A 57,134-nucleotide genomic window follows, 5' to 3' on the forward strand; every position below is an offset into this window, starting at 1 on the left:
ACCCCACACGCTTATCCCCTCCTCCCCACACCCCCCCCCCCCCCCCCCCCCCCCCCCCCCCCCCCCCCCCCCCCCCCCCCCCCCCGCTCCCCCGGTGCCGGACATGTGGTCGGTGTCGTCCGTGTGCTGTCACCAGCACATGACCGCCGTCTCCCCCGAACCCCAGGTGGAGTAGAGGCGGACGCGGACGACATAGCGGCGGCCCTTGACGAGCCGGACCCCGACGGCGGCGTTGCCCGGCGTGCCGCCGTCGTCGTGGCCCGCGAGGAAGCGCGGCACCCCGTCGCGCTCCTCGAAGACCACGAGCATCGCGTCGGCGTCGCCGAAGGTGCCCACGGTGTAGTCGCGGGTCTCCGGCGGCTCGACGGTGAAGTCGGCCTGCTCGCCCGGCCCGAGGCCGAGCGGGGCCGACCGGAACGGCAGCAGCTCGGCCGGCCCGGCCGGGTCGGCGGGCGGGTACCAGCGCAGCACGAACTCCTTGTCGGCCGGGGACGGGTCACCGGACGGAGACAGCCCCCCGCGGTACTGCTCCGGCTCCAGCACCAGCCCCGGCCCGAACGGGAACGTCATCACCGACTGCGGATCCCACACCGAGCCGCTCGCCTCGCCCGCGTCCAGCTCGCGCAGGACGTTCGTGTACGCCGTCTCCCGGCTCCAGAAGTTCGGCGGGCCCGCCAGCTCGGCGTACACGGCCTCGTCGTCCCAGTGCAGCCCGGCGTACGGGCTCTGGTGCTCGTGCACCATGCCGAGCGCGTGCCCGATCTCGTGCAGTACCGTGCCGCGCTCCCCGGGCCCGGTCACGTCCCAGCCCAGGTTCATGGTGCGTTCGCTGCGGCCGACCGACAGCGCCTCCCGGCCCACCGCCGACCAGGAACCGCCGCCGGCCTGGAACCCGATCCGCAGCTCAGCCTCGCGCGGGTCGCCGACCTCGGCGAACGTCACGCCGATGCCGAGTCCCTGCCACTCGCGGAAGGCTTCGCGGACGATGTCCCGCTGCTCCTCGCCGCCGGCCCACGGCACCCGGCGCAGCTCACCGGTCCCGGGGACCGGGATCACCGAGGCGTCGGAGCCGCCGTAGAGGTAGTAGTGCAGGACGGTGCCGTTGACCCACATCCGCCGCCCGGCGAGCAGCGCGTCCCGCCGCTCGGCGGTCAGCCCCGGTGCGAAGCACGGGGCCGGCTGCCGTGGGAGCGAGCAGAGGCGTCGGGTCATGCGGCCAGCGTGCCCGCCCCCGCGGCCGGGCGCTTGAGTCGGGGGCTACTCAAGTCGCCCTGTATCAAACCTGAGTACCCGCGCTCTGCATGGTGTGAGGACTTACGAGCAGGACGCCAAGACGCTTCAGCTGCCCTGGCCGTTCACCGGGCGGGAGGACGAACTGGAACTGGTCCGCGCCTCGTCGGCCGGCGGCGGGCACGGCATCGTGGTGACCGGGCCGGCCGGCCACGGCAAGACCCGGCTGATCAGGGAAGCGGTCCGGGGCACGGAGCACGCCCTGGTCACCGGCACGCCCGAGACCCGGGGCCTGCCCTTCGCGGCGTTCGCCCACCTGCTGCCCGACACCGTCTCGCTGCACCGCGCGGTGCGGATCCTGGCCGGCGTACGGCTCCTCGTCGTGGACGACGCGCATCTGCTGGACGAGGCCTCCGCCGCCCTCGTCCACCAGCTCGCCGTGCACGGCCGCACCCGGCTCGTGGTGGCCGCGGTGGACGGCGCGCCCGCGCCCGGCGCGGTCTCCCGGCTGTGGACCGGTGAACTGCTGCCCCGGCTGGCCCTCGAACCGCTGCCCGGCGAGGACGTCGCCCAGCTGCTCGCCGCCGCCGGGCTGGAACCGCTCACCGTCCGCCGCCTGCACCGGATGTGCCGGGGCGATCTGCGGCTGCTGCGCGACCTGGTCGCCGCGCTGGGCAGGACGGGGCGGCTGATTCCCGTGCCTGGTACGCAGGAACGGGCCTGGCGGGGGCCGCTGCCGGTCACCGCGGCCGTACGGGAGCGGCTCGCCCCGGTGCTCGAACGGTCCCGCTCGGATGAACGGGACACGTTGGAGCGCCTGGCCTTCGCCGAGCCGCTGCCCCTGCCGCTGGACGACCTCGAACCGGAGGTCCTGGAGCCGCTGGAGGCCGACGGGCTGATCCATGTCGACGACCAGGACGGAGCCGTCACCCTCGCCCACCCCCTGCACGGGGCGGCCCTGCGCGCCACGGCCGGCCGGCTGCGGGCCCGTCGGCTGGCCGGCGCGCCGCGCGACCACGGTCCGGCCCTTGAGGCCGAACGGCGGCTCCTGGTGCGGGCGATCGAGCGGCTCGATGTGCGGTCGGTGCCCACCCCGGTGGGGGAGTGGCTGGTGGCGGAGGGTGCGGTGCTCCCGGCCGGGTACGCCGCCGTGCGCGCCCGGTTCGCATGGCTGCGGGGGGAGGTCCGGGACGCCGCCGCCTGGGCGCGGGAGGGGCTGCGGGGCGCGCCGGGAGATGACGGATGCCGTGCGGAACTTCGCCGGGCCGGTGGGGAGTCGGACCCGAGCGGGGAGGACGACGTGTACGCCCGGTACGACGCCGTACGCCTCGGTTACCCGGAACGGGCGGCCGGGCGGTTGCCTGCGGGGAGCGTGTTCGCGCGGCACGCCGACGCGCTGGCGCGAAGGGACGGGGACGGCCTGGACCGGGCCGCCGAGGCCCTGGGAGAGCACGGCTTCCTGCTGTTCGCGGCCGAGGCCCGGGCGCAGGCCGTGCGGGTGCACCGCGATCCGCGTGCCGCGCGGGCGTCCCGGACCCGCGCGGTGGCGCTCGCGCGGCGCTGCCAGGGCGCACGGACGCCCGCCTTGGCCGGGCTGGTCCTCGGCGAACTCACCGCCCGGCAGCGGCAGATCGTCGCGCTCGCGGCGGCGGGGCTCAGCAACCGGGAGATCGCCGAGCGGTTGACCCTGTCCGTGCGGACGGTGGGGAATCATCTGTACAGCGCCTACAGCCGTCTCGGCACCGCCGATCGGGGAGCGTTGCCGTTGCTCTGTGCATCGGCGTGAGGGCGTTCTCACGCCGCCCCGAAGGCCGCGAAGGCCCATCCCGTTGCCTGGTGCACCGCGTCTCCCGGCAGCGCGCTGCGGGCATCCCTGAGTGCCTCCGCCAACGAGAGCCCCGCGCCCAGGCCCTTGTGCAGCGCCAGCATCAGGGGGACCACGGCAGCGTCGTTGACCGGTGCGCTGCTCGCCACCACCCCGGCCGTGCCGAGCGGCAGCAACGCGGTGACGAGACCGAGGAGTTCGTCGGCGCCGACGGAGGCGAGGCGGGCGGTGTCGCAGCTGGAGAGAATGATCCGGTACGGGCTGCGGGTGAGCCGTTCGAAGTCGTGCACGATCAGCGGGCCGTCGGCCATGCGCAGGGCGGAGAACAGCGGGCTGTCGGCGCGGAACGTGCCGTGGGCCGCGAGGTGGGCGAGTGCCGCGCCGTCGAGGTGTTCCAGGACCCGCGGGACCTGGGCGGCGTCGCCCTCCAGGACGGTCGCTGTGCCGTAGCGGGCGGCCAGTTCCGGTACTTCCGCGCCGCCGGTCGCGAGGCCGGGCCCGCGCACCAGTACGGGCCGGCCGCCCGGCGGCGGCTCGGTTTCGCGGGCACGCAGCCAGCTGCCCGCCGACGGGGACACGCTGAGCACCCTCTCGCGCAGCGCGGGCAGCAGCGCCCACGGCACCCGGTGCAGCGCCCCCGGTGGCACGACCACCACCGGGCCCGGGCCAAGATGCGGTACGGCCCCGCCCAGCAGCAGTTCCTGCAGCCGCAGCCCCGCCGCCTCCACCAGCGGCAGCCGGGCCTCGGCGCCGGGGTGGGCGAGGCGCCGCAGCCCGGCCTGGACGTACTCGGCCTCGGCCACCGCCTCGGCCAGCGGGCCGCCGGTGAACCGCCGCACCCGGCCCTGTCCGCACAGCAGGACGTGCACCCGCCCGCCGACCACGGCGAGTTCGACCAGGCGTGCCTCGCCGAGCCGGTCCAGCAGCCGGGCCACCTCGAAGCGTTCGCCCTCGTGCGGCGCGGAGCCGCGTATGTGGTGGGTGCGGGAGCGGATCTCCCGTTCCAGGCGCCGATGTTCGCGCTCCAGCGCGGGCACCGGACGGCCCTCCATCCGGGCCTCCTCGGCGCGGGCCGCGATCTCCCGGTAGGCGGTCAGACCGCTCAGCAGTGCCGGGTCGGCGGGCGGCCGGGTGGGCGGGGCGGACAGCACGGTCGCCCGCCAGCGCTCGCTCCATTCCAGCAGCCGGCGGGGACCGCCGTGGGTGAGGCTCACCTCCTGGGCGAGCGCCGCCAGTTCGGCGCCCTGCGCGGTGGCGTGCGCCCGCAGCTCGGAGGCGCCGAGGGTCATCCGGTGGTCGTCCAGCACGTCCAGGCCGCGCCGGCAGGCCTCCAGCACGCCCCGCCGGGACCCGGCCGCGCGCGCCCGGAGCGCCTGCGCCGCCCAGCCCGTCACCCGGGCCGGCGGCGGGCCGCCGTACCGGCTGCGCGCGGCCACCGCCAAGTGGCGTTCGGCGTCGGCGGTCCAGCCCAGTGCGAGCGCGATCCGGCCCGCGAGGAGGGAGGCCTCCGGTGCCGCGGGGGAGCCGAAGGAGGCCAGCTTCTCGGCGACCGCCGCCGCGTCCGCCACCAGCCGCCCCGAGCGGCGACCGGCCGCCACCCGCGCCTCGATCAGCACCAGCCGGGCGTGCTGCTCCCACCACATCCGGCGCTGCGCCGCGAAAAGCCGTACGGCGACGGCGGCGCGGGCCACGGCGGTGTGCGCGTCCCCGGCCGAACGGGCGGCCCGCGCGGCGGCCAGCAGCAGCTCGGCCTTGCGGGTGGACTGCCCGCCGATCCGGTCCAGCAGCGCGATCGTCGCGTCCGCCTCGGCGAGCGCCTCCGGGGCGAGGCCGGCCGCCATCAGCACCTCGCAGCGGCGCAGCGCCAGCATGTAGGTGGGCGTGCCGAGTTTCGCGTACCGCTCCTCCGCCTCGTCCAGCAGCCGCAGCGCGGCCGGGATGTCCCCGGACCGGAAGGCGGCGAGCCCGCGGCTCTCCACCGCGTCGGCCTTGTCGTGCTCCTGGCCGGTGGTGTCCCACAGCCGCTCGGCCGCCGTGAAGTCGGCGACCGCCCGGTCCACCGCGCCGAGGGCCAGATGCACGGTGGCCCGCAGGGTCAACGCCCGCGCGGTCCAGATGTCGTCCCCGAGCTGCCGCAGCACGGGCAGCGCCCGCCGTACGTCCTCCAGCGCCTCCCGGTGATGCCCCAGCACCCACCACACATATGCCCGCCGGTACAGCACCCGGGCCCGGGTGTGCCCGCTGCCCCGGGCGACCCCGCGCTCGAAGGAGGTGAGCCCCTGCCGCGTGCGCCCCGCGTGCACCAGTGCGACCCCGAGCGTGGCGAGCACATCCGCCTCGCGGTCGGCCGACTCGGCGCGCGCGGCCAGGTCCCGGGCCCGGCGCAGATGACGGAGCGCGATCCGCAGATCCCCGAAGTCCCGCTGCCAGATGCCGAGCACCTGGTGGGCGACGCTGGCGTGCAGCGGCGGCGGACCGGCCCCCAGCACCTGTTCCGCGCGTGCCCGGGCCTCGCCCGGGTCGGCGAACACCAGGGGCAGCAGTTCGAGAACCGACTCGCTTCCCGCCGTCACGTCTCGCATGGTAGTGGCCACCTGTATCAGACGGTGGCCCCGCGACTCTCACTGTCGAACACCGTCTTCAGGGGGAGGACAGGCCATGGCTCCACAGCGGTTCCACGAGCAGTTCGAGCACATCCAGCGCTCCATGCCGGACACATCCCTTGCCATGGGGCCGGACGACGACGCCCACTTCCTCTACGAGAAGGGCGTCGTCCTGGCCCGAGACGGCGAGGAGGCCCGGGTCGTCGAGGACGCCGTGCGCGCCCACTTCACCGCGACCGAGGGGCTGCTCCCCGACCATGTCCGGCGGGACGGCCCGGAGAACAACCGCACCGGCGTCACCCGCATCCGGGTCGCCGATCCGAGTTCCGGCGACGACACCGTCCCGCACGCGCTGCGCGCCGTGCGGGAGGCCGAGGACCGCCAGGGGCGCCGGCTGGTGAGCCGCAACCATGTGGTGCACATCGCGGTCAACGCGTGCCCCGGCGACGAGCCGGTGCCGGTCGCGCGCACCCAGATGGCCAACCCGGCCGCCGCCGAAGGCGGTTACGACGCGGACAGCGCCGTCGGGGTCCTCGTGATCGACACCGGCCTGGTGCACGACCACGGCTCCTGTCCGCTGCTCGCCCACACCACGGGCGACGCCCAGACGGCCGAGACCGACGCCGACGGCGTGCTGCGCCAGTACGTCGGCCACGGCACCTTCATCGCCGGAATCCTCGCGGCCGTCGCGCCCAGCACCGACATCACCGTCCGCGGCACCCTGAACGACGCCGGGGCGATCCTGGAGTCCGAGTTCGGCGCCCGGCTCTTCGAAGCGGTCGACCAGGGCGGCTGGCCCGACATCATCAGCCTCTCCGCCGGCGCCACGACCGAGAGCGGCGACGGCCTGCTCGGCCTGGACGCGTTCATGCGCGAACTGCGCGAGCGGCGCACCCTGCTGGTGGCCGCCGCCGGCAACAACGCCAGCGACACACCGTTCTGGCCCGCCGCCTACGCCGCCCTGCCCGAGTACGCCGACAGCGTGCTCTCGGTCGGCGCCCTCCGCGCCGACGGCGACGGCGCGGCCTGCTTCAGCAACCACGGCCCCTGGGTGCGGGTCCACGCCCCCGGCGAGCGCCTCACCAGCGCCCTCACCGGCTTCGACACCCCCGTGCCGTACATCTACCAGCACTCCACCTACGACGCCTGCCGGTTCGGCTTCGACTATCCGTGCACCTGTCAGTTCCCGCGGCACACCGGCGTGCTGAGCGAGGGCCGGGAGAGCACCGGGGCCAAGCCGGACCAGGTGATGTTCGACGGCCTCGCGCAGTGGAGCGGCACCTCCTTCGCCACCCCGGTCGCCGCCGGTCTCGTCGCCGCGCTGATGGCGGCGCAGGGGGAGCGCGACCCGCGCACCGCGCTCGCCCGGCTGCTCGCGGCCACCACCGACACCGCCGTGGTGCGCGGGGCGCATGTCCCGGCGCTCCGGCCGGCCGGCTGGCGCCCGGTCCCGGTCGTGGCCCCGGCCGTGCCCGTATGAGGTCCGGAACGCTCCGCTCCACGGCGTACGATGACGTGCCGTACACGAGGGGTGGAGCCGTGGACCGAACAGAGGTCGGCGCGCTCGTCCAGTCCGCCGTCGACGGGGACGCCGCGGCCTGGAAAGCGCTGGTGGAAGGGATGAGTCCGCTGGTGTGGTCGGTCGTGCGCGCACACCGGCTCTCCGACGCCGACGGGCACGAGGTCTACCAGACCGTGTGGTTCCGCTTCGCCCAGCATCTGGGCCGGATCCGCGAACCCGACAAGGCGGGTTCCTGGCTGGTCAGTACGGCCCGCCACGAGTGCCTGAAAGTGCTCAAGAGCCTGACCCGGCTGACCCTGACGGACGATCCACGGGTGCTGGACCGGGCCAGCGACGAGCGGACCCCGGAGGAGTCGCTGATCGACTCGGAGGAGGCGGCGGACCGGGCCGAGCGGGTCCGCCGCCTGTGGCAGGAGCTGGACGGCATGGGGGAGCGCTGCCGGCAGCTGCTGCGCGTGCTGGTGGCCTCCCCGCCGCCCAGCTACGGTGAGATCTCGGCCGCGCTCGGTATCGCGGTCGGCAGCATCGGACCGCTGCGCCAGCGCTGTCTGCGCCGGCTGCGGGCCCGGATGGACGCACGGGGTGCGGCGTGAACGACGACCATCGGTTTCCGGAACCGGGCACGACGGACGAGGAGTTGGCGGACTCCCTGCTGGAGGAGGAGCTGCGCCAGGCGGCCGCGGTGCTCGACCCGGTCCCGGACACTCTGCTCCAAGTGGCCCTGGACGCCTATGCGTTGCACGATCTGGACGCGCGGATCGCCGAGCTGACCTTCGACTCGCTGGTGGACGCGCTGCCGGTCCGGGGTATACCGGACACCCCGCGGATGCTGACGTTCAGCGCGGGCGAGGTCACCGTCGACGTCGAGGTCACCGAGGACGGGCTGATCGGTCAGGTGCTGCCGCCGCAGTCCGCGCGCATCGAGGTGCTCGGCGGCCCGCGGACCGCTCTCCCGGTCGCGGTCGACACGCTCGGCCGCTTCACCAGCGACACACCACCGGCCGGCCCGTTCGCCCTCAGGCTGCGGACCGGCACGGAGGTGATCGTCACCGAGTGGCTGCGGGCCTGACCCCGCTCAGGACGTCACGACGTCACACGGACCAGGTCACGGGCAGCGTCCGCGGCCCGCGGATCATCGTCCTGTGCCGCCATCGCACGTCCTCGGCCGGCACCGCGAGCCGCAGCCCGGGCAGCCGGTCCAGCAGGGTGTCCACCAGCAGCTCGGTCTGCAGCCGGGCGAGCAGCGTGCCGGTGCAGAAGTGCGGGCCGTTGCCGAACGCCACGTGCGGGTTGGGATCGCGGTCGGGGTCGATGCGGTCCGGGTCCGGGAAGACGGCCGGGTCGCGGTTCGCGGCGAGGTAGGAGACGTAGACCGGCTCGCCCGCGGCGATCCTGTGACCGGCGATCTCCACGTCCTCCAGCGCGATCCGGGCGAGCCCGACCGAGCTGCGGTGCGGGATCCACCGGAACAGCTCGTCGAGCACGGGACCGCGGGCCTCGGGCCGCGCCCGCATCCGCTCCATCAGCTCCGGCCGGGTCAGCATCAGGTACAGCATCTGCCCGCAGTTGTGCGTGACCGCCTCGCCGCCGATCTGCAGCGGGCCGGCCAGCCCGACGGCCTCCTCCTCGCTGATCTCCCCGCGCGCCACGGCCCCGCCCAGCATCGAGTAGACGTCCTCGCCGGGGCTGTGGGCGCGGGCCCGGACGGTCGTGGTGATCCACCCGTACAGGCCCTCCTTGGCCCGGCCGGCCGCCTCGGCCCCGTTGGTGGAGATGATCTCGCGGGTCCAGGCGTGCACCTGCGCCCGGTCGGCGGCGGGCACCCCCATCACCTCGCTGACCACGGTGAGCGGGAACGGCTCCAGCACCCGCTCCATCAGATCGGCCGGCGGCCCGTCCCGTACGACGGACTCCACCAGCTCGTCCAGGACCGCCTGCGCGCGGGGCCGCAGCCGCTTCATGGCGCTCACCGTGAAGGCGCCGGCGACCGGCTTGCGCAGCCGGTTGTGGTCGGGCTGGTCGGCCCAGGCGAGCGAGCCCGGGCGGGGCGCGAAGTTCGGCGCCATGCGGGTCACCTGGCGGCCGGTCACCTCGGCGCGGCTGAAGCGCGGGTCGTTGGTGATCAGCTTCACGTCGTCATGGCGGGTCGCCAGCCACGCCCAGCCCTCGCCGAACGGCAGCCGGATCCGGGTCAGCGGACCCTCGCGCATCAGTCCGGCGAGGACCGGGTCGAAGTCCGTTCCGTCCAGGTCGGGTGTGGGCCAGTCCCGTACGGGCGGCGGGGCGTGGCCGGTGAGCGTGGTCTCCTCGGTCATGCGCACCACATTGGTATGGGGGCGGGGCGTTGTCCTGTCGGAGTGCGCCAGGTGGGGGGCCGGGCGCCTGACGGGGTGCCGCTGGGGCGCTTCAGACCGCGTCCACGAGCCCGGCCAGCGCGCCCGCCAGCCGTTGAAGTCCCGGGCCGGCCGGTCCGCCCGGCTCCGCCATGTAGGTGTCCCGGCGGATCTCCACCATCAGGGCGGTGACCCGTGCATCGGTGCCGTAGAACTCCAGGGGCACGTACGTCCCGGCGAAGGGGCTGTCCAGTCCGATCCCCCCGCAGTCCGCGAACGCCTTGCGTGCCGCGTCCGTCAGCTCCGGCGGGGTGTGGAAGGGATCGGTCCCCAGGCACACCGGTGGACGCGGCCCGGTGCCGTGCAGCTCGTAGGGCAGCGGCTGGGTCGGATAGGAGTGCACGTCGATGATGACGGCCCGCCCGGCCGCCGCCAGCCGTTGTGCGACCGCCTCGGTCATGGCCCGCGCGTAAGGCCGGAAGTACCGCTCCAGCAGCGGCCCCGGATCGGTGTCCGCGGGCCGTAGTTCGCTCCGGTGCGTGGTCCGCGTGTATACGGCGCCCATGCCGACGGCCGTCATCTCCTCGCGCTCGTCCGGGAACCGCTCCGGGTCCACGACCAGGCGGGACAGCCGGTTCACGAACCGCCATGGGGTGACGGCCGCGAGGCCCGCGGCCCGCTCGGCGAGCTCGGCGGTGTGCGCGTCCGTGATGTGGTCCAACTCCCGCTCCAGCGCGGCGTCGTCCGGCACGATCCCGCCGCGCACGCCCTTGGGGATCGCCCGCGCCGAGTGCGGCACGTGCAGCAGGACGGGCGACTCGGGGGCACCGGGCAGGAGTTCGAAGGAGGACACAGGTGGCTCCGGGGTCGTCGTCAGTGGCGTGGTGCGGCAACAAGGTGCCACAGCGGTAACGCGTCTGGGAGGGCGATCCGGCTCGCCTGTGGGAGCGCGGGGCACCTGCTTGGCCCGCCGCCCCGCACATGCCTCCGCCCCGGCCGGCGTTGCTGCCGGCCGGGGCGGAGGGCCACTCACGAGGGCGGTTCAGGTGCCGCAGGCACTGGCGCCGCAGGCACTAGCGCAGGGACGCCAGCGCTTCGTTCCAGGTGGCCGACGGGCGCATGACCGCGTCCGCCTTGGCCTTGTCGACCTGGTAGTAGCCGCCGATGTCGGCCGGCTTGCCCTGGACGGCGATCAGTTCGTCCACGATCTTCTGCTCGTTCGCGGCGAGGGTCTCGGCGAGCGGAGCGAAGGCCTTGGCCAGGTCGGCGTCGTCGGTCTGCCGCGCCAGCTCCTGCGCCCAGTACAGGGACAGGTAGAAGTGGCTGCCGCGGTTGTCGATGCCGCCGACGCGACGGGTCGGGGACTTGTCCTCGTTGAGGAAGGTCGCCGTGGCGCGGTCGAGGGTGTCGGCGAGGACCTTGGCACGGGCGTTGCCGGTGGCCGTCGCGTACTGCTCGAAGGAGGGGACGAGCGCGAAGAACTCACCGAGGGAGTCCCAGCGCAGGTAGTTCTCCTTGACCAGCTGCTGGACGTGCTTCGGCGCGGAGCCGCCGGCGCCGGTCTCGAACAGGCCGCCGCCCGCCATCAGCGGGACGACCGACAGCATCTTGGCGCTGGTGCCCAGCTCCAGGATGGGGAAGAGGTCGGTGAGATAGTCGCGCAGGACGTTGCCCGTCACGGAGATGGTGTTCTCGCCGCGGCGGATGCGCTCCACCGACAGCTTGGTGGCCTCGACCGGGGACAGGACGCGGATGTCCAGGCCCTCGGTGTCGTGCTCCGGCAGGTACTGCCGGACCTTGGCGATGAGCTGCGCGTCGTGGGCGCGGTTCTCGTCCAGCCAGAACACCGCCGGGTCGCCGGTGGCGCGGGCGCGGGTGACGGCCAGCTTGACCCAGTCGCGGATCGGGGCGTCCTTGGTCTGGCAGGCGCGGAAGATGTCGCCCTGCGCGACCGGCTGCTCGATGAGCACCGTGCCGGCCCGGTCGACGAGGCGGACCGTGCCCGCGGCCGGGATCTCGAAGGTCTTGTCGTGGGAGCCGTACTCCTCGGCCTTCTGCGCCATCAGGCCGACGTTCGGCACCGAGCCCATGGTGGACGGGTCGTAGGCGCCGTTGGCCCGGCAGTCCTCGATGACGGCCTGGTAGACACCGGCGTAGGAGGAGTCCGGGAGGACGGCGAGGGTGTCGGCCTCCTGGCCGTCCGGGCCCCACATGTGGCCGGAGGTGCGGATCATCGCCGGCATGGAGGCGTCGACGATGACGTCCGAGGGCACGTGCAGGTTGGTGATGCCCTTGTCGGAGTCGACCATGGCGAGGGCCGGGCCCTCGGCGATCTCGGCGTCGAAGGAGGCCTTGATCTCGGCGCCCTCGGGCAGGTTGTCCAGGCCCTTGAGGATGCCGCCGAGGCCGTCGTTCGGAGTGAGGCCGGCCGCCTTGAGGGTCTCGCCGTACTTCGCGAACGTCTTCGGGAAGAAGGCGCGCACCACGTGACCGAAGATGATCGGGTCGGAGACCTTCATCATCGTGGCCTTCAGGTGCACGGAGAACAGGACGCCCTCCTGCTTGGCGCGGGCGACCTGCGCGGCGAGGAACTGCTCCAGCTCGGCGACGTGCATGACGGAGGCATCGACGACCTCGTCCTTCAGCACCGGCACGGACTCGCGCAGCACGGTGGTGGTGCCGTCCTCGGCGACCAGCTCGATCCTCAGCGCGCCGTCCTCGGCGATGACGACGGACTTCTCGGTGGAGCGGAAGTCGTTCTCACCCATGGTCGCCACGTTGGTCTTGGACTCGGGGGTCCAGGCGCCCATGCGGTGCGGGTGGGTCTTGGCGTAGTTCTTCACCGAGGCCGGGGCCCGGCGGTCGGAGTTGCCCTCACGCAGCACCGGGTTGACGGCGGAGCCCTTGACCTTGTCGTAGCGGGCGCGGATCTCGCGCTCCTCGTCGGTCTTCGGGTCGTCCGGGTAGTCCGGCAGCGCGTAGCCCTTGCCCTGCAGCTCGGCCACGGCGGCGCGCAGCTGCGGGATGGACGCCGAGATGTTCGGCAGCTTGACGATGTTGGCCGAGGGGGTCTTGGCCAGGCCACCCAGCTCGGCCAGGGCGTCCGGGATGCGCTGGTCCTCGTTCAGGTACTCCGGGAAGTGGGCGATGATGCGTCCGGCCAGCGAGATGTCCCGGGTCGTCACGGGCACACCGGCCTGCGAGGCGTACGCCTGGACCACCGGCAGGAACGAATGCGTCGCCAGGGCCGGGGCCTCGTCTGTGTAGGTGTAGATGATGGTCGAGTCAGTCACCGGGTGCTCCGCTCCACGTCTGCAACATTGCTCGACATCAAGATATCTCGTGATCGGGTTCGGCTCGACAGGGGTCCCTGCCGGAAAACGTCGCGCGTCGGCGCAACCGGTAGCCGCCTTTGGTGGCCATGACAAATGATCGCCCGCGGACCACGGGTGATCGTCGCCCGCGGACCACGGGTGATCGTCGCCCGCGGACCACGGGTGATCGTCATCGACCGGCGGCCGGACCGACCACACGGCCGCCCGAGCAAAGGCGACCATGAGATATCGCAGCACAGTGACGGTCCCGGCGGCCGCGCTGATGGGACGGCGGCACTGACGGTGGGCGCACCGGCCCAGGCGCGCCCCTCCGCGCACGGCGGCCGCGCGCATGGCGGCGGCGGCCCCGGGCCCGGAGACCCTCGACGACCCGGTGTTCCCCTCCCTCGGCAACAAGGGCTACCGGGTCTCGTCCTACGCACTGGACTTCGCGTACGACGCCGCGACCAGGAAGGCCGACGCGACCGCCACCCTGAGATCCGTACCGACCGCCCGCTGACCCGCTTCTCGCTGGACGCCCTCGGCCTGGGCATACGCTCCGTTCAGGTGGCCGGTGCCGCCGTGTCCTTCGCGCAGGTGGGCGAGAAGCTGCGGATCACGCCCACCCCGCCGCTGGACGCCGGGCTCTCGGTCCCGGTCGTCGTCACCTACTCCGTCGACCCCCGCGCCACCCTGGCCCACACCGCCTGGGTGCCCACCCCCGACGGCTTCGCGATCTGCCCGCAGCCGAACTCCGCGCACACTGTCCTCCCGCCAGCTGGTCGGCGAGGACGTCTTCCACGCCGTCGAGCGCGCATTCCTGGACCGCTGGGCGACTGGCTGTACGGCACGAAGACCCCGCGCATGCCGGGCCACCCGGACTGGACGGTGACCCGGTCACCTCGTCGCTCATGGCCCCGCACAGCAGGCGCGGCGGCCACTGGCACGAGAACTCCGCGACGCTCTGACGCGACGTTCTCGGCAGCGGCGTTCGCGGCCGGCGCCGCGATCAGCGCCGGCGGGCGGGGCCGGGGCCGGTCCCGCCCGTCATCTCCCGCTCGATCCACCGGCAGATCACGTCCACCACGTACACATGCTCGGCACGGGTCAGCTCCCGTCCCCTGGGAATCCCGTGCCAGCGCTCCAGACAACCCCGGCAGCAGGTGGCCGTCTCAGGGCGTCGAACGCTGCGGTATGGTCTGCCGACCCTTGGTATGGCAGATCGAGGAGCGTGCGCGTGTTCAACCGGAACCGATTCCTGCGGAGAGTCGCGGCGATCGCGTCCATATCCCTGGTGGCCGGCTGCAGCCTGCTGTCCGACAACAACAACGGCAAGGGCCCCATCGTCGTCGGCACCACCAGCGCCCCCAGCACGCTGGACCCCGCCGGCGCCTGGGACGGCTCCTGGGAGCTGTACCGCAACATCTTCCAGACGCTGCTGGCCTTCCCCAGCGGTGCCGCCGCTCCCCAGCCCGACGCCGCCGAGAGCTGCTCCTTCACCGACGCATCGAGCCGCACCTACCGCTGCACGCTCCGCGCGGGCATGAAGTTCGCCGACGGCGACCCGCTGAACGCCCAGGCCGTCAAGCACTCCATCGACCGCATCCGCACGATCGACGCCCCCGGCGGCCCCGCAGGTCTGCTCGGCAGCCTGGACCGGGTGCAGGCGCTCGGCGACCGCGAGATCGTCTTCCACCTCAACCAGCCCGACGCCACCTTCCCGTTCGTGCTGGCCACGCCCGCCATGTCGATCGTCGACCCGGACGACTACCCCGCGCGCTCCCTGCGCAAGGACGACAACGTCTACGGCTCCGGGCCGTACAAGGTCCAGTCCTACGCGGAGGGCAAACAGGTCGTCCTCGTCGCCAACGGCAACTACCAGGGCTTCGCCAAGCGGCAGAACGACGCGGTGACCATCCGCTACTTCCAGGACTCCGCCCAGATGGTCAAGGCGCTGCGGGACAAGCAGATCGACGTCACCTACCGCGGCCTCGCCGCCGACGACATCCTCGCCCTGCAACAGCACAGCGACAGCAACCTCCAGCTGGTCGACGGCTCCGGCATCGACATCAGCTACCTGGTGTTCAACCCCAAGGACCCCTGGGCCAAGGAGCCCGCCGTGCGCAAGGCCGTCGCCCAGATCGTCGACCGGGGTGCCATCGCGCACAAGGTATACAAGGACACCGTCGACCCGCTGTACTCGATGGTCCCGAAGGGCCTGACCGGACACACCACCGGCTTCTTCGACAACTACGGCGACCCGAGCGTCCCCAAGGCCCGCAAGATCCTCTCCGACGCGGGCATCCACCAGCGCGTGCCGCTCACCCTCTGGTACACCACCGACCGCTACGGCTCCGAGACCGCGCTGATGTTCCAGGAGCTGAAGCGGCAGCTGGAGGCCTCCGGGCTGTTCACGATCACGCTCAAGAGCCGCCCCTGGAAGACCTATGTGGTCGGCTACCAGAACGGCGAGTACCCGGTGTTCGGGCGCGGCTGGTTCCCCGACTTCCCCGACGCGGACAACTTCATCGCCCCGTTCGTCGGTGAGCACAACGCGCTCGGCACGCCCTACCCGGCCAAGGAGATCACCGACAAGCTGCTGCCCCACTCGCGTGCCGAGAGCGACCGCGCCCAGACGGTCAAGGACATGGAGCAGGCCCAGCAGATCATCGTCGGCGACGCGCGGCTGATCCCGCTGTGGCAGGGCCGGCAGTTCATCGCCGCCAGCGAGGACATCTCCGGCGGCGAGCAGGCCCTCGACCCGTCGACGATCATGATGATGTGGGCGCTGCACCGCAAGACCAGCTGGTGAGCCCGGTGAACGGCCCTTGCGGCAGCGATTGTCAGTGGTCACCTGTAGGTTCTGAATCCTGCAAGTGACCGCACGACGTAGTCGATCGACCATGAGGACGTTGACGTGACCGACATCGCCATGCTGCCCGAGTCCTGGCGCGGGGTTCTGGGCGACGAGCTGCAGCAGCCCTACTTCAAGGAGCTGACCGAGTTCGTCGAGGAGGAGCGGGCGAAGGGTCCCGTCTACCCGCCGCGCGAGGAGGTCTTCGCCGCGCTCGACGCGACGCCGTACGAGCAGGTCAAGGTCCTCGTGCTGGGCCAGGACCCGTACCACGGCGAGGGCCAGGGCCACGGCCTGTGCTTCTCGGTCCGCCCCGGCGTGAAGACCCCGCCCTCCCTGCGCAACATCTACAAGGAGATGCAGGAGGAGCTGGGCCTGCCGATCCCGGACAACGGCTATCTGATGCCGTGGGCCCGGCAGGGCGTGCTGCTGCTCAACGCGGTCCTCACGGTCCGGGCCGGCGAGGCCAACTCGCACAAGGGCAAAGGCTGGGAGAAGTTCACCGACGCGGTGATCCGCGCGGTGGCCTCCCGCCCCGACCCGGCGGTCTTCGTCCTGTGGGGCAACTACGCGCAGAAGAAACTGCCGCTGATCGACGAGAAGCGGCACGTGGTGGTCAAGGGCGCGCACCCCTCGCCGCTGTCCGCGAAGAAGTTCTTCGGCTCCCGCCCCTTCACCCAGATCAACGAGGCGATCGCCGCGCAGGGCCATGAGCCGATCGACTGGCGCATCCCGGATCTGGGCTGAGGACGGGGGCGCCTCGAAGCCGACGGAGGCGCAACTCCCAGGGGCGCACGGCTGCAACACATGCGGCTGCGCCGCGTGGGCGCGACCAGCCCTCCACCGGCCCGCAGCCGACCACCGGCCCACGCCACAACGGCGCCGCCTGCCGAGGAATCCAGACGGCGCCCTTTAGCGTCGGGACCACACAGCGGTCGACAGCCCGGAGGGCACCCGTGGCGGAGCAACAGGAGCAGGCGGCACCGGATGCCCTGCTGACACGGATCGGGCAGATCGTGATGCTGCACCACGGGGGCGACCGCGAGGAGGCCCGCAGCCGCTTTCTGAATCTGTGGGCGGAGATCGGCGAGGACGGCGACCCACTGCACCGCTGCACCCTGGCCCACTACCTCGCGGACACCCAGGACGACCCGGAGGACGAACTCGCCTGGGATCTCAGGGCGTTGTCGGCGGCGGAGGACCGGGGCGCTCCGCCGAGCGTGCGGGGGTTGGTCCCCTCGCTCCATCTCGATCTTGCCGCCGACTATGTGAAGCTGGGCCGGGACGAGGCGGCCCGCAGCCATTTGCGCCGGGCGCGCGATGCCGCGGACGTCCTGCCCGACGACGGGTACGGCGATGGGGTGTGGGCCGCGATCGGGCGGCTGGAGTTGCGGCTGGGTGACTGACGCCTTCCGGGTGCGCTTCAGTGGCCGTACGTCTGCTGACAGATCTCCGCCTCCGGGCTGTCTGCCCGCCAGCCGCCGTACTGCTTGCCCAGGGCGCATGCGTTCGGGGCCTTCGGGACCGCGTTGGGCAGGTCCGGGGCGGCGGCGTGCGACCGCCGGGGGCGCTCGTGGGGACGGGACGGAGCGGGGGGAGCCGCCGGAGGTTGATGTACGACCCGGGGTGCCTCCACCGACGGATGCGGCGTGGCCGGCGTGGCGCGGCTCGGGTGCCGGGACGGCCCCGTCATCTCCAGTGCCTCCTGGGCCGGTGCCTGTACCATCCGTGGCTTCACGCTGCCGTCCGGCCGGGGTGCGGTCGGGAGCGAGGGGGCCGTGTCCCTCGGTGGCGCGGGTGCCGCGGGGCGCTGTACCGTCACACAGCCGGAGAGGGCCGAGACGGCCACGGTGACCAGGAGCGCTGTGGTGGTCGTCGTTCGATGCACCCGGTCAACTCTGCTGGTTCGGTGCCCGGGTTGGCACCAGGGAGCCGAGGTTGTTGCCCCCGCACGGGTGATCTCGTGCCCCGTACGGAGGGGTTCGGGGTGACGGGGCTGACGTTCAGTCGCCAGTGGTGCCGTCGATCCGTTCGCGGATCAGGTCGGCGTGGCCGTTGTGCCGGGCGTACTCCTCGATCATATGGGTGTAGATCCAGCGCAGGCTGAACGGCTCGTCGCTGAACCTGCTCGATCCCTCGGACAGATCGTCGAGAGCGAAGCCGGCCGCGTTGCGCCGGGCGATCTCGATCTCCGCCTGCCAGGTCGCGTACGCCTCCTGCCAGGTGTCGGCCTCGGTGAGATGGAACTCGCCGTCCCGGTCGTCCTCCGTGTAGTAGATCGGGCCGGGTTCGTCGCCCACGAGCACCTTGCGGAACCAGCCGCGTTCCACCTCCGCCATGTGCCGCACCAGACCCATGAGGGACAGCTCGGAGGGCGGCACGGACGCGGTCCGCAGTTGCTCGTCGGTCAGGCCCTCGCACTTCCAGGCCAGCGTCCGGCGGTGGTAGTCCAGCCAGCCCTCCAGCATGGCGCGTTCACCGGCGTTCAGGGCGGGCTCTCGGCGTTCGGTCGTCATGCCCGTATCCTCGCCGAGGTTCCATGGCCTCCACCAAGGGTTTTCAGCGGCCCAGCATCCCCGCGAGCAGTTCCCGCAGGCCCTTGCGGATGTCCTCCAGGCCCGGCTGATCGGCGCTGAACGACCCCGCCGCGCAGGAGAACATCAGCCCGTCCGCCCAGGCGACCAGGGACAGCGCATGCCGGGCCGGGTCGGGTGAGCCCACGGCGGTGAGCATCGCGGCCAGTTGCTCCCTGAAGGCGGCACCGGTCCGGTCGTAGAAGGCGCGCAGTTCGGGGCGGCGGGTGGCCTCCAGGGCGAGTTCGTAGCGGGCGATCAGCAGGTCGCGGCCCCGGGTCAGGGAGCGGTGCACGGCCAGCGCCAGCCCGTCGGCGAGGGCGTCGGGTCCGCCGCTCGGATCCGGCATCTCGGCCAGGTCCAGTACCCGTGCCTCACGCTCGGCGTGCCGCCGTACCGCCAGTTCCAGCAGGGCCTGCCGGGTGCGCGCCACGTTCGACGTCGAGCCGAGCGGCAGCCCCGCCGCCTCGTCCACCGCACGGTGCGTCAGCCCGCGCATCCCACGCTCGGCGAGCAGGGCGAGGGCTGCGTCGGCGACCAGGTCGGCACGGGAGGCGCTGGGGGTGCGTACGGACATGAGGTGACCCTATCTGTCTCACTACGGCTGTAGTAGAGTCCCACTCACTACAGGTGTAGTTCGAGGGGTTTCTGGAGGAGCCATGGCTCGGTCGGGGCGTGCGATCGTCATCGGTGGCGGCATCGGAGGTCTGGCCGCGGCGGCGGCTCTGCACCGCAGGGGCTGGGAGGTGACCGTGCTGGAGCGGGCCCGCTCCCTGGAGCCGGTCGGCGCGGCCATCTCGCTCGCCCCGAACGCCCTGCGCGCCCTGGACGTGCTCGGCATCGGCGAGGCGATCCGGGATCTGGCTGCCTGGCAGGGGGACGGCGGACTGCGTACGCCGGGCGGGCGGTGGCTGTCCCGGTCCAGCGCCGAGGCGGCGTCCGCACGTTTCGGCGGCCCGCTGGTCCTGCTGCCCCGCGCCATCCTGGTCGACCGCCTCGCCGCCCTGCTCCCGCCGGGTGCCGTCCGCACCGCTACCGCCGCGCACCTCGCCGACCCCGGCGACGGCCGGCGGCCCGCCCGGGTGCGCACCGGGGACGACGAACTGGAGGCCGAGCTGGTGGTCGGCGCGGACGGCATCAACTCCCGCGTCCGCGGCGCCCTGTTCCCGGACCATCCCGGCCCGGTGTACGCGGGGTTCACCACCTGGCGGGTGCTGATCCCGGTGCCCGGCGCGCGGTTCGCCTCGCACGAGACCTGGGGCCGCGGCCGCATCTGGGGCACCCACCCGGTCAAGGACGGCCGCGTCTACGCCTATGCGGCGGCCATGACCCCGGCCGGCGGGCGGGCGCCCGACGACGAGAAGGCCGAACTCCTGCGCCTGTTCGGCGACTGGCACGATCCCATCCCCGCCGTGCTCGCCGCCGCCCGCCCCGAGGACGTCCTCCGGCACGACGTCCACCACATCGTCACGCCCCTGCCCGCCCACCACTTCGGCCGGGCGGCCCTGCTCGGCGACGCCGCCCACGCCATGCCGCCGACCCTCGGCCAGGGCGGCAACCAGGCCATCGAGGACGCCGTGGTGCTCGCCCACCACAGCCACGACCTGGCCGCCTACACCGCCGCCCGGCTGCCGCGCACCACCGCGATCGCCCGCCGGGCCGTCAAGACCGCCCGCGTGAACATGGCCGGCAACCCCGTCGCCGTCGCCGTGCGCGACACCGTGATCGCGGCCCTGTCCAAGGCCGCACCCGCGCTTCTCCTGCGCGGCTTCGACGACATCGCCGGCTGGCGGCCCCCGTATGCTGCCGGAGAGGCAATCGAGCGGTAGGGGAGAGCACGTGAAGGTCGGCTGCATCGGACTCGGGGACATCGCGCAGAAGGCGTACCTGCCGGTGCTGGCCATGCAGCCGGGGGTCGACCTGCACCTCCGGACCAGGACGCCCGACACCCTCGACCGGGTCGCGGACAGTCTGCATCTGCCGCCCGGCCGGCGCCACACCACGCTCGACTCCCTGCTCGCCGCCGGTCTCGACGCGGCCTTCGTGCACGCGCCGACCGCCGTCCACCCCGAGATCGTCACCCGGCTGCTCGACGCGGGCGTACCGACGTACGTGGACAAGCCGCTCGCCTACGAACTCGCCGACTCCGAGCGGCTGGTGGGCCTCGCCGAGGAGCGCGGGGTCTCCCTGTTCGTGGGCTTCAACCGCCGGTACGCGCCCGGGTACGCGCAGTGTCTGGAGCACCCGCGCGAGCTGATCCTCATGCAGAAGAACCGGGTCGGGCTGCCCGAGGAACCGCGCTCGATGATCCTGGACGACTTCATCCACGTCGTCGACACCCTGCGCTTCCTGGTGCCGGGGACGGTCGACGACATCACCGTGCGCGCCCGCGTCGAGGCCGGGCTGCTGCACCATGTCGTGCTCCAGCTCGCCGGGGACGGCTTCACCGCGCTCGGCGTGATGAACCGGCTCAGCGGGTCCACGGAGGAGATCCTGGAGGTCTCCGGGCAGGACACCAAGCGCCAGGTGCTCAACCTCGCCGAGGTGATCGACCACAAGGGCCAGCCGACCGTGCGCCGGCGCGGCGACTGGGTGCCGGTGGCCCGGCAGCGCGGCATCGAACAGGCGGTCCTCACCTTCCTCGACGCCGTGCGCGCCCAGAAGGTGCTCAGTGCCCGGGACGCGCTGGCGACCCATGAGCTGTGCGAGCGGGTGGTACGAGCGGTTCGGGACCGTTCCGCCGCAGCCTGAGCGTCCGCAGGCTCTCGGTGACGCACAGCGCCGCCAGCACCAGCAGCGCGCCGTGCACCGGCCAGTCGCCGTAGCGGACGTACGGAGTGATGCCGTGCGCGAGCGGTACGTCGTACACGCGGGCGGTGCTCGCGTCGGTGCCGAGCCACGGACCGAGCTGCTGCCCGCCCGGGCCGTACACGGCCGAGACGCCGGTGAGGGTGGCGTGCACCATCGGGCGGCCGGTCTCGGCGGCCCGCAGCGCGGCCAGCGAGGCATGCTGCTCCGGTGCCCAGCTGTCCTGGAAGGTGGACGTGGCCGACTGCCCGAGCAGGACGTCGGCGCCGTCCTCGGCGAGATGCCGGCTCATGTCGGGGAACGCGGTCTCGAAGCAGATCAGCGGGCCGATCCGCAGCCCGTGCCCGACGTTCATCACGACCTGCTCGGTGCCACGCCTGCGGTCCTCGCCGGCCGCCTTGCCGACCGAGGTGGCCCAGCCGAGGAGTGAGCGCGCCGGTATGTACTCGCCGAAGGGCACGAGCCGCATCTTGTCGTACCGTTCGCCGGTCGGGCCGTCCGGGCCGATCAGCACCGAACTCTTGTAGATCCCGGGCCGGTCGGAGCGGCGGGCGTCCACGTTCACCAGCACGTCCGCGCCGGTCGCGCGGGACAGCGCGGCGATCCGCCGGGCCAGGTCGGGCCGGTGGCCCAGGTCGTACCCGACGCTGGACTCGCCCCACACGACCAGGTCGAGGTCCTGTCCGACGAGCCGCCGGGTCAGCTGCTCCTCGCGGTCGAAGCGCTTCTCGCCGCTGTCGTGCCCGTCCACGATCCCGGGCTGTACGACGGCGATCCGCATCTGCCCGTCGACCTGCGGGCGCGGTGCCCAGGCCCATGCGGCCGAGGTCGCGGCGACCGTGGCGACCAGCGAGGCCACGGCCGGGACGCGGGCCTCGCGCACGGATATCAGCACGGCCGCCGCCACGTTGACGGCCACCACCAGAAAGCTCAGCAGCCACACCCCCCCGACCGAGGCCAGCCGCAGCGCCGGCGACACCTGCCACTGGCTGGCGCCCAGCATGCCCCACGGCCCACCCAGCCCCTGCCAGGACCGCACCAGCTCCACCATGAGCCAGCCGGACGGCAGCACCACTACCGCGGCGGCGCCCCGCCCCGGGGACGGCTGCTCGCCGAGGAACCGGCGCACCAGCCAGCCCCAGGGCGCCCAGAGCGCGCCCAGCAGGGCGGCTATCAGGAAGATGAACACATGCAGGCTCGGCAACAGCCAGTGGTGCACGGCCACCAGGAAGCCGAAGCCGCCGCACCAGCCGTCGTACGCCGCGCGGCGCCCGCTCGGAGCCGACCGGGCCAGCAGGATCCAGGGGACCAGGGCGACGTAGGCGAACCACCACAGGGCCGGCGCCGGGAACGAGAGCACGGGAAGGGCGCCGGCGATCGCGGCTGCGCCCGAGCGCCGCCAAGGGGAGGCGAGCCAGTGGTTGATCGTCCTCATGGGGCCCTCCCTGCCCTGCGCTCATTCCAGTGTGCGCGGTGGGGGCGATCTACGACAGGGGGCGTGAGGCGCGCGGAAGAGCTCGGGATGCCGCGCCCTATGGGGTTTCAGTGCCCTTGGCCGGCAGGCGCCGCCATTTTTCCTCGACCGCCACCTTGCGCAGGCGCCAGCCCTCCGAGGTGCGCAGGAGCGCGAAGTCGTACCGGCCGCCGCAGACCAGGTCCGGAGCCGTAGGGCTGCCGTTGCTCGCGAAGCGCATCGGGTTGAGGTAGTCGGCCCGTACCGAGGCGGTGTCGCCGGTGTCGTGTTCCAGGAGGCCGAACCGGATCTGGCGGTTGACGATCAGGTGCTGGCGCATGGCGAACAGTGCCAGGCTCTCCGCCAGCCATCCGGCGACCTGTCCCGCGTCGCCCTCTATACCGCCCGCCGAACGGTAGTCGGCCCGCCCGTCCGTCGTGAAAAGCATCCGGTACGCGGTCCAGTCTCCGTCGTCCACCGCCACCGCGTACGCGGTGATCAGCTCGTCCACGGCCAGCCGGTCGATCACGGTCGCGAGCTCAGCGCGCTGCGTCATCGGCACAGTGTTGGGCATGGCGGGCGCGGAGCCAAGAGGCGCGCCGGGACAATCGATGGTGCGTGCTGGAGACGGGCCGTGCGCTTCTGATCTGTCCGCGTCAGCGAGGGATGCCCGCATCATCCAGGTATCGGTGCATGGCTTCCAGGGGAAGGCTCGGGTTGCCGAGGGCGTGGGCGGAGGTCTCCGGATCTCCGCAGCTCCGGAGGACGAGATCGACCGGCAGCGCGGGGTGACCGGCTGCCATGACGCCTACCCGCTTGTCGGGGTCGGCGAGCAACTGGACCACGGCGCCGACGGGCGCTTCGGCGTCGAGTCCCACGAGCCATCGCGTCTCCGGGTCCGGATCGGCCAGCCGGCGCCGCTGAGGCGGACAGGGGCAGTGGCTGCACGGGGACGCGGGACCACGTGCGTCCGGAAGGCTATGCCGCACGGCCGGAACCGGAGCGGGCGGCAGGGCGGTTGTCCGGGGAGCGGCCCTATCCGGTGGCGGACGAGGCGCTCGCGCACCTGCGGGCGCAGACCGGCGGCAGCGGGCCGCCGCCCGCGTCAGGCCGCCTTCACGACCTCACCGCGGATCGCCTCGGCCCACTCGACCACCAACAACTCGTACTCCGCGCGCTCGTGGGCCGACAGGGTGCCGCCCGCACGCAGCCACAGCGCCCGGATCTGCTCGTTCACCTCGGCGGCAGACCGCACGGAACCAGAGGGCGGGAAATCGGGGGACATGCGGACAGCCTAGGGGCAAGCACTGACAGTGCGCTACCGCCCGGCTACACAGAACGTATGCGGTTGGTCACCGCCGTCGGCCGTCGTGTCCTCAGTCGATCCAGACCACCACGCACATGCCCCGCCGGGCCGCCTCGCGGAAGAAGGCGCGGGTGGCCGTGAAGTGCCGGGCCAGGTAGGCCGGTAGGTCACCGCTGAAGCCGGGGAATCCGCAGGCAGCGGCGGCTGCGGGTGGGGCCGTGGGCAGCCGGGCGAGGACGCCGTCGAGGTTCGTCCCGTCCAGTGCCCGGGAGACGTCCGAAACGGCGGCGGCGGACAGGAGCCGGGGCGGCTCGCCGAAGCCGTCGTGTACGTCGGGGTGGTCGAGGAAGCCCACATCCCCGCCGGGGTCGCCCCCGGTGACCCGGTCGAGCAGGCGGGCCGTGGCGGCATCGGCACCCGGGCCGCGGCAGAAACGGAGCAGTCCCCACAGTGCCCAGTCCGTGTCCAGGGTGTCGCTTTCCGGCGGGGCCCAGTCCGGCGCGGCGTCGGGGGAGGCGAGGGCCGCCGCGCGGCAGCGCTCCAGGTGGCGCGGGGTGACGCGGGCGAACTGCTGGGTGAGAGCCATGTGACGGGTCCGCGCCGCGCTCAGCTCACCGACTCCGCCGCGCGCGGGCCGAGGACGCCCGCCGAGACCAGCGCGATGATGACGATCCCGAGGGCCACGCGGTACCGGACGAAGCGCTGCTTGGGTGTGCGGTGCCGGCCGCCGGTCTCGTCGCGGGCCGCCAGGCGGTCGGCGATGCCGATGACCAGGCCGACGACCACGAGCATGGTCGCGGTGGCGCGGAGATCGCGGAACGGGCCCCCGCGAGCCCTCCGCGGCCAACCCCGGGCCCGGCCCGCCCCCCGACGCCTCCTGGTGACCTCCGTGCCGATCTGGGTGATCGCCGTGAAGGCCGCACCCGGGTCCGCCTGGACGAGTCCGAGGACGAGGGAGTCAAACCAAGACATGGAGGTACGGCGTCCAAGCGCTGAGAAGGCAAAAGGATGATCAACTACCGAGGGCAGCGTAGCGGGCCGGAGCCGCCGCGCCGCATCAGGGGGTGAACGGCTCACTCGCTCCCCGGTGTTGACCGGCCCCGGCGCCGCCGCTTACGTTGCAGCGCAGGAGAAAGCGCTTGCTGCTTTGCTTGCCGCACTGCCGGCCCGCGCGCCCGCCGTACCGGAGGAGTGCTGAACCCGCCCATGCCACCCGCTCCCGTCCCGCCCAGGCCCAACCGCCCTCGCCCCACAACTCCGTTCACCGGCCGGCGCATCCGGGCGGCCGTCATCGGCACCGGCGCCATCGGGCGCGGCTCCCATCTGCCCGCGCTGGCTCAGCTCGCACGCGAGGGAGAGACCGAGGTCGTCGCCGCCGTCGACATCGACCAGGGCGCCGTCGAGGCCTTCTGTGCCGAGACCGGCATCCCGCACGCCTACACCGACCTCGACCGGATGCTGGCCGAACAGCGGCCCGACCTGGTCAGCGTCTGCACCCCGCCCACCCTGCACCGCGCGCAGACCGTGGCGGCGCTGCGCGCCGGAGCCTGGGTGTGGTGCGAGAAGCCGCCGGTGCCCTCGCTCGCCGACTTCGACGCGATCGAGGCGGAGGAGCGCGCGGACGGCGGTCCGTACGCGGCGATCGTCTTCCAGCACCGGTTCGGCTCCGGATCCAGGCATGCGCGCCGGCTGCTCGCCGAAGGCGCCCTCGGACGGCCCCTGGTGGCGCACTGTCAGACCACCTGGTACCGGGACACCGCCTACTACGCCGTGCCCTGGCGGGGCCGCTGGCACACCGAGGGCGGCGGCCCGGCCATGGGCCACGGCATTCACCAGATGGACCTGCTGCTGGACCTGCTCGGGCCCTGGAGCGAGGTGCGGGCCATGGCCGGGCGGCTGGTGCACGACGTCGAGACGGAGGACGTCTCCACCGCGCTGGTCCGCTTCGCGAGCGGCGCTCTCGCGACCGTCGTCAACAGCGTCCTGAGCCCCGACGAGGTCAGCCGCATCCGCGTCGACTGCGAGCGCGCGACCGTCGAGCTGACCCACCTCTACGGGCACGCCAACGACGACTGGCGCATCACCCCGGCCCCCCACGTCCCCGCCGAACAGGCCGAGCGGTGGCGGGACTTCGGTCCGGACGTGCCCAGCTCGCACCTGGCCCAACTGCGCGAACTGGTCGCGAGCATGCGGGCGGGCGAGCGGCCGCGCAGCAGCGGCGCGGACGGGCGCACCAGCCTGGAGCTGATCACGGCCCTGTACAAGTCGGCCTTCACCGACACGACCGTCCGTGCCGGCGAGATCGGCCCCGGCGACCCCTACTACACCGCCCTGCACGGCGGCGCCCCCGGCTGGGCGCCCGCGACCGCCGAGGAGGTCCCGGCATGACCGGCGGACTGCGGCTCGTCCATGCGTACGGCGACCGGATCACCGTCTCCGAACCGGCCGCCGGCGTCGAGCTGTTCGCCTACGTCTACCGTCCCGAAGCCGCCTGGGAGGCCCCCCGGTCGTACCTCCACCCGGTCCGCACCCTCGCCGGTGCCGTCGTCACCGACTACCGCCCGAACGACCACCGCTGGCACAAGGGCCTGTCCCTGACCGCCTCGCACCTGTCCGGGGCGAACCTGTGGGGCGGCAACACCTACGTCCACGGGCAGGGGTATCTGGAACTGCCCGAGCGGGTCGGCTCGATGCGCCACGCCGGTTTCGACGAGGTCTCGGCGGCCGACGGCCGGGCGACGATCGCCGAGCGGCTGACCTGGCATCCGTACGACGGTGAGCTGTGGGCCGAGGAGGAGCGGCGGATCGAGGTCCACGACGTCGACCCGGACTCCGGCTCCTGGGCGCTGACGTGGACCAGTGCGATCATCAACCGGCGTGCCGAGCCGCTCGTCTTCGGCAGCCCGACCACCGCCGGGCGCGAACTGGCGGGCTACACCGGCCTGTTCTGGCGGGGCCCACGTGCCTTCCGGGCGGGGCGGATCATCGGGCCGCAGGGGGAGGGGCCCGCGCTGATGGGCACCCGGGCGCCCTGGCTCGCGTACTGCGGCGAACACGACGGCACCGACGGCCATGCCACCCTCGTCTTCGCGCACGCCCCGGAGAACGACCACTCCGGCGCGGGCGGAACCCATCCCGCCCACTGGTTCGTGCGCAACGATCCCTTCGCCGCCGTCGCCGCCTCCTGGTCCTTCTTCGAGGAGCTGGAACTCGCCGCCGGCGACACGCTCCGCCGCCGCTACCGGGTCGTCGTGGCGGACGGTGCCTGGCAGCGGGAGGACGTCGTCAAGTACCTGGAGGCGCATCCGTGGTGAGCGCCGGAGAGCACACGTTCACGGGTCTGCCGGGCGGGGTCGCCGTCTCGGGGCTGTGCGTGTACGACTGGCCCGCCGCCGACGGGGTGCGCGGCGGAACTCCCCATATGCATCTGGCCTGTTCGGAGGCGTACGTCGTCACCGGTGGCCGGGGCGCGGTACAGACCCTGACCGCGTCCGGCTACGAGGTCACCCCGCTCGCGCCCGGCAGGGTCGCCTGGTTCACGCCGGGCACCATCCACCGGCTGGTCAACGAGGGCGATCTGCGCATCACCGTCCTGATGCAGAACAGCGGGCTGCCGGAGGCGGGGGACGCGGTGCTCACGCTCCCGCCGGAGTACCTGGCCGACCCGGAGACGTACGCCGCCGCGACCACGATCCCGGCCGAGGCCCCGGAGGCCGAGCGGAAGCGGATCGCCCGCGCCCGGCGTGACCTGGCCCTGGACGGCTACCGGGCGCTCCGTGAGGCCTCGGGACCGGAGCCGCTGGCCGCCTTCCACCGGGCCGCCGCCGCGCTGGTGCGGCCCCGGATCGCCGAGTGGCGCCGGCGCTGGAGGAGCGGCGCCGTCGCTGCCGCAGCGGCCACGGGGGAGCAGCTGGACCGCCTGGAACGGGGTGACGCTTCGTACCTCGCCGAGGCGGTCGTGCGGGCGGAACTGCCCGTTGAGCAGGGAAAGTTCGGGATGTGCGGGCGGCTGGATGTCTACCCGGGGCCCTAGCGGTCGTGCCGGCGTCCGGGGGCGTCCGCGCCCCGGCCGTGGCAAGCCGGCCATGGCAGGCCCGCCGGGGGCCGGGGGCCGGTCGGCCCGGTCGCCCGGGCGGGTAGCCCGGAGAGGGAAGGGCCCGATGCGCGGGGAGGCCCGATGAAGTACGTGGCGTTCTACGAGTCGGCCGATGACCTGGACGAGAAGGCGCCCGCCCGCTTCGCCGCCCACGTGGCCCGCTACCAGCCCTTCGTCGAACGCGGCGAGCTGCTGATGACCGGCCCGTTCGCGAACCCCCGGGAGCGGGCTCGATGGCCGTCTTCCGCACGCGCGAGGCGGCCGAGGAGTTCGTCGCCGGTGACCCGTGTTCGTCCTGCACGGAGTGGTGAAGGCATGGCACATCCGTGAGTGGAACGAGGCCCTCACCGTGCCCTGAGCCTCACGCCGCCGTCGGTCCGGTGCGCGTCCACCCCGGCGCCTGCGGATGGGCCGTCACGTCCTCGTGGCGGACCTCCTCGCCGCAGGCCCGGCAGATGAGGACCGGGACCAGTTCGTTGCCGCAGATGTGCTCGACCGCCATGGGCAGGTCGGCGCCCTTGCGGATGTGGCGGTCGCCCCACTCCTTGAGCGTCATCAGGACCGGCTCGAGCTCCAGGCCGGCCTGCGTGGCCCGGTACTCGAAGCGCTGCGGGCGCTCGCTATAGGCGCGCTTGGTGAGGATCCCGGCGTCCACGAGCCGGCGCAGCCGGGCGGCCAGGATGTCGCGCGGGGCGCCGATGTTGCGCACGAGCTGGTCGAAGCGGCCGTTGCCCAGGCACACCTCGCGCAGGACGAGCAGGGAGTACTTCTCACCGACCAGCGCGAGGGCGTCGGCGATGGAGCAGGGGCGCGGGTCTTTCATGGCGGCCATGTGGGCCAGTCTAGATGAGGGTTTGTTTTTCCAACCCTTCGAGCTATGGTGAGTTTGGATTTCCTACTCACTGGTAGCTGCCGCAGCCCGCCACCCGGCCGGCCGCGGACAGCCAGGCGGCCAAGGAGGCCCCGCCATGCGCGACGCAGTGATCGTCGAAGCCGTACGCACCCCCGTCGGCAAGGGCAAGCCGAACGGCTCCCTCGCCCATGTCCACCCGGTGCAACTGCTCGCCCACACCCTGCGCACCCTGGTCGAGCGCTCCGGCGTCGACCCCGCGCTGATCGACGACGTCATCGGCGGCACCGTCGACCAGGTCGGCGAGCAGGCCATGAACACCACCCGGTACGCCGTCCTGTCCGCCGGCTTCCCCGAGACGGTCCCGGCGACCACGGTGGACCGCCAGTGCGGCTCCTCCCAGCAGGCTGTGCACTTCGCCGCGCAGGGCGTCATGTCCGGGGCGTACGACCTGGTGGTCGCCTGCGGTGTGGAGTCGATGAGCCGGGTGCCGATGTGGTCCAACGTGCCTGCGGGCAAGGACCCGTTCGGTCCCGGCGTCGCCGAGCGCTACCCCGAGGGCCTGGTCCCGCAGGGCATCAGCGCGGAGCTGATCGCCGCCAAGTGGTCCCTCACGCGCGCGCGGATGGACGAGTTCGCCGTCTCCTCGCACCGCAAGGCCGCCGCGGCCTGGGACAAGGGCCTGTTCGACGCTGAGATCGCGCCGCTGGACGGCGTCGCCCGCGACGAGTGCGTACGCCCCGACAGCACCCCGGAGGTCCTCGCCGGCCTCAGGCCCGCCTACCACGACCCCGGCTTCGCCGAGCGCTTCCCGCAGATCGAGTGGAACGTGACCGCGGGCAACGCCAGCCCCATCAACGACGGCGCCTCCGCCGTACTGATCACCTCCAGCGACACCGCGGCCCGCCTCGGTCTGCGCCCGCTGGCCCGCCTGCACAGCTTCGCCGTCACCGGCTCCGATCCGCTGCTGATGCTGACGGGCGTCATACCGGCCACGGAGAAGGTGCTCCGCAGGGCGGGGCTGAGCCTGGCCGACATCGACCTCTTCGAGGTCAACGAGGCGTTCTCCAGCGTGGTGCTGGCCTGGCAGCAGGAGACCGGCGCCGATCTGGCGAAGGTCAATGTGCACGGTGGCGCGATCGCCCTCGGCCACCCGCTCGGCGCCAGCGGCACCCGGCTGACCACCACCCTGGTCCACGCCATGCGGGAACGCGGCGCCCGCTACGCCCTGCAGACCATGTGCGAGGCGGGCGGACTGGCCAACGCGATGATCCTCGAAGGCGTCCGACCGATGTGACCGTTACCGGCGGCGCAGGTGGTGGCGCTTGCGCCAGGCCACCACCGCGCCCAGCAGCGCCGGTACGGCGATACCGGCCGTCGCGATCAGGAAGGCGGGAGACGTCGGCGCGGAGGCGCGGGCGCCGGCGACCGCGTAGGCGGCGGTGTTCGGCACCGAGCCGACCGCGGTGGCCAGCAGAAACGGCCACCAGCCCATGCGGGAGACGGCCGCGCAGTAATTCGCCGCCCAGAACGGCACGCCCGGGAAGAGCCGGGCCGCCAGCATGGACCGGAACCCGTGCCGGCTCAGCTGACCGTCGGCCGCCCGCAGCCAGCGGCCCCGCAGCAGCGGGCGCAGCGCGTCCTGCCCGAGCACCCGCCCGAGCCCGAAGGCCACACCCGCCCCGAGGACCGTGCCCGCCAGCGCCGTCGCCAGCCCCAGCTGCGAGCCGAACAGCGCGCCCGCCGCCAGGTTGAGCAGGGGACGCGGAACGAACGCCACGGTGCACAGCCCGTACGCCACACCGAACACCGCGGCCGCCGCGGCCCCGCCCAGCTGCGGCGGCCAGCCGTGCGTCAGCAGCCGCTGCGGTTCGAAGACCAGCACGCAGGCGGCGGCACCGGCGAGCAGGGCGAGCAGCAGCGACAGCCGGGCATAGGGGTGCGCCAGCGCCCGCGCACACCGCCCGGCGAAACCGGCGCGGGGCAGGGGCGTCACCGGTACGACGAGCTCCGTGGCGGCGGCCCGGGGAGGGGCCGTGGCGGTGCCAGAGCGGTTGGCATCGAGCATCCGGTGACATTAACCGACGAACGCGTGTGATCGCCGTCAAGTGCCGCGCATCGACAGGGCCGGGCACCCATGGCGCCCGGCCCTGTCGGCCCGTGTCTCACGCGGCGAGCGCGTGCCCGGGATGCAGTACCACCTTGGTGTAGCCCTCGACCCGTTTGTCGAACTTCTCGTACGCCTGCGGCGCCTGGTCCAGCGGCAGCTCGTGGGAGACCACGAAACTGGGCTTGGCGCGCCCGGCGATGATCAGGTCGCGCAGCTGACGGTTGTACCGCTTGACGTTGCACTGACCGGTGCCCATCTGCTGGCCCTTCTCGAACATCTTGCCGATGGAGACCAGCAGCTGGCCGTGCTTGGCGTGCTCGTCGGGACCGCCCGGGTCCGAGGGCACGTACAGACCCGGCACACCGAGCATGCCGGTCGGCCGTACCGTCATGACCAGCTCGTTGAGGACGATGGCCGGCTCCTCGTGGCTGGCGTCGTGCGCCTGGGCCTGGTAGCCGACGGCGTCGACACCCTTGTCGGTGCCCTCGCCTCCGGTCTGCTCCTTGATCTGCTCCGCCGGGTCGCCCTTGGTGAAGTCGATCGGGATGGCCCCGATCTCCTCCGCCTTGGCGAGCCGCTCGGGCACCCGGTCGACGGAGAACACCTTCGACGCACCGCGCAGCAGCGCCGAGTAGGCGGCCATCAGCCCCACCGGTCCGGCGCCGTAGACGGCCACGCTCTCACCGGGGGACACCTGGGCGAGTTCGCAGCCGTGGTAGCCCGTCGGGAAGATGTCGGCGAGCAGCACGAAATCGGTCTCGAACTCGTCGCCCGGAGGCAGTTTCAAGCAGTTGAAGTCGGCGAACGGCACCCGCAGCAGCTCGGCCTGGCCGCCCTTGTAGGGGCCCATCGCCACATAGCCGTAGGCCCCGCCCGCGAATCCGGGGTTGACCGTCAGGCAGAAGCCGGTCTTCCCGGCGAGACAGTTCTTGCAGAATCCGCAGGCGACGTTGAACGGCATCACGACACGGTCACCCTGGTTCAGGGAGGTCACGCCGCTGCCGACCTCCTCGATGATGCCGAGGTTCTCGTGCCCGAAGACGATGCCCGACTCGGCCGCCGTGCGGCCTTCGTACATGTGCAGGTCCGAGCCGCATATGGCGCTCGACGTGACGCGTACCAGCACATCGTTGGGATGCTGGATCCGGGGATCCTGGACGTCCTTCACCACCACGCTGAAGGGCTCTTCGTAGACGACGGCCTTCACCTCTGTCACCTCCGCCGCTCCACCGCCAGTACTTCCAGGTAACGCCGGTGCGCAAGGGGGTGCAACCCGCGTCGGGAGGGGCCGCTGAGCTGTGGTTCGCGTGACGCGCGCGAACGTGTATTCGACAGTAGGGTGCGTTCATGACCGTCACCGGGGCGGCCCCGCCGGATCTGCCGCGCAGCGCCCTCGCCGACACCGTGCTGGAGCGGGTGACGGCCGTGTTCCCGGCCGCCGCAGACCCCGGTCGGGCCGGCCCGATGCCGGTGCGCACGGCCCTGCTCCACCAGCTGGCCCACAAGGAAAGCACCGACACGGACCGGCTGTTCACCTACTGCCTGCTCCAGTCCGGGCATCCCGACCTCTTCGTCCGGGGCCGGTTCGCGCCGCTGACCGTCCGGGAGGCGCTGAAGCACATCGGCGGCTGAACTCCGCGCGGCGGAAAACCATTCGACGCCGGACATGCCGTCGACGAGGATCGACGGCATGTTCCGGTACGCCTTCCTCCTCGCAGCATCCGCCGTCGCGGATGCGCCGAAGGCTGCCGTCCAGATCCTCGTGGCCGCTGTCGACGGCGCCCGAAGCTGACCCTCTCCGGAACGTCCGGCGGACCCCGCAGGGGGAGGGTCGGCCAGTCCCCGGGGTCCCGCATTTCCTTCTCACGGCTGAGAGGCTTCGAGGTACAGCCATGTCCAAAACGGCCTACGTGCGCACCAAGCCGCACCTGAACATCGGCACCATGGGGCACGTCGACCATGGCAAGACCACCCTGACCGCCGCCATCACCAAGGTCCTCGCGGAGCGCGGCTCCGGCAGCACCACTCGATACGTTTCGTTCGACCGCATCGACCGGGCCCCGGAGGAGGCCGCGCGCGGCATCACCATCAACATCGCGCACGTCGAGTACGAGACCGACACCCGGCACTACGCCCACGTGGACATGCCGGGGCACGCCGACTACGTCAAGAACATGGTCACCGGCGCGGCGCAGCTCGACGGGGCGATCCTCGTCGTGTCCGCGCTCGACGGCATCATGCCGCAGACCGCCGAACACCTGCTGCTCGCCCGGCAGGTGGGCGTCGACCACATCGTCGTCGCGCTCAACAAGGCCGACGGCACGGACGACGAGGAGCTGATCGACCTCGTCGAGCTGGAGGTCCGCGACCTGCTCACGGCCCAGGGCTACCCGGGCGACGCCGTGCCGGTCGTACGGGTCTCCGGGCTGCGCGCACTGGAGGGCGACCCGCGCTGGACGGCATCCATCGAGGCGCTGCTCGACGCGGTGGACACCTATGTGCCCATGCCGGAGCGGTACCTGGACGCGCCGTTCCTGCTGCCGGTGGAGAACGTGCTCACGATCACCGGCCGGGGCACGGTCGTCACCGGCGCCGTGGAGCGGGGGACGCTCCGCCTGGGGGACCGGGTGTCGGTGCTCGGCGCCGATGTGGAGTCCGTCGTCACCGGGCTGGAGACCTTCGGCAAGCCCATGGACGAGGCGCAGGCCGGGGACAACGTGGCGGTACTGCTGCGGGGCGTGCCACGCGATGCCGTGCGACGCGGGCACGTCGTGGCGGCTCCGGGCAGTGTCGTGCCCGCCCGGCGGTTCTCGGCTCGGGTGTATCTGCTGTCGGGGCGCGAGGGGGGCCGTACGACGCCGGTGCTGACCGGGTACCGGCCGCAGTTCTACATCCGTACGGCGGATGTGGTGGGGGACGTCGACCTCGGTCCGGTGGGTGCCGCCCGGCCCGGGGAGACCGTGGAGATGGTCGTTGAGCTGGGGCGGGAGGTGCCGTTGGAGCCGGGGCTCGGGTTCGCCATCCGTGAGGGTGGACGGACCGTGGGTGCGGGGACGGTGTCCACCGTGGAGTGAGACCCCCCACGGACACCACAATGGACAAGTGAACGAACCGATACCCGTTTCCCGCACCACCGACCACGGCACCGCCAAGCTCATGCCCGACGTCGATCGTGCGCGGGCCTGGCTGCTCACCGTCGACGGGGCGCCGCAGTCGTACGTCGATCTGGATGAGCCGGCGTATCTGGAGTTCGAGTACGCGCGCCGGCTCGGGTATGTCCTGGACACCGTCGCCGAGGCCGGGCGGCCGCTGGATGTGCTGCACCTCGGGGGAGGGGCGCTCACACTGCCCCGGTACGTGGCGGCCACCCGGCCCGGCTCGCGGCAGGATGTCGTCGAGGCCGACCGGGGGCTGCTGGAGCTGGTCGCCGAGTATCTGCCGCTGCCGGAGGGCTCGGGCGTCGCGGTGCACGCCGCCGACGCCCGGGCCTGGCTGGAGGCGGCCCCGGACGACCACGCCGATGTGCTGATCGCCGACGTCTTCGGCGGGTCCCGGGTACCGGCGCATCTGACCACGCTCGCCTACGCACGGGAGGCCGAGCGGGTGCTGCGGCCCGGCGGGGTCTATCTGGCCAACCTCGCGGACGCCGCGCCGTTCGGGTTCCTGCGCTCCCAACTGGCCACCTTGGCCGCCGTTTTCGAGGAGCTGGTGCTGATCGCCGAGCCGGCGGTGCTGCGCGGGCGGCGGTTCGGCAACGCGGTGCTCGCCGCCGCGCACCGGCCCCTCGACACCGCCGCGCTGGCCCGCCGTGCCGCCGCGGACGCCTTTCCCGCGCGGGTCGAACACGGGGCGGCGGTGCGGGAGTTCACCGGTGCCGCCCGGCCGGTCGAGGACGCCGACGCCGTACCGTCCCCCGAGCCCCCAGGCGGGGCGTTCGGCATCGGCTGACGCGGCCGGGGAGGCGGCGACCGGCCGGCTGCGGCGGTCCGGCGTGCGGACGTCCGGGAAAACCTAACCCTCGACGAACGTGACCGTCTCACCGAGCGGCGCCCGGCCCGTACGGATGTAGCCCACCGTGACGTCCTCGAACCCGATCGACATGCCGCAGAAGAGGATGAGCTCGTCCGGGGGTGACAGGATCTGCGCGACGGTCTTGCGATACACCGACCACGCCATCTGCGGGCAACTGTGCAGCCCTTCTGCGCGGAGCAGCAGCATGACGGTCTGCAGATACATGCCGACGTCGGACCATTGCGGCCGCCCCAGGTCCCGGTCGATGTAGCAGAACAGGGCAGCGGGCGCGCCGAAACAGTCCCAGTTCGCCGCAGCGGCCCGCTGGCGCGCCTCCCAGTCCTCATGCGAGATGCCGAGTGCGCTGTAGCGCTCATGACCGAAGTCGGATCGGCGCTCGTGGTACGGGGACTTCAGTGCGGCCGGGTACATCTCGTACTCCCGCTCGTCCCAGGGGTCGCCTGCGGCCACGCGCTCGCCGGCCCGCCTCTTGAGCTCGGCCAGAGGCGGGCCCGTCAGCACATAGGCGTGCCACGGCTGGAGGTTCGATCCGGACGGCGCCCAGGCCGCGGCGGAGAGCACACGCTCCAGCACCTCCCGCGGGACTTGTCGGTCGGTGAACCCGCGAACCGCCCGTCGGCTCATGACCGCCTCATAGACATCCAAGATCATCTACCTCCCTCATCTGCTCCGAGAGAACGCGAGCGGGTCAGGAAAGCCAGTCGGTGTAGCGGGTGGGGGCGAGGTGGGCGTTCTTGTCGGTGAGGACGTCACCCTTGACGACGGCGAACATGCCGGCAGCGGGGTCGGTGACGACAGTACGGTTGTCGCCCCTGTGGGACAGGGTGATGCGGCCCAGCTCGTCCAGGCCGAAGATCTCGGGGCCGGCGATGTTGCGAATGCCGTTCAGCGGGGCGCCCGCGGCGACCTGTGCCACCGCCATGGCCACGTCCTTGGAGGCGATCGGCTGGATCGGCGTGGCGGGCAACCGGACGGTGTCGCCGTCGGCGGTCCAGGACAGGACGGCATCCATGAACTCCATGAACTGCGTCGCCCGGACGATCGAGTAGGGCACCGGCCCGGCCGCGAGGAGCTTCTCCTGGAGCACCTTGGCCTTGTAATAGTCCAGCTCCGGCACCTGGTCCGCCCCGACGATCGAGAGGATGACGAAGTGCCCGACGCCGCCCTTGTGGGCCGCGGCGAGGAGGTTGTCCATCGAGGTCTGGAAGAAGGCCGGGGAGGCTTCGTCGAAGGTCGGGGAGTTCGTCAGGTTGACGACGACGTCGGCTCCTGCCACAGCCTGGTCCAGTCCCTGGCCGCTGATGACGTCGACACCGGTGGATTTCGAGTGGGGTACCGCCTCGTGCCCGGCAGCGGTCAGGTCTGTGACGACCTGTGATCCGATCAGTCCGGTACCGCCGATGACTGCGATCTTCATGGTATGCCTTTCATTGGGTTTATGTGCGCAAATATGGCATATGTGCGACTGTGCGGGCGCGGCAGCAGGCGCCTCATGGGACTGAGGAGGGGCGGCGTCGGAGACCGTCGACGAAGGTGACCGTCTCGTCGAGTGGGGCCCGGCCGGTACGGGCGTCACGGGCCGTGACGTCTTCGAATCCGATCGACATGCCGCAGAAGAGGATGAGCTCGTCCGGGGGTGACAGGATCTGCGCGACGGTCTTGCGATACACCGACCACGCCATCTGCGGGCAACTGTGCAGCCCTTCTGCGCGGAGCAGCAGCATGACGGTCTGCAGATACATGCCGACGTCGGACCATTGCGGCCGCCCCAGGTCCCGGTCGATGTAGCAGAACAGGGCAGCGGGCGCGCCGAAACAGTCCCAGTTCGCCGCAGCGGCCCGCTGGCGCGCCTTTGTGTCCTCGTGAGCGATACCGAGTGCGCCGTAGCGCTGCTCGCCGAAGGCGGCCCGGCGCTCGCGGTACGGGGACTTCAGTGCCGGCGGGTACTGCTCGTACTCCGGCTCGTCCCAGGGGCCACCTGCGGCGAGGCGTTCGCCGGCGCGCTTCTTGATCTCGGTCAGCGGTGCGCCGGTCACCGCGTAGGCGTGCCACGGCTGGAGGTTCGACGCGGACGGCGCCCAGGCCGCGGCGGAGAGCACGCGCTCCAGCGCCTTTCTCGGCACATCCCGATCGGTGGATCCGCGCACCGCTCGTCGGCTCCCGACCGCCTCGTGGACGTCCATGACCGTCCGGCTCCTCGTCTGCTAACGCCCCCGCTTTCGTTACATGCGAGATGGTATCACTCAATACCATCGCGTGTTTAACTATCGTCGAGCACAAATCCCCGGCCCTTGGTTATCCCGCCTCGGGCAGCTGCACTTTGGAGAAGGTCCATGGCCACGCTGCGGCACATCGACTCGTCCGTGTTTCCCGGCGAGACGTCCTCGTCCCGCTCGGTCACGGCCGCCTTTCGCAGGACCTGGGAGGAACAGCATCCGGGGGGCACGGTGATCTACCGCGACCTCGCCGCCGCCCCTGTCCCGCACATGACTGCCGACGCCTGGGCCGCCGGATACGCCGCCCCCACCGAGCGCACGCCGGAGCAGTCCGCCGCGTTCGCCGCACGCGTGAAGCTCATCGAGGAGCTGGAGCAGGCGGACGCCGTCCTGATCGGCGCCCCCATGTACAACTTCTCGATCCCCTCGACCCTCAAGGCGTGGCTGGACAGCGTGCTCCTGCTCGGCCGCACGGCCGGCGAGACCCCCTCCGCCCAGGGCACCCCGGTCACCGTCGTCGCCAGCCGCGGCGGCTCCTACGCGCCGGGCACCCCGCGCGAGGGCTACGAGTTCGTGCAGAACTACCTGGAGGCTGTCCTCAAGGGCACCCTCGGCCTGGACCTCGACTTCATCGTCCCGGAACTCACCATGGCCCCCCGCAACCCGGCCATGGCAGAACTGATCCCCCTCTACGAGGCCTCCCGCGAGCGTGCCTTCGAGCACGCGCTGGCCAAGGCCAAGGAGCTCGCGCAACGCCTCGCCGTGTGACCCCCCAGGGCCATGGGCGCCCGTGTGACGCCCTGGGGCGAGGGGTCACGCGGCGTCGCCGCCCACGTGGCGGGCAACCAGTGCGCAGGCGCGCCTACGCCTCGCCGTCTGCGGGATACGCGATCCGGGTCAGTAGATCGGTCAGCTTCTCGGGCTCGCCGGGACCGAGATCGGCAACCAGACGCTCAGCCAGCGGCTCCGCCGCCACATGGGCCGCATCGAAGATTTCCAGTCCTTGAGGCGTGATCTCCACCGCCCGCACCCGCCGGTCCCCTGGAACGCTCTTGCGTACGGCGAGCCCGCTGCGCTCCAGATCGTCCACAATCCTCATGATGCCCGCCTTGTCGGACCCTGTCGCCGCCGCCAAGTCCCGCTGCACCGTGGGCCCACGGTCGACAAGCACGATCAGCACGGCAAAGTGCCGCAGCTCGATGCCGAGCGGCCGAAGCGCCTCCTCCATCACAGCAGCCGCGCGCCAGTGCGCCCGGCGCAGCAGCAGGCCGAGAGCGAAAGGTGAGGTGTCCCCGGGGCGGTCGGTGACGCGCGAGGGCGTGGTCCTGAGAGGAACGTCGGCGCTCATGAGGTCAACTTTACGCTATCCACTCATTCGATACGGTATCGTCTGAAACCAAATGTGGCTTGTCGGCATCCTGGCCGCCCGCCTTCAACACGCTCCCCGGATCCAGGCTGCCGCGGCCTTCCGCGAGGGCGCCGTGCTCACCGATCTACTCCCAGCCGGTGACGCCGCCGACGACACCGCCCTGATCATCGTGCGCCTGTGAACCCAGCCCGCCGCTTGCGTGCCCTCGGCCCGACCTCGCCGACGACTGGCGGCGCGCCACCGCGCCTGCTGCAGACATGGGGCAGCTTCGTTCTTCGACGGCGTTTCCGCTGGTGGTAGGCAGGTGGTGGCGCGGCACGGTGCGCGAGGCGGCGACCAGTCCCGCGTCTGCGCCGTCGCCGCCCGCGTACAGCACGGCGAACGCGGCGGCGGCGAGCGAGCCGTTGGGACCGACACCGGTCACGACGGCCGCCGCGGTCAGCAGCGAGCAGTTGCGGCCCGCGCAGGAGGGACTGCGCGGTGCGTCGCAGTGCGCGTTTTCGACCGCGGTGCCGAAGCCGCCCCGCGGGGTCACTGGTTCGTCGGGTCTCCGTGCAGGCGGACCGTGTGGAGGATCTTCAGAACGGTCGCCCTGGGGACCTCGCCGTTCACTCCCGTGGCTCCGTAGAAGTTGAACGACACATAGTCGTGCACCGAGTTCTGGAAGCCGAAGGTGAGCGCCTTGCCGTCGCTGATGCACTTGCCCTTCTTCGGCGTGTGCGTCGACTGGGCCCAGGCGTAGCTGCCCTTGATGCCCGAATCCGTGGTGAAGGGGGTGGCCTTCTTGTCCCAGGAGATGCTCTTCTTGTCGGGCTGGGTGTAACCGCCGTAGACCCACCAGGCCGGCGTGTTGATCGCGATCTCGTCCGTGTTCTTGGCGCCGCTGGCACCCTTGACGCCGACGGTCCCCAGCGAGGTGTCCTCGGTCCGTCCGTCCTTGTCGTCGTCGGAGGCGCACCACTTCGGCTGGTCCTCGGCGACGCCCGACATGATGATGCCCGTGTCCTGCTCGCCCTTCGGGATGTCGAAGCCGATGCTCATGCCGGGGGACTGCACCTCCCAGTCGGCGGGTACGTCGAAGGCCACGCCCCACTTGGGGTTCACCACGACCTTCCAGCCGGCGATGGTCGGCTTCTCCGTCCCGGTGCCGCGCGGGTCGTCCGTCGCCGACGAACTGGCCGTGGGCTGGGACGTGGGCGACTGGCTCGCGTGCTGCCCGCCCTTGCCGCTGTCCGCCTGGTCGTTCTTGTCGTCCTTCCCGCCGAGGACGAGATAGCCGGTCACTCCCGCGGCCACCACGACCGCCGTGGCCGCGGCGATCGCGATCAGCTTGGTGCGCCCGCCACCTCCCTGCGGCGGCTGCGGGACGGGCATGGTGGGCGGCTGCGGCTGCCCCCACTGCGGCTGCTGACCGTACGGCCCGGCCTGCGGATACTGCTGGTATCCGGGCTGCTGGTACGGGTTCGGCTGCTGATAACCCGGCTGTTGATACGGGTTGTTCTGCGGGTTTGGCGCGCCCCCTGGCGGCTGCTGATCTGGCCACATGGCGAGTAACCCTAGTGCTGCCATGGACACGATTCGGTCACCGGGCCTCGTCAGGGTCGTAGCGAAGGGGGGCGGGTGAGGATCCTGTGCTGGCCAGTTTGGGCTACTCGTGAGTAACATGGCGCCATGAGCGCAGACCAGATGTCGATCGGCGAGATGCTCGCCGCCACCGTGCCCATGGCCCGGACGCTGAACCTGGAGTTCCTGGAGACCTCTCCGGACAAGGCGGTCGTGTCCCTGCCGGACCAGGGCGCGTATCACAACCATGTGGGCGGGCCGCACGCCGGTGCGATGTTCACCCTCGGGGAGTCGGCCAGCGGGGCCATCGTGCTGGCCGCCTTCGGGGACCAGCTCTCCCACGCGGTGCCGCTGGCGGTCCGTGCCGACATCGCCTACAGGAAGCTCGCCATGGGCGCCGTCACCGCGACCGCCACGCTGGGCCGCCCGGCCGCCGAGGTCGTCGCCGAGCTGGACGCCGGGCAGCGCCCCGAGTTCCCCGTGGCGATCGAGATCCGCCGCGCGGACGGCGCCGTGACGGGCGAGATGACCGTCGTCTGGACGCTGCGGCCCAACGGCTAGGCGTCCATGGGGTGTTCGAGAGGGGGCTCGCTCGTGGGAGGGCCCCCTCTTCCTGCGTGCGTCGGGCTACGCCGCCCGGCGTCCGTCCCGGCCGCCGCTCGCGCCCTCCTCCAGCCCCGCCATGGCGGGTGCCGAGTCAGGCGGCCGGTACGACCGCCTTGCGGACCGTACGGGCGAGGGCGGGGCTCGCTGAGGAGTGGGGGGCGATCATGCGGCCCATCCTGGGGGCGCGGATGAGAGCGTGCCGGGAGAAACCTGGGAACCGGCTGTGGAAGCGATACCGACGGCAACTCTCATGCAATTCACCGAATATGAGGCCGGGTCAATCGAACTTCTTGTTTCCTGTGAGTCGCGTGTGCGAAGGTGAGCCTTCCCGCGGGAGGGCAAAGGCAGGCGTCGAACGCCAAGGCCGGCCCTACAGGTATGTACCAGAACCAGGCATGCCCCACATCGGCACTGCTTTCCGACAGGACGGCATTTCGAGTGCGGTCCTGCGGCTGGAAGGAAATGGTTCCGTGCAGTCCCCTCACCCCCCACGCCCGCCCCATCCGCCGCTGCCCGGTTCGCCCGGGGAGTCCGACCGCAATCTCGCCGCCCGGCTCGGCGGCCCGCATCCCGTCCGCCATCACGCCGTCGCCCTGCTGCTGGCCCGCCACTGGCGGGCCGCCCGCGACTACGCCGTCGTCTGCCTGGCCTCCGCCGGTCCCACGCCGCAACTCGTGGCCACCGCGGCCTTCCACGAGGTCCTCGGCCGGATGGCGGGCGGAGTGGCCGGCGGCGCCCTGCGCCCGCAACTGCTGGTCGCCGTCCGCGACATCGTCCGCGCCTGGGCGGCGGACGACGTGGCCTGCGCGACTCTGCCGGAATTGCGCAAACCCGCCGGAGGGCGCGGACTGCGTGCGAGAAAGCTCGGAACACCGGAAAGGCGACAACTCGCCGAACGCGCCTTCCGGGCACTTCCCGGCGCCTCGCAATGCCTTCTGTGGCACACCGAGGTCGAAGCCGAACCCATAAACATACCTGCCGGTCTGCTGGGCATCGACCCGGCCACCGCGACGGCCGCCCTGGAACAGGCGCGCGAGCAATTCCGGACGGGTTGCGTACGCGCCCACCGAGAACTCGCGCCCTCCAGGGAATGCCGCTTCTACAACCGGCTCCTGGACGTTCCCATGCGCCGTGGCGGCGCCCTGCTGCCCGACGTACGAGAGCACCTGACGGTGTGCGTCTACTGCCGGCACGCCGCCGAGACCTTCGGGCTGTTCGACGACGGCCTGGGCCTCCTGCTCGCCGAGACCCTGCTCGGCTGGGGCGCCCGCCGCTATCTCGACTCGCGCCCCGGACGCGGCGCCGCCGAGGAGTCGCCGTGTGCGCCGCAAGCCGCCCCGACGGGAGCGGGGGCCGGCGGCAGACACCGCACCGGGCCCGGCAGCCGCCACCGCAAGGCGGTCGTCATCGGCGTCGGACTGACCTCGCTCGCGCTGCTCGCCACCGTCCTCGTGGCCAAAAGCTGGTCGGACGACAACGGTGTCCCCGCGCCCGGCGCCACCTGGGGTGCCCCGGCCGGCCACCACACCCATCCGGGCGGCACCGGCCCCCGGGCCGCCACCGCCCCGTCCGCCGCCTCGGCCGGCGAACCCGTCGAGCCGGCCCACGGTGGCCTGCGCGGCCTCAGCTCCGGGCGCTGCCTCGACGTGCTTCCGGACGGCGTGCGGGCGGGCGCCGGCGTCGGGCTCGCGCCGTGCCCCTCCGCTGCCTCGCAACAGTGGTCGTACCAGGACGACGGGTTGCCGCGCAGCGCCGCCGGCCTGTCCCGGTGCCTGGCCGCCGGCACCGGGACGAAGCGCGTCGTGCCGACCGCGTGCGTCGTGCAAGCAGGGAAGGTGGTGTACGACATCACCGTGCGCGGCGAGATCCTGCCGCCCCGGTACGCGGGCCCCGCACTCGCTCCCGGCACCGGCGATGCGTCCGCCCGGGTCGTGACGGCAGCGCGCGACGGTTCGCCGGAGCGGCGGTGGGTGCTGGAACCGGGGGCGCAGGGGACAGGAGGAAGGCGGCCGGACGCGGTGCAGGGCGGGTCGGACGCGCCGGGTAGCGGGCAGCCAGGGTTCTCCAAGGGCGATGGGTCCTCGCTCGGGCATGGATCCTCGCAGGACCATGGATCCTCGAAGGGCGACGGACTTTCACAGAATGAGGGCCCGACGCGCGGGGACACCCCGGGGGAGTCCGGCGAGCCGGACGAGACCCGGATCGCCCAGGCCCGCGCCGACCACGGCCGGCGGCACACCGGGTCCGGGTCGCCCGCGCGGGCGGTGCGCGCAGTGCACCGGGCCCTTCCGCCCCTCGCCGCCACGGTCGCCGTCGTACCGGCGACCGTGGGCGGACCGCTGCGCTGACGCGCGGCCCGGGACGTCACCGGAGCCCCTGACCGCGATCGAGCCACGGCGCCGAAGTCATGCGGAATTTACAGACTTCGAGCGGATGTCCCGCCGCATTGCGGCGGGGTGAGTGCACGGTGAAGCGGGCGGGTACTTTGCCGGGTTTGTGCTGGTGTGGTGCGGGGGACCAGGTGGTCCCCCGCTCGCACCGGTGAGGGGAATTACCGCGTTTTCCCGGTTCTTGCGGGGAATTCGGCCCACTGGCCGAATCCATGTCACCGGACACGAAAAGGGGGCGGCGTTATTGACCCGTGAGTAGCCCGAGGCTAGTTTCCGGTGCCCTCGCACCAGAGCGTTCCGCCGCACACCCCCCACCGTGCTGTCTCGCCGATCGTGCCGGAGCATCATGACCTCGCCTGTGCGCCCCCATGACCTCGTCCTGTGCCTCACCCCCTTCGCCGAACCCGACGCCGGTGTCACCGCCGCGGCGTGTGCCGCCGGTGCGCTCGGCATCCTCGACCTCGGCACCGGAGACCGCAGATCCCGAGAGACGCTGTCCCGGCTGAGACGGTCGGCGCCGGGCCCCTTCGGGGTGCGGGTGACCGGGCGCTGCGCCCTGACCCCGGCCGAGCTCGGCGACGCCCCCGACACCGTGGTCCGCACGGCGGACGCATCCTGGTCCCGGACCGAACTCCCCTCCGACTGCCGCCTGTTGGCGGAGGTCACGAACATCCGGCAGGCGCACGCGGCCCTGCGCGCAGGTGCCCAGGGGCTCATCGCCCGCGGGGGCGAGAGCGGCGGCCGGGTCGGTGCGTCGAGCACCTTCGTCCTGCTGCAACAGCTGCTGTCCGACGAGGAGTCGAGCCGCGTCCCGGTCTGGGCCTGCGGCGGCATCGGCCCGCGCACCGCGGCGGCCGCAGTGGCCGGCGGTGCCGCCGGGGTGGTCCTCGACAGCCAGCTGGCCCTGCTCGCCGAGTCGGGGCTGCCCGAGACGCTCCGGTCGGTGCTGCGCTCCCTGGACGGCTCGGAGACCGTGGTGCTCGGCGGCCACCGGGTCCTCAGACGCCGGGGGCCGGACGCCCCGCGCCCACCGGCGGACGACCCCGAGGCGGTCGCGTCCCTGCTGGGCGCCGGCGATCTGCGCGGCCGGCTGCTGCCGGTCGGCCAGGACGGCTTCCTCGCCGCCCGGTTCGCCGAACGGTTCGGGGACGTACGGCGATCGGTGCGGGAGGTGTCGGCGGCGATGCACGCCGTGGCCGACGGCGGTGCGGCCACCGCGCTGCGCCCCGGGTCGGCCATGAGCCGGGCCCTCGGCACCCGGCTCCCCGTCGCGCAGGGGCCCATGACCCGGGTCAGCGACCAGGCGGGTTTCGCCGCGGCCGTCGCCGCGGACGGGGCGTTGCCGTTCCTGGCGCTGGCCCTGGCCGACGGCGAGCGCACCCGGTCGATGCTCACCCAGGCGCGGGCCGCGCTGGACGGGCGGCCCTGGGGCGTGGGCGTGCTCGGCTTCGCGCCCGAGGAGATCAGGAACGCCCAACTGGACGCCGTACGGGAACTGCGGCCCACGCACGCGATCATCGCCGGCGGACGGCCCGCCCAGGCGGAGACGCTGGAGCGGGCCGGGATCCACACCTTTCTGCACGTGCCCTCGCCTGGACTGCTGCGGCAGTTCCTCGACGCGGGCGCGCGCCGGTTCGTGTTCGAGGGGTCCGAGTGCGGCGGTCATGTCGGACCCCGGGCCTCCTTCCCCCTCTGGGAGGCCCAACTCGCGGTACTGCAGGACTTCCTGGCCGACGCCGACGAGGCGACCGCCCGGCGTCTGGAGGTGTTCTTCGCGGGCGGCGTACACGACGAGCGGTCGGCTGCCATGGTCGCGGCCGTGGCCGCACCGCTCACCGGCCGGGGTGCCGCCGTCGGCGTGCTCATGGGCACCGCCTACCTGTTCACCGAGGAGGCCGTCGCACACGGCGCCGTCCGGCCGCTGTTCCAGCGGCAGGTGCTCAAGGCCACCGCGACCACCCTCCTGGAGACCGCCCCCGGCCACGCCACCCGCTGCGTCCCGAGCCCCTTCACCGCCGACTACCGTGCCCGTGAGGCCGCGCTACGCGCGCAGGGGCTGACCGACCGCGAGGTCTGGGAGGCGCTGGAACGGCTCAACGTGGGCCGGCTGCGCATCGCCAGCAAGGGCGTCGAGCGCGGAGCCGACGGCGCGCTGGCGACCGTGGCCGAGGAACGGCAGCTCACGGACGGGATGTTCATGGCCGGCGAGGTGGCCGTCCTGCGCTCGGCGACCACCACTCTGGCGGACCTGCACCGCTCGGTCACCGACGGCGCCGCCGAGCTCCTGACGCGGCGCGCCGGCGATGTCCGGACGTGGTGGGCCGCCCATCCGGGCGCGGCTTCCGCCGCCGAGCCGGAGCCGCCCGCACCGCTGGACATCGCCATCGTCGGCATGGCCTGCATGTTCCCCGACGCCCCCGACCTGGCCGCCTTCTGGTCCAACATCGTCACCGGCCGCGACGCCGTCACCGAGGTGCCGCCCGAACGCTGGGACCCGGCCGTGCACCACGCGGCCGGCAGCACGGCCTCCAAGTGGGGCGGATTCCTGCCCCGCATCCCCTTCGACCCGCTGCGCTACGGCATCCCGCCCGCCTCCCTCGGCAGCATCGAACCCGTGCAGCTGCTGTCCCTGGAGGCGGCCCGGCGGGCGCTGGAGGACGCCGGATACGGGGAACAGGGGCGGGCGTTCGACCGCGCGCGGACCTCGGTCGTGTTCGGCGCTGAGGCGGGCAGCGACCTGTCCAACGCCGTCACCCTGCGCGCGGTACTGCCGAAGTACTACGGCCAGGTGCCCGACGGGCTGGACGAGCAACTGCCCCGGCTGACCGAGGACTCCTTCCCCGGCATGCTGGCCAACGTCATCTCCGGGCGGATCGCCAACCGGCTGGACCTCGGCGGCGCCAACTTCACCGTCGACGCCGCCTGCGCCTCCTCCCTCGCCGCCCTCGACGTGGCCTGCAAGGAACTCGTCTCCGGCACCAGCGACCTCGTCCTGTGCGGCGGCGGCGACCTGCACAACGGCATCAACGACTACGTCCTGTTCTCCTCCGTCCACGCGCTCTCCCCGACCGGACGCTCCCGTGCCTTCGACGCCTCCGCCGACGGCATCGCGCTCGGCGAGGGAGTGGCCTGCCTGGTCCTCAAACGGCTCGCGGACGCCGAACGCGCCGGCGACCGGATCTACGGGGTGGTCAAGGGCCTCGGCTCCGCCAGCGACGGCCGCTCCCTCGGCCTCACCGCACCCCGCCCGGAAGGCCAGCGGGCGGCGCTGGAGCGGGCGTACCGCAACGCCGGTGTCTCGCCCGCGGACGTCGGCCTGGTGGAGGCGCACGGCACCGGTACGGTCGTCGGCGACCGCACCGAACTCACCGTTCTTGCCGAGGTGTTCGGCGAGGCGGGGGCGGGGACGGGCGGCTGTGCGCTCGGCTCGGTCAAGTCGCAGATCGGCCACACCAAGTGCGCCGCCGGCCTCGCGGGCCTCATCAAGACCGCCCTCGCCCTCCACACCGCTGTCATCCCGCCCACCCTGCACCTGGAGCGGCCCAACCCGGCCTGGGCGGAGGGCGACAGCCCGTTCGCCTTCCACACCCGCGCCCGGCCCTGGACGGCACCGGCCGCCGAACGCCTCGCCGGAGTCAGCGCGTTCGGCTTCGGCGGCACCAACTTCCACGCGGTGCTGGCCGCCCACGCCGGCGCCGTACCACCCCGTCAGTCCGCGGACGCCTGGCCGGCCGAGCTGTTCCTCTTCCGGGGCCGGGACACGGCGGCGGCCCACCGGCAGGCAGCGGAGATCCTCCGGGCCGCCGAGGCCGACGGCGCCCCCTGGCGCCTGCGCGACCTCGCCCTCGCCGCGGCCCACCGCGCCGACACCTCACACGAACCGGTCCGGGCCGCGCTCGTGGCCCGCGACACCGAGGAACTCACCGATCAGCTACGACGGCTCCTCGCCGGAGAGCACGACCCGGCCGCCGGCATCCACCTCGCCGACCCTTTGACGGAGGGGGCGCCTCCCGCCGCCCCGGCGCAGGGGGAGGCCGCGCACTCGGTGCGGGCGGGCGTGCTGGACCGTGTCGAGGGGGGCGTCGCGGGTCCGGTGCCGGGCGTGATCGTGGGCCGGGAGCGGGCCGGAGTGGCGGGTCCGGTGCAGGACGTGATCGAGGGCCGGGTGTCGGGCGGGTTGGGCGACCCGATGCCGGGCCGGAACGCCGACCCGCTCCAGAGCGAGGCCGCCGCCCCGGCGCCTGGCAAGTTCGCCGACCCGGTGCCGGGCGCGGGTGCCCACCCGACGGCGGGCAAGGTCGCCCGCTCGGTGGGCGGGGAGGGGGGCCGTCCGGTGGCCGGTGAGGGGGACCGTCTGGTGGCCGGTGAGGTCGCCCACCCGGTGGCCGGGGAGGATGCCCACCCGGTGGCCGGTGAGGTCGCCCACCCGGTGGCCGGGGAGGATGCCCACCCGGTGGCCGGTGAGGTCGCCCGCTCGGTGGCCGGGGAGGGGGACCGTCTGGTGGCCGGTGAGGTCGCCCGCTCGGTGGCCGGTGAGGGGGACCGTCCGGTGGCCGGTGGGGTCGCCCGCTCGGTGGCCGGGGAGGACGCCCACCCGGTGGCCGGTGAGGTCGCCTTCCTCTTCCCCGGTCAGGGCAGCCAGCGCCCGGGCATGCTCGCCGAGCTCCTGGTGCACCTTCCCGAGCTGCGGTACTACCTGGACCTCGGTCGCGTACACGCCGACACCGTCCACCCGCCCGCCGCCTTCGACGAGGCCGCGCGAGCGCGCCGCCGGGCCGCCCTCACCGACACCCGGGCCGCGCAGCCCGCCCTCGGCATCACGGGCCTCGCCGCCCACGCCTTCCTCACCTCGGCCGGGGTCCGTCCCGACCAGGCCGCCGGGCACAGCTACGGCGAGCTGGTCGCTCTCGCCGCAGCCGGCGCCCTCGACCCCGAGACGTTGCTCGACCTGAGCGCCGAGCGAGCCGGCGCGATTCTGGCGGCGGCGGGCGACGACCCGGGCACCATGGCCGCCGTCGGCGCGCCCGCCGAGACCGTCGTACGCACCCTGCACCCGACCGGCGCACCCGCCTCCGTCGTCGTCGCCAACCTCAACTCACCCGAGCAGACGGTGATTTCCGGACCGACGGCGGATGTCGAGGCGGCCGTACGGCTGCTGCGCGACGCGGGGCTCGGCGCCCGGCGCATCCCCGTGGCCTGCGCCTTCCACAGCCCGCTCGTGGCCGCTGCGGGGGAACGGTTCGCCAAGATCCTCGCGGACAGGACGGTACGGCCCCCCGAGTTCCCCGTCTGGGCCAACCGCACCGCCGCGCCCTATCCGCTCGACCCCGACGACGTGCGCGCCGAACTCGCCGCCCAGATCGGTGCCCCCGTCGCGTTCGCCGCCCAGATCGAGGCCATGTACGAGGCAGGCGCGCGCATATTCGTCGAGGCGGGCCCCGGCACCGTCCTCACCCGGCTCGTCGCACGCATCCTCGGCGACCGCCCGCATCGCACGATCGCCTGCGAACCGGACGCCGACAGCGGCCTGCGCGGCTGGCTCGACGCCCTCGCCCGGCTCGCCGTCGCAGGACAGCCGGTGTGCACCTCCTGGCTCCTGCGGGGCCGCGACGCCGTCGACGCGCTGCGTGGCCCGGCACCGGAACGACCCGGCTGGACGGTCGACGGACACCTCGTCCGCACCGCCGACGGAGCACTCCTGCCCGGTGCCCTCGCACCGGCCCGACGAGTCGTGGAGACGACCGTGACCACCGACCAGCCGTACCGCGCCCCGGCCGACCGGGACGCGCTCATCTCCGAATTCCTGCGCACCAGCCGGGAGATGATCGCCGCCCAGCGCGATGTCCTGCTCACCTACTTCGGCGCGGCACCCGGCGTGACACCGCCGGCGCCCGTCCCATCCGCACTGCTTCCGCAGCTGGTCACACCTGAACCGCCACCGGCTGAGGCCGAGTCGGCCGGACCGGTGGACGACATCGAGCGGGTCGTCCTGGAGATCATCGGCGAACGCACCGGCTACCCCGTCGACATGATCGAGCCCGACCTCGACCTGGAGGCCGACCTCAGCATCGACTCGATCAAGCGGGCCGAGATAGCGGGCGAACTCGCCAGGCGGCTGGGCATCGCGGGCGGCGCCGAGGTGCTGGACGACGCCGAACTGGAGGAACTGGCCAAGGCGCGTACGGCGGCCGCGGTGACGGGGTGGCTGACGGCACGGGTGGGGGCGCGGTCCGCTCACGGGCAGGGCCGGCACGATGAGTCCAGCACCGGCGGCCAGGCCGGGTACGCGGAAGAGCGGGCCGATGCGGCCTTCGCCGACGCGGCGGCCCCGCCCACCCGGGAACCGGACGAGGCGGCATACGCGCCCGCCCCGGCCCTCGGCGTTTCGCCCCGGCGCTGCGAGCTGCGGCCCGTGCCCCTCCCGGAGCCGGACCCGGCTGCCGCCGACGAACAGGACCACGCCCTGTCCGGCCGGCGTTTCGCCCTCCTCGGGGACGGTGCGGGCGCGGCGGCGGCACTCGCGGCGCGGCTCGCCGAGCACGGCGCCGAAGCCGTACTGCTCGACGCGGGCCACCTCCTCACAGCGGCCGACGGCCCGGTGGACGACGTCGTGTACCTCGGCGCGCTGCCCGGCCCGGACGTCCCCGTGCTGCCGGACGCCTTCCCGGTGCTCCGCGCGGCGCTCGCGTGCGGCCCGCGCCGACTGCTCGCCCTCCGGGCCACCGACCTTGACGGCGCTCTGCGGGCCGACGACGGTGCGGGCGCTCTGCCGGCAGCCAACCGTGCCGGCGTTCTCCGGGCGGCCGGACTGGACGGCCTGTTCCGCAGCGTCGGCCGTGAGTACCCGGACCTGCTCGCACGGGTCGTCGCCGTCACGGACACCGCCCCGGCGGCCGTCGCCGACGCCCTGCTCGCCGAGCTGCGGGCGCCCGAACCGGCCCCCGTGGTCCTCCGTACGGCGGCCGGTGCCCGGCGGGGTCTCGCGCTGGTGCCCGCGCCTCTCGGCCCGCTCGCCGCGACCGGCGCCGGACCCGCCGGGGACGGCGCCGCCGAGGCGGCAGCGCTCGGCCTCGACCGGGACTCCGTGGTCCTGCTGGTCGGCGGCGCCCGGGGCATCACCGCGAGGTTCGCGGCCACCCTGGCCGGCGCCTGCCGCTGCCGTGTCGAGCTGCTGGGCCGTACGCCCGCGCCCACCGCATCCGAGGCTCCGCTCACCGCCGCCGCGCGCACCCCGGTCGAGCTGCGGGCGGCGCTCGCCGCCGGACCGGGCGCGCGCGGCCCAGCCGAGATCAACCGGGCCGCCGGACTGATCCTCGCTCAGCGGGAGATCACCACGACCCTCGCGGAACTCCGTGCGCTCGGCAGCGAGGCACGCTACCGCTCGGTGGACTTCCGGGACCGGGACGCCGTCCTGCGGGCCGTCAAGGAGATCCACGCCGAACACGGCCGGCTCGACGGGGTCGTCTTCGCCGCCGGGGTGATCGAGGACCGGCTGATCGCCGACAAGACCCCCGAGTCCTTCCAGCGGGTCTACGGCACGAAGACGGCCGGGGCCGCGGCGCTGTTCGCCGCGCTGGACGACCTGCCGGGCGCACCCGCCTTCACCGTGCTGTTCGGCAGCATCGCCGCCGTGCTCGGCAACCGCGGCCAGTCCGACTACGCCGCCGCCAACGACGCCCTGGAAGCCCTCGGCGCCGACTGGGCCGCCCGGACCGGAGCTCGCGCGCTCACCGTCCACTGGGGACCCTGGGCGCCGACCGCCACGCACGGCGGCATGGTCGGCGCGGAACTCGGCCGTGAGTACGCCCGGCGCGGGATCGAGCTGATCGACCCCGACGAGGGCACCGCGGCCCTGCTGCGGGAACTCGCCTGGGGCGAACCGTCGGCCCGCGCCGTCGTCTACGCAGCGTCGGGCTGGTGACATGACGGCACGTCAGATTCCCGTCGCCGTCGTGGGGATGGCGGTGCTGCTGCCCGGTGCCCCCGGCCTGGACGCCTACTGGCGCAACCTGCGCGACGGCGTCGACGCCATCACCGACGTCCCCGCGGGCCGCTGGGATGCCGACTACTACCGGCCCGGCTCGGCCACCGGACCTGCCGCCCCCGACCGGATCTACTGCCGGCGCGGCGGATTCGTGGACGGCCTCGCCGAGGTGGACGTCACCCGTTACGGCATCATGCCCGCCTCGGTGCCCGGCACCGAGCCCGACCAGCTGATCGCCCTCGACGTGGCCGCCGCCGCCCTCGCGGACGCGGGCGGCGAGGAACGGCTGCCGGCCCGGGACCGGGTCGGGGTCGCCCTGGGCCGCGGCGGCTATCTCACCCCGGGCCTGGTCCGCCTGGACCAGCGGGTGCGCACGGCCGGACAACTCATCCGTACCCTGGGCGAGTTGTTACCCGACCTCGCCACCGCCCAACTCGACCGGATCCGTGCGGCGTTCACCGAACGACTCGGCCCCGACAGCCCCGAGTCCGCGATCGGCCTGGTCCCCAACCTCGCCGCCTCCCGCATCGCCAACCGGCTCGACCTGCGCGGCCCCGCCTACACCGTGGACGCCGCCTGTGCCTCCTCCCTGGTCGCCGTCGACCAGGCGGTCACCGCACTCACCGCCGGCCGCTGCGACCTGATGCTGGCCGGGGGAGTGCACCACTGCCACGACATCACCCTCTGGAGCGTCTTCGCCCAACTGCGCGCCCTGTCCCCGAGCCAGCGCATCCGCCCCTTTCACCGCGGCGCCGACGGCATCCTCATCGGCGAGGGCACCGGCGTCGTCGTACTCAAGCGGCTCGCGGACGCCGAACGCGACGGCGACCGCGTGTACGCGGTGATCCGGGGCACGGGCGTGGCGAGCGACGGCCGTACGGCGGGGCCGGCCGCACCGGACCCCGGCGGGCAGACCAGAGCCGTGCGCCAGGCCTGGCGGGCCGCCGGGCTCGACCCCGCCGCACCGGACTCCCTCGGCCTGCTGGAGGCGCACGGCACCGCCACACCGGCCGGTGACGCGGCCGAACTCGCCACTTTGGCCGCGGCGTTCGGGCCGCCGGACGGCCAGGGCATCCGCCCGGTCCTCGGCTCGGTGAAGTCGATGATCGGCCACACCATGCCGGCCGCCGGGGTCGCCGGCCTGGTCAAGGCCGCCCTCGCCCTCCACCACGGCACCCTCCTGCCCACCCTCCACTGCGACGACCCCCATCCCGCCCTCGCCGCCACCCGCTTCCGCACACTGCAGCAGGCACAGCCCTGGGAGAAGGGCCCCCGGCAGCCGGTCCGCCGGGCCGCCGTCAACGCGTTCGGCTTCGGCGGGATCAACGCCCATGTGGTGCTGGAGGAGGCGCCGGGTGCCGGTTCCAAGCCGGGTGGGGCCGGGGGTGCGCCTTCCGGCCGGACGGGGGCCGCGCGTGTTCGTCCGGAGTCTGCGGAGACAGTGCTTGGCCGGTCGACGGGACCAGGGGTGGATGGGACAGCGCCGCCCGATGCGCGCCCGGCCTCCGCCTCCGCGCAGGTCAGCGAGCCCGAGCGGATCCTGCTGCTCGCCGCCGAGGGTGTGACGGACCTCGCCGCCGTACTCGGCGCCGACGACTCCGCCGTCCTCGCCGCCGGTCTCGACCCGGGCCGGCCGCACCCCGCCGCCGGCCCGGTCCGGCTCGGGATCGTGGATCCGACCGCCAAGCGGCTCGCCCTGGCCCGCCGTGCGGTCGCCAAGGGGCGTGGCTGGCACGGCCGCAGCGATGTCTGGTTCCGGGCGGACCCACTGCTCGGCCCGGTTGGCGGCGGCAGGCTGGTGTTCGTCTTCCCCGGCCTGGAAGGCGACTTCACACCCCGCACCGACGACATCGCGGCCCACTTCGGCCTCACCCCGCTGCCCGGCACGGACGTCCGCGTCGGTGACGTCGGTCGGCACGGCTTCGGGGTCGTCGGGGTGGGCCGCCTGCTGGACCGGGCCCTGCGTCGCATGGGTGTCGTACCGGACGCGGTCGCCGGGCACAGCGTCGGCGAGTGGACGGCCATGGCGGCGGGCGGGCTGTACGCGCCGGAGCAAGTGGACACGTTCATGGCCGGGTTCGACCCGGACACCGTCACCGTCCCCGGTCTCAGCTTCGCCGCCCTCGGCACGTCCGCCGCGCACGTCCGCGCCGTGCTCGCCGAGCACTGGGCAGACTCCGGGATCGTGCTCTCGCACGACAACGCGCCCCGCCAGTCCATGGTCTGCGGCCCCGGCGCGGCGGTCGAGGAGTTCGTACGATCCCTGCGCGCGCAGGGTGTGATCTGCCAGGTGCTGCCCTTCCGCTCCGGCTTCCACACACCGATGCTGGAGCCCTACCTCGCCCCCATCAGGGAGGCCGCCGAACGCTTCCGGCTCCACCCGCCGACCGTACCGGTGTGGTCCGGGACGACCGCCGCGCCCTTCCCCGGGGCCGAGCGGGCGGTGCGCGAGCTGTTCGTACGGCATCTGCTGGAACCGGTCCGCTTCCGCGAGCTGACCGAGGCCCTGTACGCCGCCGGGCACCGCGTCTTCGTCCAGATGGGCCCCGGTCGGCTCACCTCCCTGATCGCCGACACCCTCGGCGACCGCGACCACCTGTCCGTGACCGCCAACGCGCCCGAGCGCAGTGGCCTGGCCCAACTGCACCGTGCCGCAACGGCGTTGTGGACCGCCGGAGCGGCGGTGGCAGCGGCGGTGCCGGCCGTGGCAGCACACAGCACGGCGAGCACGCCCACTGAGCCACCGGCCACCACGGCGACGACGTCCGCTGGGCCGCCACCCGTCACAGCGACCGCACCGGCCCCCCGGCGCCGCCCACCCGTCCGGCTCGACCTCGGCGGGGCCCTCGTCTCGCTGGACGGACCAGCACTCGACGCGCTCCGCGCAGAACTGCGCCCCGCACCACCTGCCGTACACCCCGCACCCACGCACCACCCGGGACCGTCCGTCGCCGCACCCCCCGCGCCCACGGCTCGCCCGACCGGCCCGGGCTTCGGTGAACTCGACGATCTGGCCCCGTACTTCCCGGCCGCCGCCGAACTGACCGCCCTGCTGCGGGACACCGCGGACACCGCGGCGGAGCTGATCGCGGCGAGCGCCCGGCGCGACCGGAGCGGCCCCGCCCCCACAGCCACGGCGCCCGCGCCCGCTGCCCCGCCCCCCGCACCCACCGCCCCGCCCGCCGTGCCCACCACGACCAGGACCACCGTTGGGCCGACCGCGACGACCACCACCGTCCACATCTCCCCCCACACCATGGCCCACCTCCTCGACCACTGCTTCTTCCCCCAGCGCCCCGGCTGGCCGGACCTGGAGGACCGTTGGCCGGTCGTCCCGGCCACCACGATCGTCCGGCACATGATGGACGCGGCGGAGGCGGCGGCCCCCGGCCTGCGGGCGGTCGCCGTGCACGAGGCCCGGTTCGACCGCTGGCTCACCGCCGCACCCCCCGTCGACGTACCGGTCACCGTCACTCCGGTCCCCGGCCACCCGGTCCGCGTCACCGTCGCCTTCGGCCCCACGGCCCGCGCCACGGTCGAACTCGCCCCGCACCACCCGACCCCGCCCACGCCCAGCCCGCTCCCGGACGCCCCCGAACGCCGCCCCGAGCACACCGCCGCCCAGCTCTACCGGGACCGCTGGATGTTCCACGGCCCCGGCTTCCAGGGCCTGACCGACCTCACCGCGATCGGCGAGCGGCACATCCGGGGAGTGATCAGCGCGCCCGCCGCCCCGGGCGCGCTGCTGGACAACGTGGGCCAGTTGCTCGGCTACTGGATCATGGCGACCCGTACCGAGCGGACCGTCGTCTTCCCCGTGCGGATACGGCACCTGCGGTTCCACGGACCCCACCCGGCCCCTGGCACCGAGGTCGGCTGCGTACTGCGCATCAGCTCCCTCACGGACACCGGCCTGGAGGCCCACGCGGAACTCACCGTCGGCGGCCGGGTGTGGGCGCTGATCGGCGGCTGGGAGGACCGCCGCTTCGACAACGACCCCACCACCCGGCCCGTCGAACGCTTCCCCGAACGCCACACCCTGTCCCGGGCCAAGCCCGGCGGCTGGACGCTGGTGCACGAGCGCTGGCCGGACCTCGCCTCCCGCGAGCTGATCATGCGCAACTCGCTCGGCGGCGCCGAACGGGCCGAGTACGCCGAGCGCCCGCCGCGCGGCCGCCGCCAGTGGCTGCTCGGCCGGATCGCGGTCAAGGACGCCGTACGGCAGTGGCTCTGGCAGCACGGCGAAGGACCCGTCTTCCCCGCGGAACTGCGCGTGCGCAACGACGAGTCGGGGCGCCCGTATGTCACCGGGGTGCACGGACGCGCCCTGCCCCCGCTGGACGTGTCGCTCGCCCACCGGGCCGAGGCGGCCGTGGCGATCGTCCGGCCGCACACCCCGTGGCCCGGCCCCGGCATCGACATCGAAGAGGTCGCCGAGCGCGACCCGGCGACCCTCGCCACCGCGCTCGGCCCCACCGAACTGCGCCTGCTGCACACCCGTGCGGCCACGGGCGGGCAGGCCGTGTGGTTCACCCGGTTCTGGGCGGCCAAGGAGGCGGTCGCCAAGGCCGAGGGCACCGGATTCGGCGGCAGACCACGGGACTTCGCGGTGCTGGAGGCCGCTTCGGACGGCACCCGGCTGCTGGTCTGCGGCCGCCTGGAACGCGTCTACACCGTGCACTGCACCCCGGTGGCCAATCCGCCCGCCCTGCCACAGCGCACCTACGTGGTGGCCTGGACGACCGGGCCCGGAGCCGACGACGGGCACCCCGACCCCGGACAACCAGACGAAGCAGCCGAGGAGTACCCCCGATGAACCCCACCCAGCCGGTCCCGGCGCGGCCCACCGCCGACACCGTGCTCGCCGACCTCACCGGCATGCTCCTCACGGTGCTCGCGGAGTACGGCGACGACGACGTGGCCATCACCATGTCCACCACCTTCAACCGCGACCTGGAGCTGGAGAGCATCGACCTCGTCACCCTGGCCGGGCTGCTGGAGGAGCACTACGGGCAGCGGGTCAACCTCGCCGAGTTCCTGGCCGGCATGGACTTCGACGAGATCATCGACCTGACCGTCGGCCGGCTCGTGGAGCACGTCGTGTGGAGCCTGAAGACCACGCAGGCGGGCTGAGCCGTGGCGATGGTCGACGCCGGCGGGATCCGGCTGCACGTCCAGCGCACGGGGCCGGCCGACGGCCGTGTCCCGCACGCCACCGTCGTCCTGGTGCACGGGCTGCTCACCGACAGCCTGGCCAGCTACTACTTCACCGTCGCGCCCATGTTCGCCGCGGCCGGCCTCGACGTCCTCATGTACGACCTGCGCGGCCACGGCCGCAGCGAGCGCCCGGCGCACGGCTACACCCTCGACCACAACATCGACGACCTGGAGGCCATCCTCGACCGGCTGGCCGTCACCGGGCCCGTCCATCTGGTGGGCAACTCCTACGGCGGAACGATCGCCTTCGGCTTCGCCGCCCGCCACCCGGCGCGCACGGCTAGTCTGACGCTGATCGAGTCCGAGCCCGCGACCACCGCCTGGGCGGCGAAACTCGGCCGGATCCTCGACCGGGTCATGACCGAACTCGCCCACAACGAACCCGACGCGATCGCCTGGATCACCACGCACCGCGGCCGCAACACCGCCCGGCTGGCCAAGGGCGCGGCCCGGCTCGCCCGGGAGACCACCCTCGGCCGGGACATCCCCACCAGCCGGGTGCTGACCGAGGCCGCCGTCAGGGCCGTACGCTGCCCGGTCCTCGGCGTCTACGGCGGCGAGTCGGACCTCGCGGACCTGGTCCCGCTGATGCGGTCGCTGCTGGCGGACTACCGGGCGGTCGTGCTCCCCGGGCACGAGCACTCGGTGCTCGTGGAGGCGCACACGGCCGTCGGCGGGCACATCCTGGACCTGATCGGCGCCGGGGCGGGGGTCGTCGGATGAGCGGCTTCCTCTTCGTGGTGCCGCCGCTGACCGGTCACGTCAACCCTGCCGTCGGCGTAGCCGCCCGACTGGCCGCGCACGGGCACCGCGTGGCCTGGGTGTGCGCGGACCCGGCGCTGGTACGGCGGCTCGCGGGTCCGGACGCCGAGGTGTTCGG

The 57,134-nt window shown here is 73.2% G+C and carries 49 protein-coding genes and 2 pseudogenes (1 of these 51 running past the window's edge); 27 read left to right on the forward strand and 24 right to left on the reverse strand.

The window, feature by feature from the left end:
• Positions 1-129 precede the first annotated feature (129 nt).
• A complete protein-coding gene (gene absR1 / locus ACZ5NH_RS07120) occupies positions 130-1,212 on the reverse strand; it encodes a beta-glucuronidase AbsR1 (RefSeq protein WP_468773331.1) in 1,083 nt (360 codons plus the stop codon).
• A 94-nt stretch (positions 1,213-1,306) separates the two neighbouring features.
• Here absR1 and ACZ5NH_RS07125 point away from each other — a divergent pair, with 94 nt between their 5' ends.
• Positions 1,307-3,016 (forward strand): LuxR family transcriptional regulator AbsR2, encoded by a 1,710-nt coding sequence (locus tag ACZ5NH_RS07125; RefSeq protein WP_468773332.1) that lies wholly within the window; start codon positions 1,307-1,309, stop codon positions 3,014-3,016.
• Positions 3,017-3,024: 8 nt separating this feature from the next.
• On the opposite strand, the gene ACZ5NH_RS07130 is transcribed toward ACZ5NH_RS07125, so the two are convergent.
• Complete coding sequence (locus tag ACZ5NH_RS07130) at positions 3,025-5,628, reverse strand: CHAT domain-containing protein (RefSeq protein ID WP_468773333.1); 2,604 nt, start codon at positions 5,626-5,628, stop codon at positions 3,025-3,027.
• Positions 5,629-5,713: 85 nt separating this feature from the next.
• Between ACZ5NH_RS07130 and ACZ5NH_RS07135 the strand changes: the two genes are divergently transcribed.
• From ACZ5NH_RS07135 to ACZ5NH_RS07145, 3 genes are read left to right on the forward strand one after another with little or no spacing between them, the layout of a single operon-like run.
• Entirely contained in the window at positions 5,714-7,138 is a 1,425-nt protein-coding gene (locus tag ACZ5NH_RS07135; RefSeq protein WP_468773334.1) for a S8 family peptidase, read from the forward strand.
• Positions 7,135-7,773, forward strand: coding sequence for an RNA polymerase sigma factor (locus ACZ5NH_RS07140; protein ID WP_388626736.1), 639 nt, complete (start codon positions 7,135-7,137; stop codon positions 7,771-7,773). The genes ACZ5NH_RS07135 and ACZ5NH_RS07140 overlap by 4 nt, the downstream gene beginning before the upstream one ends.
• Positions 7,770-8,249 (forward strand): hypothetical protein, encoded by a 480-nt coding sequence (locus ACZ5NH_RS07145; protein WP_468773335.1) that lies wholly within the window; start codon positions 7,770-7,772, stop codon positions 8,247-8,249. Before ACZ5NH_RS07140 ends, ACZ5NH_RS07145 begins: the two co-directional genes overlap by 4 nt.
• A gap of 22 nt (positions 8,250-8,271) precedes the next feature.
• On the opposite strand, the gene ACZ5NH_RS07150 is transcribed toward ACZ5NH_RS07145, so the two are convergent.
• The 3 genes from ACZ5NH_RS07150 to ACZ5NH_RS07160 form a co-directional block, all read right to left on the reverse strand.
• Complete coding sequence (locus tag ACZ5NH_RS07150; RefSeq protein ID WP_388626732.1) at positions 8,272-9,495, reverse strand: cytochrome P450; 1,224 nt, start codon at positions 9,493-9,495, stop codon at positions 8,272-8,274.
• A gap of 91 nt (positions 9,496-9,586) precedes the next feature.
• Positions 9,587-10,366 (reverse strand): N-formylglutamate amidohydrolase, encoded by a 780-nt coding sequence (locus ACZ5NH_RS07155; protein WP_468773336.1) that lies wholly within the window; start codon positions 10,364-10,366, stop codon positions 9,587-9,589.
• Between the two features lie 220 nt (positions 10,367-10,586).
• Positions 10,587-12,806, reverse strand: coding sequence for an NADP-dependent isocitrate dehydrogenase (locus ACZ5NH_RS07160; protein ID WP_468773337.1), 2,220 nt, complete (start codon positions 12,804-12,806; stop codon positions 10,587-10,589).
• Positions 12,807-13,179: 373 nt separating this feature from the next.
• Between ACZ5NH_RS07160 and ACZ5NH_RS07165 the strand changes: the two genes are divergently transcribed.
• Positions 13,180-13,347 carry a hypothetical protein gene (locus ACZ5NH_RS07165; RefSeq protein WP_468773338.1) on the forward strand — a complete coding sequence of 56 codons (168 nt, stop codon included), beginning with the start codon at positions 13,180-13,182 and terminating at the stop codon, positions 13,345-13,347.
• A gap of 489 nt (positions 13,348-13,836) precedes the next feature.
• Here ACZ5NH_RS07165 and ACZ5NH_RS07170 read toward each other — a convergent pair whose 3' ends face one another.
• Entirely contained in the window at positions 13,837-14,043 is a 207-nt protein-coding gene (locus ACZ5NH_RS07170; protein WP_468773520.1) for a DUF4186 family protein, read from the reverse strand.
• 21 nt (positions 14,044-14,064) lie between these two features.
• On the opposite strand from ACZ5NH_RS07170, the gene ACZ5NH_RS07175 reads away from it, so the two are divergent.
• The 3 genes from ACZ5NH_RS07175 (at position 14,065) to ACZ5NH_RS07185 (ending at position 17,087) form a co-directional block, all read left to right on the forward strand.
• A complete protein-coding gene (locus ACZ5NH_RS07175) occupies positions 14,065-15,639 on the forward strand; it encodes an ABC transporter substrate-binding protein (protein WP_468773339.1) in 1,575 nt (524 codons plus the stop codon).
• Positions 15,640-15,744: 105 nt separating this feature from the next.
• Positions 15,745-16,428, forward strand: coding sequence for a uracil-DNA glycosylase (locus ACZ5NH_RS07180; protein WP_450985503.1), 684 nt, complete (start codon positions 15,745-15,747; stop codon positions 16,426-16,428).
• A 209-nt stretch (positions 16,429-16,637) separates the two neighbouring features.
• A complete protein-coding gene (locus tag ACZ5NH_RS07185) occupies positions 16,638-17,087 on the forward strand; it encodes a hypothetical protein (protein ID WP_468773340.1) in 450 nt (149 codons plus the stop codon).
• A gap of 17 nt (positions 17,088-17,104) precedes the next feature.
• Here the strand turns inward: ACZ5NH_RS07185 and ACZ5NH_RS07190 are convergent, their stop codons facing one another.
• From ACZ5NH_RS07190 to ACZ5NH_RS07200, 3 genes are all read right to left on the reverse strand, one after another.
• Entirely contained in the window at positions 17,105-17,407 is a 303-nt protein-coding gene (locus tag ACZ5NH_RS07190; RefSeq protein WP_468773341.1) for a hypothetical protein, read from the reverse strand.
• Positions 17,408-17,684: 277 nt separating this feature from the next.
• Entirely contained in the window at positions 17,685-18,197 is a 513-nt protein-coding gene (locus ACZ5NH_RS07195) for a DinB family protein (RefSeq protein WP_468773342.1), read from the reverse strand.
• A 43-nt stretch (positions 18,198-18,240) separates the two neighbouring features.
• Positions 18,241-18,831: a TetR/AcrR family transcriptional regulator gene (locus ACZ5NH_RS07200; RefSeq protein WP_468773343.1), complete on the reverse strand. Its 591-nt coding sequence runs from the start codon at positions 18,829-18,831 to the stop codon at positions 18,241-18,243.
• A gap of 82 nt (positions 18,832-18,913) precedes the next feature.
• On the opposite strand from ACZ5NH_RS07200, the gene ACZ5NH_RS07205 reads away from it, so the two are divergent.
• Positions 18,914-20,083, forward strand: coding sequence for an FAD-dependent monooxygenase (locus ACZ5NH_RS07205; RefSeq protein ID WP_468773344.1), 1,170 nt, complete (start codon positions 18,914-18,916; stop codon positions 20,081-20,083).
• Between the two features lie 10 nt (positions 20,084-20,093).
• Complete coding sequence (locus ACZ5NH_RS07210) at positions 20,094-21,005, forward strand: Gfo/Idh/MocA family protein (RefSeq protein ID WP_468773345.1); 912 nt, start codon at positions 20,094-20,096, stop codon at positions 21,003-21,005.
• On the opposite strand, the gene lnt is transcribed toward ACZ5NH_RS07210, so the two are convergent.
• The 6 genes and pseudogenes from lnt to ACZ5NH_RS07240 all read right to left on the reverse strand — a co-directional run.
• Entirely contained in the window at positions 20,923-22,497 is a 1,575-nt protein-coding gene (gene lnt / locus ACZ5NH_RS07215) for an apolipoprotein N-acyltransferase (RefSeq protein ID WP_468773346.1), read from the reverse strand. The genes ACZ5NH_RS07210 and lnt overlap by 83 nt on opposite strands.
• Before the next feature lie 97 nt (positions 22,498-22,594).
• A complete protein-coding gene (locus tag ACZ5NH_RS07220; RefSeq protein WP_388632507.1) occupies positions 22,595-23,071 on the reverse strand; it encodes a nuclear transport factor 2 family protein in 477 nt (158 codons plus the stop codon).
• Positions 23,072-23,171: 100 nt separating this feature from the next.
• Positions 23,172-23,393 (reverse strand): hypothetical protein, encoded by a 222-nt coding sequence (locus tag ACZ5NH_RS07225; protein ID WP_468773347.1) that lies wholly within the window; start codon positions 23,391-23,393, stop codon positions 23,172-23,174.
• Positions 23,394-23,620: 227 nt separating this feature from the next.
• Positions 23,621-23,800, reverse strand: coding sequence for a hypothetical protein (locus ACZ5NH_RS07230; RefSeq protein WP_388632513.1), 180 nt, complete (start codon positions 23,798-23,800; stop codon positions 23,621-23,623).
• Positions 23,801-23,891: 91 nt separating this feature from the next.
• Positions 23,892-24,407 (reverse strand): DUF1877 domain-containing protein, encoded by a 516-nt coding sequence (locus tag ACZ5NH_RS07235; protein WP_468773348.1) that lies wholly within the window; start codon positions 24,405-24,407, stop codon positions 23,892-23,894.
• 113 nt (positions 24,408-24,520) lie between these two features.
• Positions 24,521-24,793 (reverse strand): annotated as a pseudogene (locus tag ACZ5NH_RS07240) (undecaprenyl-diphosphatase); the annotation flags it as partial.
• A 234-nt stretch (positions 24,794-25,027) separates the two neighbouring features.
• Between ACZ5NH_RS07240 and ACZ5NH_RS07245 the strand changes: the two are divergent.
• From ACZ5NH_RS07245 to ACZ5NH_RS07260, 4 genes are all read left to right on the forward strand, one after another.
• A complete protein-coding gene (locus ACZ5NH_RS07245; protein ID WP_468773349.1) occupies positions 25,028-26,209 on the forward strand; it encodes a Gfo/Idh/MocA family protein in 1,182 nt (393 codons plus the stop codon).
• On the forward strand, positions 26,206-27,135 hold the full coding sequence (locus ACZ5NH_RS07250; RefSeq protein WP_468773350.1) for a DUF6807 domain-containing protein: 930 nt from the start codon (positions 26,206-26,208) through the stop codon (positions 27,133-27,135). Before ACZ5NH_RS07245 ends, ACZ5NH_RS07250 begins: the two co-directional genes overlap by 4 nt.
• Positions 27,132-27,854, forward strand: a complete 723-nt coding sequence (locus tag ACZ5NH_RS07255) for a cupin domain-containing protein (protein WP_468773351.1) — start codon at positions 27,132-27,134, stop codon at positions 27,852-27,854. Before ACZ5NH_RS07250 ends, ACZ5NH_RS07255 begins: the two co-directional genes overlap by 4 nt.
• A gap of 153 nt (positions 27,855-28,007) precedes the next feature.
• Positions 28,008-28,247: a YciI family protein gene (locus ACZ5NH_RS07260; protein ID WP_468773352.1), complete on the forward strand. Its 240-nt coding sequence runs from the start codon at positions 28,008-28,010 to the stop codon at positions 28,245-28,247.
• Between the two features lie 31 nt (positions 28,248-28,278).
• On the opposite strand, the gene ACZ5NH_RS07265 is transcribed toward ACZ5NH_RS07260, so the two are convergent.
• Positions 28,279-28,749 (reverse strand): winged helix-turn-helix transcriptional regulator, encoded by a 471-nt coding sequence (locus ACZ5NH_RS07265; RefSeq protein WP_468773353.1) that lies wholly within the window; start codon positions 28,747-28,749, stop codon positions 28,279-28,281.
• A 136-nt stretch (positions 28,750-28,885) separates the two neighbouring features.
• On the opposite strand from ACZ5NH_RS07265, the gene ACZ5NH_RS07270 reads away from it, so the two are divergent.
• Positions 28,886-30,064, forward strand: coding sequence for a thiolase family protein (locus ACZ5NH_RS07270; RefSeq protein ID WP_468773354.1), 1,179 nt, complete (start codon positions 28,886-28,888; stop codon positions 30,062-30,064).
• A gap of 3 nt (positions 30,065-30,067) precedes the next feature.
• On the opposite strand, the gene ACZ5NH_RS07275 is transcribed toward ACZ5NH_RS07270, so the two are convergent.
• On the reverse strand, positions 30,068-30,835 hold the full coding sequence (locus ACZ5NH_RS07275) for a TVP38/TMEM64 family protein (RefSeq protein WP_468773355.1): 768 nt from the start codon (positions 30,833-30,835) through the stop codon (positions 30,068-30,070).
• Positions 30,836-30,932: 97 nt separating this feature from the next.
• Entirely contained in the window at positions 30,933-32,084 is a 1,152-nt protein-coding gene (locus ACZ5NH_RS07280) for a glutathione-independent formaldehyde dehydrogenase (RefSeq protein ID WP_451009016.1), read from the reverse strand.
• A gap of 140 nt (positions 32,085-32,224) precedes the next feature.
• Between ACZ5NH_RS07280 and ACZ5NH_RS07285 the strand changes: the two genes are divergently transcribed.
• The 4 genes from ACZ5NH_RS07285 (at position 32,225) to ACZ5NH_RS07300 (ending at position 34,825) form a co-directional block, all read left to right on the forward strand.
• The gene (locus ACZ5NH_RS07285) at positions 32,225-32,509 is read left to right on the forward strand and encodes a hypothetical protein (RefSeq protein WP_468773356.1); all 285 of its coding nucleotides are present in this window, start codon (positions 32,225-32,227) and stop codon (positions 32,507-32,509) included.
• A 34-nt stretch (positions 32,510-32,543) separates the two neighbouring features.
• Positions 32,544-32,669 (forward strand): hypothetical protein, encoded by a 126-nt coding sequence (locus ACZ5NH_RS07290; protein ID WP_468773534.1) that lies wholly within the window; start codon positions 32,544-32,546, stop codon positions 32,667-32,669.
• A gap of 100 nt (positions 32,670-32,769) precedes the next feature.
• On the forward strand, positions 32,770-33,951 hold the full coding sequence (gene tuf, locus ACZ5NH_RS07295; protein WP_468773357.1) for an elongation factor Tu: 1,182 nt from the start codon (positions 32,770-32,772) through the stop codon (positions 33,949-33,951).
• Between the two features lie 28 nt (positions 33,952-33,979).
• Positions 33,980-34,825 (forward strand): spermidine synthase, encoded by an 846-nt coding sequence (locus tag ACZ5NH_RS07300; RefSeq protein WP_388632542.1) that lies wholly within the window; start codon positions 33,980-33,982, stop codon positions 34,823-34,825.
• A 63-nt stretch (positions 34,826-34,888) separates the two neighbouring features.
• On the opposite strand, the gene ACZ5NH_RS07305 is transcribed toward ACZ5NH_RS07300, so the two are convergent.
• From ACZ5NH_RS07305 to ACZ5NH_RS07315, 3 genes are all read right to left on the reverse strand, one after another.
• On the reverse strand, positions 34,889-35,554 hold the full coding sequence (locus tag ACZ5NH_RS07305; RefSeq protein ID WP_451553319.1) for a nitroreductase: 666 nt from the start codon (positions 35,552-35,554) through the stop codon (positions 34,889-34,891).
• 43 nt (positions 35,555-35,597) lie between these two features.
• Positions 35,598-36,326, reverse strand: coding sequence for an SDR family oxidoreductase (locus tag ACZ5NH_RS07310; RefSeq protein WP_388632547.1), 729 nt, complete (start codon positions 36,324-36,326; stop codon positions 35,598-35,600).
• Between the two features lie 73 nt (positions 36,327-36,399).
• Positions 36,400-37,092 carry a nitroreductase gene (locus ACZ5NH_RS07315; protein ID WP_468773358.1) on the reverse strand — a complete coding sequence of 231 codons (693 nt, stop codon included), beginning with the start codon at positions 37,090-37,092 and terminating at the stop codon, positions 36,400-36,402.
• 150 nt (positions 37,093-37,242) lie between these two features.
• On the opposite strand from ACZ5NH_RS07315, the gene ACZ5NH_RS07320 reads away from it, so the two are divergent.
• A complete protein-coding gene (locus ACZ5NH_RS07320; protein WP_468773359.1) occupies positions 37,243-37,893 on the forward strand; it encodes an FMN-dependent NADH-azoreductase in 651 nt (216 codons plus the stop codon).
• Positions 37,894-37,987: 94 nt separating this feature from the next.
• On the opposite strand, the gene ACZ5NH_RS07325 is transcribed toward ACZ5NH_RS07320, so the two are convergent.
• From ACZ5NH_RS07325 to ACZ5NH_RS07335, 3 genes and pseudogenes are all read right to left on the reverse strand, one after another.
• Entirely contained in the window at positions 37,988-38,473 is a 486-nt protein-coding gene (locus ACZ5NH_RS07325; protein WP_388632553.1) for a MarR family winged helix-turn-helix transcriptional regulator, read from the reverse strand.
• A 334-nt stretch (positions 38,474-38,807) separates the two neighbouring features.
• A pseudogene (locus ACZ5NH_RS07330) lies at positions 38,808-39,029 on the reverse strand (hypothetical protein); the annotation flags it as partial.
• On the reverse strand, positions 39,026-40,039 hold the full coding sequence (locus tag ACZ5NH_RS07335; protein ID WP_468773360.1) for a DUF8017 domain-containing protein: 1,014 nt from the start codon (positions 40,037-40,039) through the stop codon (positions 39,026-39,028). The gene ACZ5NH_RS07335 and the pseudogene ACZ5NH_RS07330, both read right to left, overlap by 4 nt.
• 126 nt (positions 40,040-40,165) lie before the next feature.
• Here ACZ5NH_RS07335 and ACZ5NH_RS07340 point away from each other — a divergent pair, with 126 nt between their 5' ends.
• The 7 genes from ACZ5NH_RS07340 to ACZ5NH_RS07370 form a co-directional block, all read left to right on the forward strand.
• Positions 40,166-40,618, forward strand: a complete 453-nt coding sequence (locus tag ACZ5NH_RS07340; RefSeq protein ID WP_468773361.1) for a DUF4442 domain-containing protein — start codon at positions 40,166-40,168, stop codon at positions 40,616-40,618.
• A 515-nt stretch (positions 40,619-41,133) separates the two neighbouring features.
• Complete coding sequence (locus tag ACZ5NH_RS07345; RefSeq protein WP_468773362.1) at positions 41,134-43,011, forward strand: RICIN domain-containing protein; 1,878 nt, start codon at positions 41,134-41,136, stop codon at positions 43,009-43,011.
• A 388-nt stretch (positions 43,012-43,399) separates the two neighbouring features.
• Positions 43,400-50,974: an SDR family oxidoreductase gene (locus ACZ5NH_RS07350; protein WP_468773363.1), complete on the forward strand. Its 7,575-nt coding sequence runs from the start codon at positions 43,400-43,402 to the stop codon at positions 50,972-50,974.
• A gap of 1 nt (position 50,975) precedes the next feature.
• Positions 50,976-55,853, forward strand: coding sequence for a type I polyketide synthase (locus ACZ5NH_RS07355; protein WP_468773364.1), 4,878 nt, complete (start codon positions 50,976-50,978; stop codon positions 55,851-55,853).
• Positions 55,850-56,170, forward strand: a complete 321-nt coding sequence (locus tag ACZ5NH_RS07360; protein ID WP_468773365.1) for an acyl carrier protein — start codon at positions 55,850-55,852, stop codon at positions 56,168-56,170. The genes ACZ5NH_RS07355 and ACZ5NH_RS07360 overlap by 4 nt, the downstream gene beginning before the upstream one ends.
• Before the next feature lie 9 nt (positions 56,171-56,179).
• Positions 56,180-56,977 (forward strand): alpha/beta fold hydrolase, encoded by a 798-nt coding sequence (locus ACZ5NH_RS07365; protein ID WP_468773522.1) that lies wholly within the window; start codon positions 56,180-56,182, stop codon positions 56,975-56,977.
• Positions 56,974-57,134, forward strand: partial view of a glycosyltransferase gene (locus tag ACZ5NH_RS07370; RefSeq protein ID WP_468773366.1) — the 5' end (the start) only. Its footprint extends 1,021 nt past the window's final position; only the first 161 of its 1,182 coding nucleotides appear in the window; its start codon is at positions 56,974-56,976; its stop codon lies off the right edge, out of view. The genes ACZ5NH_RS07365 and ACZ5NH_RS07370 overlap by 4 nt, the downstream gene beginning before the upstream one ends.

It is taken from the genome of Streptomyces sp. NPDC031426 (assembly GCF_055581585.1).

Bases quoted from the DNA above. Each gene is read 5' to 3' on its own strand.
- ACZ5NH_RS07265 (WP_468773353.1), bottom strand. From the start codon at position 28,749: ATGGCCGCCATGAAAGACCCGCGCCCCTGCTCCATCGCCGACGCCCTC.
- lnt (WP_468773346.1), bottom strand. From the start codon at position 22,497: ATGAGGACGATCAACCACTGGCTCGCCTCCCCTTGGCGGCGCTCGGGC.
- ACZ5NH_RS07270 (WP_468773354.1), top strand. From the start codon at position 28,886: ATGCGCGACGCAGTGATCGTCGAAGCCGTACGCACCCCCGTCGGCAAG.
- ACZ5NH_RS07335 (WP_468773360.1), bottom strand. From the start codon at position 40,039: ATGTGGCCAGATCAGCAGCCGCCAGGGGGCGCGCCAAACCCGCAGAAC.
- ACZ5NH_RS07245 (WP_468773349.1), top strand. From the start codon at position 25,028: ATGCCACCCGCTCCCGTCCCGCCCAGGCCCAACCGCCCTCGCCCCACA.
- ACZ5NH_RS07205 (WP_468773344.1), top strand. From the start codon at position 18,914: ATGGCTCGGTCGGGGCGTGCGATCGTCATCGGTGGCGGCATCGGAGGT.
- ACZ5NH_RS07220 (WP_388632507.1), bottom strand. From the start codon at position 23,071: ATGACGCAGCGCGCTGAGCTCGCGACCGTGATCGACCGGCTGGCCGTG.
- ACZ5NH_RS07135 (WP_468773334.1), top strand. From the start codon at position 5,714: ATGGCTCCACAGCGGTTCCACGAGCAGTTCGAGCACATCCAGCGCTCC.
- ACZ5NH_RS07325 (WP_388632553.1), bottom strand. From the start codon at position 38,473: ATGAGCGCCGACGTTCCTCTCAGGACCACGCCCTCGCGCGTCACCGAC.
- ACZ5NH_RS07195 (WP_468773342.1), bottom strand. From the start codon at position 18,197: ATGACGACCGAACGCCGAGAGCCCGCCCTGAACGCCGGTGAACGCGCC.
- tuf (WP_468773357.1), top strand. From the start codon at position 32,770: ATGTCCAAAACGGCCTACGTGCGCACCAAGCCGCACCTGAACATCGGC.
- ACZ5NH_RS07290 (WP_468773534.1), top strand. From the start codon at position 32,544: ATGCCGTCGACGAGGATCGACGGCATGTTCCGGTACGCCTTCCTCCTC.
- ACZ5NH_RS07350 (WP_468773363.1), top strand. From the start codon at position 43,400: ATGACCTCGCCTGTGCGCCCCCATGACCTCGTCCTGTGCCTCACCCCC.
- absR1 (WP_468773331.1), bottom strand. From the start codon at position 1,212: ATGACCCGACGCCTCTGCTCGCTCCCACGGCAGCCGGCCCCGTGCTTC.
- ACZ5NH_RS07320 (WP_468773359.1), top strand. From the start codon at position 37,243: ATGGCCACGCTGCGGCACATCGACTCGTCCGTGTTTCCCGGCGAGACG.
- ACZ5NH_RS07340 (WP_468773361.1), top strand. From the start codon at position 40,166: ATGAGCGCAGACCAGATGTCGATCGGCGAGATGCTCGCCGCCACCGTG.
- ACZ5NH_RS07360 (WP_468773365.1), top strand. From the start codon at position 55,850: ATGAACCCCACCCAGCCGGTCCCGGCGCGGCCCACCGCCGACACCGTG.
- ACZ5NH_RS07285 (WP_468773356.1), top strand. From the start codon at position 32,225: ATGACCGTCACCGGGGCGGCCCCGCCGGATCTGCCGCGCAGCGCCCTC.
- ACZ5NH_RS07310 (WP_388632547.1), bottom strand. From the start codon at position 36,326: ATGAAGATCGCAGTCATCGGCGGTACCGGACTGATCGGATCACAGGTC.
- ACZ5NH_RS07315 (WP_468773358.1), bottom strand. From the start codon at position 37,092: ATGGACGTCCACGAGGCGGTCGGGAGCCGACGAGCGGTGCGCGGATCC.
- ACZ5NH_RS07230 (WP_388632513.1), bottom strand. From the start codon at position 23,800: ATGTCCCCCGATTTCCCGCCCTCTGGTTCCGTGCGGTCTGCCGCCGAG.
- ACZ5NH_RS07275 (WP_468773355.1), bottom strand. From the start codon at position 30,835: ATGCTCGATGCCAACCGCTCTGGCACCGCCACGGCCCCTCCCCGGGCC.
- ACZ5NH_RS07200 (WP_468773343.1), bottom strand. From the start codon at position 18,831: ATGTCCGTACGCACCCCCAGCGCCTCCCGTGCCGACCTGGTCGCCGAC.
- ACZ5NH_RS07365 (WP_468773522.1), top strand. From the start codon at position 56,180: ATGGTCGACGCCGGCGGGATCCGGCTGCACGTCCAGCGCACGGGGCCG.
- ACZ5NH_RS07355 (WP_468773364.1), top strand. From the start codon at position 50,976: ATGACGGCACGTCAGATTCCCGTCGCCGTCGTGGGGATGGCGGTGCTG.
- ACZ5NH_RS07150 (WP_388626732.1), bottom strand. From the start codon at position 9,495: ATGACCGAGGAGACCACGCTCACCGGCCACGCCCCGCCGCCCGTACGG.
- ACZ5NH_RS07250 (WP_468773350.1), top strand. From the start codon at position 26,206: ATGACCGGCGGACTGCGGCTCGTCCATGCGTACGGCGACCGGATCACC.
- ACZ5NH_RS07235 (WP_468773348.1), bottom strand. From the start codon at position 24,407: ATGGCTCTCACCCAGCAGTTCGCCCGCGTCACCCCGCGCCACCTGGAG.
- ACZ5NH_RS07190 (WP_468773341.1), bottom strand. From the start codon at position 17,407: ATGGTACAGGCACCGGCCCAGGAGGCACTGGAGATGACGGGGCCGTCC.
- ACZ5NH_RS07165 (WP_468773338.1), top strand. From the start codon at position 13,180: ATGGCGGCGGCGGCCCCGGGCCCGGAGACCCTCGACGACCCGGTGTTC.
- ACZ5NH_RS07140 (WP_388626736.1), top strand. From the start codon at position 7,135: ATGAGGTCCGGAACGCTCCGCTCCACGGCGTACGATGACGTGCCGTAC.